The sequence below is a fragment of the Streptomyces sp. NPDC051041 genome, assembly GCF_044456065.1.
GTDB classification, from domain to species: Bacteria; Actinomycetota; Actinomycetes; order Streptomycetales; family Streptomycetaceae; genus Streptomyces; species Streptomyces glaucus.
Genome location: NZ_JBITFM010000001.1, coordinates 608,211 through 663,835 on the forward strand (window position 1 = coordinate 608,211; position 55,625 = coordinate 663,835).

Annotated in this window: 50 protein-coding genes, 2 tRNA genes, 1 pseudogene and 1 riboswitch (1 of these 54 only partly in view); of the genes and pseudogenes, 22 read left to right on the forward strand and 31 right to left on the reverse strand. The window is 72.9% G+C overall.

Annotated features, from left to right (window positions below):
• Nucleotides 1-130: 130 nt before the first annotated feature.
• Both ACIBAI_RS02630 and ACIBAI_RS02635 read right to left on the reverse strand, forming a co-directional pair.
• Complete coding sequence (locus ACIBAI_RS02630; protein WP_399030595.1) at nt 131-1,633, reverse strand: MFS transporter; 1,503 nt, start codon at nt 1,631-1,633, stop codon at nt 131-133.
• Between the two features lie 77 nt (nt 1,634-1,710).
• Nucleotides 1,711-3,057: a DUF445 domain-containing protein gene (locus ACIBAI_RS02635; protein WP_399030596.1), complete on the reverse strand. Its 1,347-nt coding sequence runs from the start codon at nt 3,055-3,057 to the stop codon at nt 1,711-1,713.
• A gap of 195 nt (nt 3,058-3,252) precedes the next feature.
• Here ACIBAI_RS02635 and ACIBAI_RS02640 point away from each other — a divergent pair, with 195 nt between their 5' ends.
• Both ACIBAI_RS02640 and rdgB read left to right on the forward strand, forming a co-directional pair.
• A complete protein-coding gene (locus tag ACIBAI_RS02640; protein WP_399030597.1) occupies nt 3,253-4,638 on the forward strand; it encodes an SGNH/GDSL hydrolase family protein in 1,386 nt (461 codons plus the stop codon).
• Nucleotides 4,639-4,708: 70 nt separating this feature from the next.
• On the forward strand, nt 4,709-5,311 hold the full coding sequence (gene rdgB / locus ACIBAI_RS02645; RefSeq protein WP_399030599.1) for an RdgB/HAM1 family non-canonical purine NTP pyrophosphatase: 603 nt from the start codon (nt 4,709-4,711) through the stop codon (nt 5,309-5,311).
• Nucleotides 5,312-5,327: 16 nt separating this feature from the next.
• Here rdgB and ACIBAI_RS02650 read toward each other — a convergent pair.
• Nucleotides 5,328-5,411 (reverse strand) — tRNA-Leu (locus ACIBAI_RS02650).
• Between the two features lie 39 nt (nt 5,412-5,450).
• Nucleotides 5,451-5,918, reverse strand: a complete 468-nt coding sequence (bcp, locus tag ACIBAI_RS02655; protein ID WP_399030600.1) for a thioredoxin-dependent thiol peroxidase — start codon at nt 5,916-5,918, stop codon at nt 5,451-5,453.
• A gap of 140 nt (nt 5,919-6,058) precedes the next feature.
• Here bcp and ACIBAI_RS02660 point away from each other — a divergent pair, with 140 nt between their 5' ends.
• The 3 genes from ACIBAI_RS02660 to ACIBAI_RS02670 all read left to right on the forward strand — a co-directional run bounded on the left by ACIBAI_RS02660 (nt 6,059) and on the right by ACIBAI_RS02670 (nt 7,412).
• A complete protein-coding gene (locus ACIBAI_RS02660) occupies nt 6,059-6,388 on the forward strand; it encodes a DUF3618 domain-containing protein (protein WP_399030601.1) in 330 nt (109 codons plus the stop codon).
• Nucleotides 6,389-6,445: 57 nt separating this feature from the next.
• On the forward strand, nt 6,446-6,802 hold the full coding sequence (locus tag ACIBAI_RS02665; RefSeq protein WP_344599288.1) for a co-chaperone GroES: 357 nt from the start codon (nt 6,446-6,448) through the stop codon (nt 6,800-6,802).
• Between the two features lie 183 nt (nt 6,803-6,985).
• Nucleotides 6,986-7,055, forward strand: a riboswitch (guanidine-III (ykkC-III) riboswitch).
• 36 nt (nt 7,056-7,091) lie between these two features.
• Nucleotides 7,092-7,412, forward strand: coding sequence for a multidrug efflux SMR transporter (locus tag ACIBAI_RS02670; RefSeq protein WP_344599287.1), 321 nt, complete (start codon nt 7,092-7,094; stop codon nt 7,410-7,412).
• Between the two features lie 12 nt (nt 7,413-7,424).
• Here ACIBAI_RS02670 and ACIBAI_RS02675 read toward each other — a convergent pair whose 3' ends face one another.
• A complete protein-coding gene (locus ACIBAI_RS02675) occupies nt 7,425-9,818 on the reverse strand; it encodes a transglycosylase domain-containing protein (protein ID WP_399030602.1) in 2,394 nt (797 codons plus the stop codon).
• A 203-nt stretch (nt 9,819-10,021) separates the two neighbouring features.
• Between ACIBAI_RS02675 and ACIBAI_RS02680 the strand changes: the two genes are divergently transcribed.
• The 4 genes and pseudogenes from ACIBAI_RS02680 to ACIBAI_RS02695 form a co-directional block, all read left to right on the forward strand.
• Nucleotides 10,022-10,822, forward strand: a complete 801-nt coding sequence (locus tag ACIBAI_RS02680; protein WP_399030603.1) for an ABC transporter permease — start codon at nt 10,022-10,024, stop codon at nt 10,820-10,822.
• Nucleotides 10,823-10,925: 103 nt separating this feature from the next.
• Nucleotides 10,926-11,690, forward strand: coding sequence for an ABC transporter permease (locus ACIBAI_RS02685; protein WP_399030726.1), 765 nt, complete (start codon nt 10,926-10,928; stop codon nt 11,688-11,690).
• Between the two features lie 2 nt (nt 11,691-11,692).
• Complete coding sequence (locus tag ACIBAI_RS02690) at nt 11,693-12,712, forward strand: ATP-binding cassette domain-containing protein (RefSeq protein WP_399030604.1); 1,020 nt, start codon at nt 11,693-11,695, stop codon at nt 12,710-12,712.
• Between the two features lie 27 nt (nt 12,713-12,739).
• A pseudogene (locus ACIBAI_RS02695) lies at nt 12,740-12,865 on the forward strand (DUF1707 domain-containing protein); the annotation flags it as partial.
• A gap of 153 nt (nt 12,866-13,018) precedes the next feature.
• Here ACIBAI_RS02695 and ACIBAI_RS02700 read toward each other — a convergent pair.
• The 3 genes from ACIBAI_RS02700 to ACIBAI_RS02710 all read right to left on the reverse strand — a co-directional run bounded on the left by ACIBAI_RS02700 (nt 13,019) and on the right by ACIBAI_RS02710 (nt 14,595).
• Complete coding sequence (locus ACIBAI_RS02700) at nt 13,019-13,417, reverse strand: hypothetical protein (protein ID WP_399030605.1); 399 nt, start codon at nt 13,415-13,417, stop codon at nt 13,019-13,021.
• A 128-nt stretch (nt 13,418-13,545) separates the two neighbouring features.
• Complete coding sequence (gene rph / locus ACIBAI_RS02705) at nt 13,546-14,283, reverse strand: ribonuclease PH (RefSeq protein ID WP_399030606.1); 738 nt, start codon at nt 14,281-14,283, stop codon at nt 13,546-13,548.
• Nucleotides 14,284-14,361: 78 nt separating this feature from the next.
• Nucleotides 14,362-14,595, reverse strand: coding sequence for a glucose PTS transporter subunit EIIB (locus ACIBAI_RS02710; protein ID WP_399030607.1), 234 nt, complete (start codon nt 14,593-14,595; stop codon nt 14,362-14,364).
• A 181-nt stretch (nt 14,596-14,776) separates the two neighbouring features.
• On the opposite strand from ACIBAI_RS02710, the gene ACIBAI_RS02715 reads away from it, so the two are divergent.
• Both ACIBAI_RS02715 and ACIBAI_RS02720 read left to right on the forward strand, forming a co-directional pair.
• A complete protein-coding gene (locus tag ACIBAI_RS02715) occupies nt 14,777-16,063 on the forward strand; it encodes a PTS transporter subunit EIIC (protein WP_399030608.1) in 1,287 nt (428 codons plus the stop codon).
• 207 nt (nt 16,064-16,270) lie between these two features.
• On the forward strand, nt 16,271-17,536 hold the full coding sequence (locus tag ACIBAI_RS02720; RefSeq protein WP_399030609.1) for a PTS transporter subunit EIIC: 1,266 nt from the start codon (nt 16,271-16,273) through the stop codon (nt 17,534-17,536).
• A gap of 81 nt (nt 17,537-17,617) precedes the next feature.
• Here ACIBAI_RS02720 and ACIBAI_RS02725 read toward each other — a convergent pair whose 3' ends face one another.
• Entirely contained in the window at nt 17,618-18,370 is a 753-nt protein-coding gene (locus tag ACIBAI_RS02725) for an MBL fold metallo-hydrolase (RefSeq protein ID WP_399030610.1), read from the reverse strand.
• A gap of 212 nt (nt 18,371-18,582) precedes the next feature.
• Between ACIBAI_RS02725 and ACIBAI_RS02730 the strand changes: the two genes are divergently transcribed.
• Nucleotides 18,583-19,086, forward strand: a complete 504-nt coding sequence (locus tag ACIBAI_RS02730) for a type II toxin-antitoxin system PemK/MazF family toxin (protein WP_399030611.1) — start codon at nt 18,583-18,585, stop codon at nt 19,084-19,086.
• A 4-nt stretch (nt 19,087-19,090) separates the two neighbouring features.
• Here the strand turns inward: ACIBAI_RS02730 and ACIBAI_RS02735 are convergent, their stop codons facing one another.
• The 7 genes from ACIBAI_RS02735 to clpS all read right to left on the reverse strand — a co-directional run bounded on the left by ACIBAI_RS02735 (nt 19,091) and on the right by clpS (nt 23,878).
• Nucleotides 19,091-20,041: a cysteine synthase gene (locus ACIBAI_RS02735; protein ID WP_344599276.1), complete on the reverse strand. Its 951-nt coding sequence runs from the start codon at nt 20,039-20,041 to the stop codon at nt 19,091-19,093.
• Between the two features lie 17 nt (nt 20,042-20,058).
• Nucleotides 20,059-20,337 carry a MoaD/ThiS family protein gene (locus tag ACIBAI_RS02740; protein ID WP_344599275.1) on the reverse strand — a complete coding sequence of 93 codons (279 nt, stop codon included), beginning with the start codon at nt 20,335-20,337 and terminating at the stop codon, nt 20,059-20,061.
• Between the two features lie 91 nt (nt 20,338-20,428).
• Entirely contained in the window at nt 20,429-20,524 is a 96-nt protein-coding gene (locus ACIBAI_RS02745; protein ID WP_344599274.1) for a putative leader peptide, read from the reverse strand.
• Between the two features lie 133 nt (nt 20,525-20,657).
• The gene (locus ACIBAI_RS02750) at nt 20,658-21,080 is read right to left on the reverse strand and encodes a Mov34/MPN/PAD-1 family protein (protein WP_399030613.1); all 423 of its coding nucleotides are present in this window, start codon (nt 21,078-21,080) and stop codon (nt 20,658-20,660) included.
• A 131-nt stretch (nt 21,081-21,211) separates the two neighbouring features.
• A complete protein-coding gene (locus tag ACIBAI_RS02755) occupies nt 21,212-22,636 on the reverse strand; it encodes an amino acid permease (RefSeq protein ID WP_399030615.1) in 1,425 nt (474 codons plus the stop codon).
• A 316-nt stretch (nt 22,637-22,952) separates the two neighbouring features.
• On the reverse strand, nt 22,953-23,558 hold the full coding sequence (locus ACIBAI_RS02760) for a DUF2017 domain-containing protein (protein ID WP_399030616.1): 606 nt from the start codon (nt 23,556-23,558) through the stop codon (nt 22,953-22,955).
• An 11-nt stretch (nt 23,559-23,569) separates the two neighbouring features.
• Nucleotides 23,570-23,878, reverse strand: coding sequence for an ATP-dependent Clp protease adapter ClpS (gene clpS / locus ACIBAI_RS02765; RefSeq protein ID WP_344599270.1), 309 nt, complete (start codon nt 23,876-23,878; stop codon nt 23,570-23,572).
• Nucleotides 23,879-24,043: 165 nt separating this feature from the next.
• Here clpS and ACIBAI_RS02770 point away from each other — a divergent pair, with 165 nt between their 5' ends.
• Both ACIBAI_RS02770 and ACIBAI_RS02775 read left to right on the forward strand, forming a co-directional pair.
• Nucleotides 24,044-25,390 carry a nicotinate phosphoribosyltransferase gene (locus ACIBAI_RS02770; RefSeq protein ID WP_399030618.1) on the forward strand — a complete coding sequence of 449 codons (1,347 nt, stop codon included), beginning with the start codon at nt 24,044-24,046 and terminating at the stop codon, nt 25,388-25,390.
• 145 nt (nt 25,391-25,535) lie between these two features.
• On the forward strand, nt 25,536-26,123 hold the full coding sequence (locus tag ACIBAI_RS02775; protein ID WP_399030619.1) for a nicotinamidase: 588 nt from the start codon (nt 25,536-25,538) through the stop codon (nt 26,121-26,123).
• Nucleotides 26,124-26,139: 16 nt separating this feature from the next.
• Here the strand turns inward: ACIBAI_RS02775 and ACIBAI_RS02780 are convergent, their stop codons facing one another.
• Both ACIBAI_RS02780 and ACIBAI_RS02785 read right to left on the reverse strand, forming a co-directional pair.
• Nucleotides 26,140-26,490: a hypothetical protein gene (locus ACIBAI_RS02780; RefSeq protein WP_399030620.1), complete on the reverse strand. Its 351-nt coding sequence runs from the start codon at nt 26,488-26,490 to the stop codon at nt 26,140-26,142.
• Nucleotides 26,491-26,612: 122 nt separating this feature from the next.
• On the reverse strand, nt 26,613-28,958 hold the full coding sequence (locus tag ACIBAI_RS02785; protein ID WP_399030621.1) for an immune inhibitor A domain-containing protein: 2,346 nt from the start codon (nt 28,956-28,958) through the stop codon (nt 26,613-26,615).
• 399 nt (nt 28,959-29,357) lie between these two features.
• Between ACIBAI_RS02785 and ACIBAI_RS02790 the strand changes: the two genes are divergently transcribed.
• Nucleotides 29,358-29,639 carry a hypothetical protein gene (locus ACIBAI_RS02790; RefSeq protein WP_399030622.1) on the forward strand — a complete coding sequence of 94 codons (282 nt, stop codon included), beginning with the start codon at nt 29,358-29,360 and terminating at the stop codon, nt 29,637-29,639.
• Between the two features lie 14 nt (nt 29,640-29,653).
• On the opposite strand, the gene ACIBAI_RS02795 is transcribed toward ACIBAI_RS02790, so the two are convergent.
• From ACIBAI_RS02795 to ACIBAI_RS02805, 3 genes are all read right to left on the reverse strand, one after another.
• On the reverse strand, nt 29,654-30,301 hold the full coding sequence (locus tag ACIBAI_RS02795) for an RDD family protein (protein WP_399030623.1): 648 nt from the start codon (nt 30,299-30,301) through the stop codon (nt 29,654-29,656).
• Between the two features lie 96 nt (nt 30,302-30,397).
• Complete coding sequence (locus ACIBAI_RS02800; RefSeq protein WP_399030624.1) at nt 30,398-32,134, reverse strand: RDD family protein; 1,737 nt, start codon at nt 32,132-32,134, stop codon at nt 30,398-30,400.
• Between the two features lie 163 nt (nt 32,135-32,297).
• Complete coding sequence (locus tag ACIBAI_RS02805; protein ID WP_399030625.1) at nt 32,298-33,755, reverse strand: FAD-binding oxidoreductase; 1,458 nt, start codon at nt 33,753-33,755, stop codon at nt 32,298-32,300.
• A 91-nt stretch (nt 33,756-33,846) separates the two neighbouring features.
• Between ACIBAI_RS02805 and ACIBAI_RS02810 the strand changes: the two genes are divergently transcribed.
• Entirely contained in the window at nt 33,847-35,304 is a 1,458-nt protein-coding gene (locus ACIBAI_RS02810; protein WP_399030626.1) for a tetratricopeptide repeat protein, read from the forward strand.
• Between the two features lie 196 nt (nt 35,305-35,500).
• On the opposite strand, the gene hppD is transcribed toward ACIBAI_RS02810, so the two are convergent.
• On the reverse strand, nt 35,501-36,646 hold the full coding sequence (hppD, locus tag ACIBAI_RS02815) for a 4-hydroxyphenylpyruvate dioxygenase (RefSeq protein ID WP_399030627.1): 1,146 nt from the start codon (nt 36,644-36,646) through the stop codon (nt 35,501-35,503).
• Between the two features lie 123 nt (nt 36,647-36,769).
• On the opposite strand from hppD, the gene ACIBAI_RS02820 reads away from it, so the two are divergent.
• From ACIBAI_RS02820 to ACIBAI_RS02830, 3 genes are all read left to right on the forward strand, one after another.
• Entirely contained in the window at nt 36,770-37,270 is a 501-nt protein-coding gene (locus tag ACIBAI_RS02820; protein ID WP_399030628.1) for an Lrp/AsnC family transcriptional regulator, read from the forward strand.
• A 19-nt stretch (nt 37,271-37,289) separates the two neighbouring features.
• Entirely contained in the window at nt 37,290-37,937 is a 648-nt protein-coding gene (locus ACIBAI_RS02825; protein ID WP_399030629.1) for an ABC transporter permease, read from the forward strand.
• A gap of 225 nt (nt 37,938-38,162) precedes the next feature.
• Nucleotides 38,163-38,990: an ABC transporter permease gene (locus ACIBAI_RS02830; protein WP_399030630.1), complete on the forward strand. Its 828-nt coding sequence runs from the start codon at nt 38,163-38,165 to the stop codon at nt 38,988-38,990.
• Nucleotides 38,991-39,044: 54 nt separating this feature from the next.
• On the opposite strand, the gene ACIBAI_RS02835 is transcribed toward ACIBAI_RS02830, so the two are convergent.
• The 4 genes from ACIBAI_RS02835 to ACIBAI_RS02850 all read right to left on the reverse strand — a co-directional run bounded on the left by ACIBAI_RS02835 (nt 39,045) and on the right by ACIBAI_RS02850 (nt 44,472).
• A complete protein-coding gene (locus ACIBAI_RS02835) occupies nt 39,045-39,836 on the reverse strand; it encodes a S16 family serine protease (RefSeq protein WP_399030631.1) in 792 nt (263 codons plus the stop codon).
• 167 nt (nt 39,837-40,003) lie between these two features.
• Nucleotides 40,004-40,645 carry a helix-turn-helix domain-containing protein gene (locus ACIBAI_RS02840; RefSeq protein ID WP_344599257.1) on the reverse strand — a complete coding sequence of 214 codons (642 nt, stop codon included), beginning with the start codon at nt 40,643-40,645 and terminating at the stop codon, nt 40,004-40,006.
• A 361-nt stretch (nt 40,646-41,006) separates the two neighbouring features.
• A complete protein-coding gene (locus ACIBAI_RS02845; protein ID WP_399030632.1) occupies nt 41,007-42,806 on the reverse strand; it encodes a DEAD/DEAH box helicase in 1,800 nt (599 codons plus the stop codon).
• Nucleotides 42,807-42,972: 166 nt separating this feature from the next.
• Nucleotides 42,973-44,472 carry an MFS transporter gene (locus ACIBAI_RS02850; RefSeq protein WP_399030633.1) on the reverse strand — a complete coding sequence of 500 codons (1,500 nt, stop codon included), beginning with the start codon at nt 44,470-44,472 and terminating at the stop codon, nt 42,973-42,975.
• 313 nt (nt 44,473-44,785) lie between these two features.
• Here ACIBAI_RS02850 and ACIBAI_RS02855 point away from each other — a divergent pair.
• Nucleotides 44,786-44,857, forward strand: a tRNA-Cys gene (locus ACIBAI_RS02855).
• A 147-nt stretch (nt 44,858-45,004) separates the two neighbouring features.
• Here the strand turns inward: ACIBAI_RS02855 and ACIBAI_RS02860 are convergent.
• Both ACIBAI_RS02860 and ACIBAI_RS02865 read right to left on the reverse strand, forming a co-directional pair.
• Nucleotides 45,005-45,862, reverse strand: a complete 858-nt coding sequence (locus ACIBAI_RS02860) for a DUF6551 family protein (RefSeq protein WP_399030634.1) — start codon at nt 45,860-45,862, stop codon at nt 45,005-45,007.
• 364 nt (nt 45,863-46,226) lie between these two features.
• The gene (locus ACIBAI_RS02865) at nt 46,227-48,089 is read right to left on the reverse strand and encodes a DUF262 domain-containing protein (protein ID WP_399030635.1); all 1,863 of its coding nucleotides are present in this window, start codon (nt 48,087-48,089) and stop codon (nt 46,227-46,229) included.
• A 186-nt stretch (nt 48,090-48,275) separates the two neighbouring features.
• Between ACIBAI_RS02865 and ACIBAI_RS02870 the strand changes: the two genes are divergently transcribed.
• Both ACIBAI_RS02870 and ACIBAI_RS02875 read left to right on the forward strand, forming a co-directional pair.
• A complete protein-coding gene (locus ACIBAI_RS02870; RefSeq protein WP_399030636.1) occupies nt 48,276-49,265 on the forward strand; it encodes a restriction endonuclease in 990 nt (329 codons plus the stop codon).
• A 581-nt stretch (nt 49,266-49,846) separates the two neighbouring features.
• Complete coding sequence (locus tag ACIBAI_RS02875; protein ID WP_399030637.1) at nt 49,847-49,987, forward strand: hypothetical protein; 141 nt, start codon at nt 49,847-49,849, stop codon at nt 49,985-49,987.
• 66 nt (nt 49,988-50,053) lie between these two features.
• Here ACIBAI_RS02875 and ACIBAI_RS02880 read toward each other — a convergent pair whose 3' ends face one another.
• The 3 genes from ACIBAI_RS02880 to ACIBAI_RS02890 form a co-directional block, all read right to left on the reverse strand.
• On the reverse strand, nt 50,054-50,944 hold the full coding sequence (locus tag ACIBAI_RS02880; RefSeq protein WP_399030638.1) for an SUKH-4 family immunity protein: 891 nt from the start codon (nt 50,942-50,944) through the stop codon (nt 50,054-50,056).
• Nucleotides 50,945-51,282: 338 nt separating this feature from the next.
• On the reverse strand, nt 51,283-53,598 hold the full coding sequence (locus ACIBAI_RS02885; RefSeq protein ID WP_399030639.1) for a xanthine dehydrogenase family protein molybdopterin-binding subunit: 2,316 nt from the start codon (nt 53,596-53,598) through the stop codon (nt 51,283-51,285).
• Nucleotides 53,595-55,625, reverse strand: the 3' portion of a protein-coding gene (locus tag ACIBAI_RS02890) for a 2Fe-2S iron-sulfur cluster-binding protein (protein WP_399030640.1). It continues 510 nt past the right edge of the window; the window shows 2,031 of its 2,541 coding nt (coding positions 511-2,541); its start codon lies beyond the right edge, outside the window; it ends in the stop codon at nt 53,595-53,597. Before ACIBAI_RS02890 ends, ACIBAI_RS02885 begins: the two co-directional genes overlap by 4 nt.

Sequence of the window (55,625 nt, forward strand, 5' to 3'; positions counted from 1 at the left end):
GCGGGGGGGGGGGGGGGGGGGGGGGGGGGGGGGGGGGGGGGGGGGGGGGGGCCCCCCCGCGGGGGGGGGGGGGGGGGGGGCCGGCGCGGGGGGGGGGGCGGGGGCCGCCCCCCCCCCCCCCGTCCGGTGCCTACGGCGTGGCCGTCCGGGACCGTCGGCCGGTCCCCTCCGTCACCGCCGACGCCGCCGCCGTCAGCGGCTTGGCGATGTCCTCCAGGGAGCGGCGCTCCGCCCGGACCGCGAGGGCCGCCGCCACCAGGCCGGCCGCGCACATCAGGGCGGCGCCGATCTGGAAGGCGAGGACCGTCTCGCCGACCACGCCGGACTCGGTCAGGCCGGCGAAGACCAGCGGGCCGCTGATGCCGCCCGCGGCGGTGCCCAGGGCGTAGAAGAAGGCGATGGACATCGCCCGCGTCTCCATCGGGAAGATCTCGGAGACGGTCAGGTAGGCGCTGCTCGCGCCCGCCGAGGCGAAGAACAGCACCGCGCACCAGCAGGCCGTCAGCGTGCCCGCGCTCAGCGAGCCCCGGTCGAACAGCCAGGCCGTGCCGAACAGCAGCAGGCCGGAGAGCAGGTACGTCGAGGAGATCATCACCCGGCGGCCCACCGTGTCGAACAGCTTGCCCAGCAGCAGCGGGCCGAAGAAGTTGCCGAGCGCGATGACGGCGAAGTAGTAGCCGGTGCTGCCGGTCGGGACGTCGTAGAACGTCGTCAGGATCGCGCCGAAGCCGAAGGTGATGGCGTTGTACAGGAACGCCTGCCCGATGAAGAGGGCGAAGCCCAGGGTCGCGCGCCGGCGGTACTTCGAGAAGACGGTGCGGGCGATCTCCCCGAAGGTGACGCTCGGGCGCTGGTGGATGGTGAGGCTGCCCTGCGCCCGCGGCAGCCGCTCGCCGCGCTCCGCCTCGATCTCCCGCTCGATGCCGGACACGATCCGCTCCGCCTCGTCGTGCCGGCCGTGGATCAGCAGCCAGCGCGGGCTCTCCGGGACGTGCCGCCGCACCAGCAGGATCACCAGGGCGAGGACCGCGCCGAGCGCGAACGTCAGCCGCCAGCCCACGTTCATCGGCAGGATCTCGGTGTTCAGCGCGACGATCGACAGCAGCGAGCCGCCGACCGCGCCCAGCCAGAAGCTGCCGTTGATCATCAGGTCGACACGGCCCCGGTACTGCGCCGGGATCAGCTCGTCGATCGCGGAGTTGATGGCCGCGTACTCACCGCCGATGCCGAAGCCCGTGAGGAACCGGAACAGGAAGAACCACCAGGTGTCGAACGAGATCGCGGTCAGGGCCGTCGCACCGAGGTAGACGGCGAGCGTGATCATGAAGAGCTTCTTGCGCCCCCATTTGTCGGTCAGGCGCCCCCAGAACAGGGCGCCCGAACAGGCCCCGGCCACGTACAGGGCGGCGGCCAGGCCGGTGACCTCGCCGGAGGTGATCGGCAGACCGCTGCCGGGCTCCGACAGACGGCCGGCGATGTTGCCCACGACCGTGACTTCGAGGCCGTCGAGGATCCACACGGTGCCCAGGCCGATGACGATCGACCAGTGCCAGCGCGACCACGGGAGGCGGTCCAGGCGGGCTGGAATGTCGGAGGTGATGGTGCGGCCGGTCCCGGCCTCTGCGATGGTCATGGGCTCCCTCCTCATCGAGCGGACCGCCAGACCGTGTGCCCCGCCCCGGCCGGTTCACTCGCCCGAGGCAACCGCCCCTACGCCCCCAGCACCCGCGACACCGTGTAGATCAGCAGCCCCGCCAGCGACCCCACCACCGTGCCGTTGATCCGGATGAACTGCAGGTCACGGCCGATGTGCGCCTCGATCTTCCGCGTGGTGTGCTCGGCGTCCCAGCCCGCCACCGTGTCGGTGATCAGCGAGGTGATCTCCTTGCGGTAGGTGGTCACCACGTACACCGCGGCGCCCTCCACCCAGGTGTCGACCTTGCCCTGCACCTTCGCGTCGCCCGCCATCCGCGCCCCCAGCGACAGCAGCGACGCCCGCACCCGCAGCCGCAGCTCGCTGCGCTCGTCCTCCGCCGCCGAGACGATCATGGACCGTACGGCGGTCCACGCCGAGGCGATCAGGTCCTGCACCTCGCCCCGGCCCAGCACCTCGGTCTTCAGCCGCTCCACCCGCGCCCGGGTGTCGGTGTCGGACTGCAGATCGGCGGCGAAGTCGGTGAGGAACCGGTCCAGGGCGCCGCGCGCCGGATGGGAGGGCATGTCCCGCATCTCGGCCGTGAAGCGCAGCAACTCCTTGTAGACCCGCTCGCCCACCTTCCGGTCCACGAACTTCGGCGTCCAGCCGGGCGCCCCGCCCTGCACGGCGTCCATCACGTCGTCGACGTGCAGCACCAGCCAGTCGTGCGCGCGGGAGACGACCAGGTCGACCAGGCGCCGGTGGGCGCCGTCGGCGACGACCTTCTCCAGCATCTTGCCGAGGCCCGGCGCGACCTCCTGCACGCTCGCCCGCCGCGTGATCGCCTCCCCCACCACCGCCTGCACGTCCGAGTCGCGCAGCACCGTCAGCGCGCCCCTGAGCGCCGTCGACAGCTCCGCCGTGACCCGGTCGGCGTGGTCCGGCACCGCCAGCCACGCGCCCAGCCGGCCGCCGATGCCGACCACCCGCAGCCGCTGCCGCACGACGTCCTCGGACAGGAAGTTCTCCCCCACGAACTCGCCCAGGGAGACACCGAGCTGGTCCTTCTTGGTCGGGATGATCGCCGTGTGCGGGATGGGCAGGCCGAGCGGGTGCCGGAAGAGCGCGGTGACCGCGAACCAGTCCGCGAGCGCGCCGACCATGCCCGCCTCGGCCGCCGCGGCGACATAGCCCGCCCAGGCGCCCGCTCCGGAGTTCTGCGCCCACTCGGCCAGGACGTACACCAGCGCCACGAACAGCAGCAGACCGGTCGCGGTCAGCTTCATCCGGCGCACCCCGCGCCGCTTCTCCTCGTCCGCCGGACTGAAGGTCGTCATCGCACGGTTCACGGCGGCGCCGGGGCGGACAGGGCGTCCCCCCGGCCCGACGGCACCGGTCTCTCCCGCTTTCGTCCGTTCCATCCGCTCCACCCGCTCGGTGATCCCGCACACATTGTCCCTTCCCGGCCTGCTCCCGGAACGGAACAGGAGTTCCCCGCGTCTGTCCGGACGGGGGAACGCGCGGGGGTCCTGTCAACTTCCCCCCTGCCCATGACGCATCATGGGCTCATCGGATCGGAGCCTCGGGCTCCCATCTCCCGAGGAGAACAACACAGCATGACCCGGGGTCGTGACGGGCGTGTGGGGCTCGCCGCCGAGCGGCGGAAGCCGGTGGTCCCCACCCAGCACCGTGCCCTGCTCGCCGCGATCATCGCCGCGATCGTGGCTCTTTCCACCGCCATCTACGTCTCCGTCGCCACCGGCGACGGCACCGCCGGCGACACCCCCGTCAGGGGGAGAGCCCCGCACAACTCCGCCGCCCCCGCCTCCACCGGCACCTGGGTCGGCACCTGGACCACCTCCCCGGCCGCGGCCGAACCCGGCACCGAGACCGCCGGTATGGCCGGCCGCTCCGTACGCAACGTCGTGCACACGAGCGTCGGAGGTACGAGTGCCCGCATCACGCTCTCCAATCTCTACGGCCAGTCCCCGCTGACCGTCACCCACGCCTCCCTCGCGCTCGCCGCCGGCACCGGCACCGCCGCCGCGGCCGACGGCACCATGCGGCGGCTGACCTTCGGCGGCGACCCCACCGTCGTCATCCCGTCCGGCGGGCAGGTGACGAGCGACGCCGTCCGCCTCACCGTCCCGCACGACAGCGACGTCCTGGTCACCACCTACTCCCCCACCCCCTCCGGCCCCGTCACCTACCACCCCCACGCCCGGCAGACCTCCTACCTCGCCGAGGGCGACCACACCGAGGACGTCACCGCCGCCGCCTACACCGAGCGGACCCCCTACTGGCGCTACCTCACCGCGCTCGACGTCCTGAGCAACGAGTCCGACGGCACCGTCGTCGTCATCGGCGACTCCCTCACCGACGGCATCACCTCCACCGAGAACGCCAACCGCCGCTGGCCCGACGTCCTCGCCGACCGGCTGCGCACCGCCGTCGCGACCGGCCGGGACGTGCCCCGCTACAGCGTCGTCAACCAGGGCATCAGCGGCAACCGGATCCTCACCGACGGCCTCGGCCGCCCCGCCGACAACCCCAGCGGGCTGCACCGGTTCGGCCGCGACGTCCTCGGCCGCCCCAACGTCAGGGCCGTCGTCATCGTCCTCGGCGTCAACGACATCCTGCGCAACCCGCAGCTCGCCGACCCCGACCGGATCCTCGACGGCCTGCGCGCCATGACCGACCAGGCCCACGCCCGCGGTCTCAAGGTCGTCGGCGCCACCCTCATGCCCTTCGGCGGCCACCGCGGCTACACCCCGCAGCGCGAGACCGTACGGCAGCGGATCAACGCCGAGATCCGCGCCGGCCGCGTCTTCGACGCCGTCGTCGACTTCGACCGGGCCCTGCGCGACCCGTACGACCCGCGCAGGCTGCGCGCCGACTACGACTCCGGCGACCACCTCCACCCCAGCGACAAGGGCTACGCGCGGATGGCCGAGGTGTTCGACCTGGCCGACCTGAAGGGCTCGGCACCGGCCGAGCTGTAGCCGGGGCGGGGCCGGAGCGGCCCGGGGCCGCGAGGTCGCGCGGTCATGGGGTCCCGGAATACTGGACCCCATGACCCGCTTGATCCTCGCCACCCGCAACGCCGGAAAGATCACCGAGCTGAGGGCCATCCTCACCGAGGCCGGCCTGCCGCACGAACTCGTCGGGGCGGACGCCTACCCCGACGTCCCCGACGTGAAGGAGACCGGCGTCACCTTCGCCGAGAACGCGCTCCTGAAGGCCCACGCCCTGGCCAGGGCCACGGGTCTGCCGGCCGTCGCCGACGACTCGGGCCTGTGCGTCGACGTCATGAACGGCGCCCCCGGCATCTTCTCCGCCCGCTGGGCCGGCCGCCACGGCGACGACAAGGCCAACCTGGACCTCCTCCTCGCCCAGCTCGCGGACATCGCCGACGAACACCGGGGAGCCCACTTCGCGTGCGCGGCGGCCCTGGCCCTGCCCGACGGCACGGAGCGGGTGGTGGAGGGCCGGCTGCGCGGAGTCCTGCGCCGGGAACCGGCCGGCACCGGCGGCTTCGGCTACGACCCGGTCCTCCAGCCGGAGGGCGAGAGCCGCACCTGCGCGGAACTGACCCCCGAGGAGAAGAACGCGATCAGCCACCGGGGGAAGGCGTTCCGGGCGCTGGTGCCGGTGGTGCGGGAGCTGATCGGCTGACGAGCCGGGCGTTCGGTGCGGCCGGAGGGACTCGAACCCTCACGGGAGTTACCCCACTGGGACCTAAACCCAGCGTGACTGCCAATTCCACCACGGCCGCTTGTCGTCGCCCGGCCATGTTACTGGCCGGGCGGCGTCCTCAGAGGCCCAGATCCTTGATGATCTTGGCGACGTGGCCGGTGGCCTTGACGTTGTACAGGGCCCGCTCCACCTTGCCCTCCTCGTCGACGATCACCGTGGAGCGGATGACGCCGACGACCGTCTTGCCGTACAGCTTCTTCTCGCCGTATGCGCCGTAGGCCTCCAGCACCTTCTTGTCGGGGTCGGCGAGGAGGGTGACCCGCAGGGACTCCTGGTCGCGGAACTTCGCGAGCTTCTCCGGCTTGTCCGGGGAGACGCCGATCACGTCGTAGCCGGCGCCGGCCAGCAGCTCCAGGTTGTCGGTGAAGTCGCAGGCCTGCTTGGTGCAGCCGGGGGTCAGGGCCGCCGGGTAGAAGTAGACGATGACCTTGCGGCCCCTGTGGTCGGCCAGGGACACCTCGGTGCCGTCGGCGTCGGGCAGGGTGAAGGCGGGGGCCACGTCCCCGGGCGTAAGGCGCTCGGCCATCGGTCCTTGACTCCTCGTACGTGCGTGCTGGCGGGAAAGGCGTGCCGGTCCGAGCCTAACCGGGGGGTCCTGGCCGTGCGGACCGGCGCGGAGCTGCCAGACTGTCCGGAACAGCATCAGCCAACTTCGGAGGCCGTACGGTGGCGGACACGTCGGACACCAGAACCCCGGCGCAGATCGAGGCGGACATCAGGCGCCGCCGCGAGGTGCTGGCCGAGACGCTCGACGAGATCGGGGTGCGGGTGCATCCCAGAACGATCGTGGGCGACGCGAAGGCCAAGGCCGTGTCCCACGTCGATCACACGCTGGGACGGGCCTACGTCCAGGTCAACCGCGTGGTGAGCGATGTGAAGGCACAGCTCGTCGACGAGAAGGGCGCGCCCCGGCTGGAGCGGGTCGTGCCGGTCGCGCTGGTCGTGGTCGGGATCGTGGGGCTGCTCGCCCTGGGCACCCGGCGGCGCAAGGGCTGAGCACAAGGGCCCACCCACCCGCGTACGGATGCGTCGAAGGCAGGTAGGTTCGAAGGCGTGAGCGCCAACAGAAACGAGCACAGTCCCCATCACGACAAGCTGCCCATCCGGATGCTGCACGACCGGGTACTCGTGCGGCAGGACACCAACGAGGGCGAGCGGCGTTCCGGGGGCGGCATCCTGATTCCCGCCACGGCGGCGGTCGGCCGTCGGCTGGCCTGGGCCGAGGTGGTCGCGGTGGGACAGAACGTACGGACCGTCGAGCCGGGCGACCGGGTCCTGTTCGACCCGGAGGACCGGGCCGAGGTCGAGGTGCGGGGCATCGCCTACGTGCTCATGCGCGAGCGTGACCTGCACGCCGTGGCCGCGGACCGGTTCGAGGGGGCGGAGGACTCCACCGGCCTGTACCTGTAGGCCGGCCGCCGGACCGTACCCGTCGGCCCCGCCGCCGGTTCGCCTCCGCGGGCCGGCGGCCGGTCCGTGTCCGTGGACCGGTGTCCGGTCCGGCTTCCGTGGGCCGGTCGACGGTCCGTAGCTCTGCACCTGGTAATCGACGGCTCAAGGGGCCGGTGACCGTGGTCACCGGCCCCTTCTTTCGTTTCTCTGCTAGGTTCGAAGGAGCCCGACGAGACGCGCCGTACCGGGATGCAGGCAAAGACGACGCATTCGCTGTCAGTGGTTCGACGTCTCGGAGGTGCTTGTCGTGGCCTGGGTGCTGCTCGTCGTCGCCGGCCTGCTGGAGGTCGGCTGGTCGGTCGGCATGAAGTACACGGACGGTTTCACCCGCCCCCTGCCCAGCGTGCTCACCGGAGCCGGCATCGTCACCAGCATGCTGCTGCTGTCGTACGCCGCCCGGACCCTGCCCATCGGCACGGCGTACGGCGTGTGGGTGGGCATCGGGGCGGCCGGGGCGGCGGTCCTCGGCATGGTGGTGCTGGGGGAGCCGGTGACCGCCGCCCGGATCTTCTTCATCTGTCTGCTGCTGGTCGCCGTGGTGGGGCTGAAGGCGACCAGCGGTCACTGAGGCGTCACCGGGTCACTGCCGGCGGGAGGCGTTCTGCGCGCCGGTGCCGGCGGTCGTGCCGGTCGTGCCGCCGGTGCCGGTGGCGCCGCCCTCGGGCGGGGTGCCGCCGGTCGCCGTGTCGCCGGTGGTGCCGCCGTCGGCCGTGCCGCCGGTGTCGGCGGCGCCGCCCTCGGGCGGGGTGCCGCCGGTCGCCGTGTCGCCGGTGGTGCCGCCGTCGGCCGTGCCGGGGGTGTCGCCGCCGCTCTGGTCCGGGGTCCGGTCCGGGGTCTCACCGCCGGTGGCGGCGCCGGTGTCCCCGCCCGTCGCGGCGCCGTCCTCGGCCGGGTCCTCCGTGCCCGGGGTGCCGGACGGTTCGGCGGCGGGGGCCTGCGGCTGGTCGGCGCCCGCCTGGATCTGCAGGTCGAAGTCGGTGACCGGCTCGCCCTCCAGCGCGTCCCTGGTGAACTGGGCCCAGATCTCGGCGGGGGCGCCGCCGCCGTTGACGCGGGCCAGGCCCATCGCGCCGTACAGCGACTTGTGCTCGGCGGTGACGGGGTCCTGGCCCATGACGGCGACGACGGTGGCCAGGTCGGGGGTGTAGCCCGCGAACCAGGCCGCCCGGTCCTCCTCCGCGGTGCCGGTCTTGCCCGCGGCGGGGCGGCCGGCGGCCTGGGCGGCGGTGGCGGTGCCGTTCTGGACGACGCTGCGCAGGACGGAGGTGGTGGTGTCGGCGGCCTGGCGGCTGACGGCCTGGCGTTCCTTCCGGTCGGGCAGGGGGATCTCCTGCCTGCCGTCCTTGGTGATCTTCTCGACGAGGGTGTAGGTGCCGTGTTCGCCGTGGTTGGCGAGGGTGGCGTACGCCTCGGCCATGTCGAGGACGCTGGCGGTCGCCGTGCCCAGCGCGATGGACGGGCTCGGGTACATGTTGGGGGTGTCGGCGGGCAGGCCGAGGTCGACCGCGGTCTGCTTGACCTTGTCGGAGCCGACGTCGACGGCCATCTGCGCGTAGACGGCGTTCACGGACTTGTCGGTGGCCTCGCGGACGGTGATGCCGCCGTAGGAGTGCTGGTCCTCGTTCTCGGGGGCGTAGTAGCCGCCGCTCCAGCCCTGGACGGGCCGCTTGTTGGTGCCGTCGTAGACGGTGTTCGGGGTGATCGGGCGGCCGTCCTGGGTGCGGGAGCCGTTCTCGACGGCCGCGGTGAACACGAACGGCTTGAAGGTGGAGCCGACCTGGAAGTCGCGGCGGGTGGCGTTGGGGGTGTACTGCTTGACGTAGTCGATGCCGTTGTACATCGCGACGACCTTGCCGGTCTCCGGGTCGACGGAGGCGCCGCCCGCGCGGACGTAGGTATCGACCTCGCGGTCCTTGTCGAGCTTGGACATCAGGTTGTCGTCGACGGCCTTGACGAAGGCGTCCTGCTTGTCCTTCTGCAGGGTGGTGGTGATGCGGTAGCCGCCCGCGTCGAGGGACTCCTGGTCGACGATCTTGTTCTCGACCAGGTAGTCCGTGACGATCTGGACGATGTAGCCGCGCTGTCCGGACAGGCCGGTGGAGACGGTGGTCTCCTTCGGCATGGGGAACTCCATGCCCTCGCGCTCGGAGGCGCTGAGCCAGCCCTTCTCGACCATGCCGTCCAGGACGTAGTTCCAGCGGCTCTTGGCGGCGCCCGTGTTCTCGGGGTGGGCGACGACGTCGTACTGGCTGGGCGCGTTCACCAGCGCGGCGAGGTAGGCGCCGCGGGCCGCGTCGAGGTCGGCGGCGTCCACGCCGTAGTAGGCCTGGGCGGCGGCCTGGATGCCGTAGGCGTTGCGGCCGAAGTAGCTGGTGTTGAGGTAGCCCTCCAGGATCTCGTCCTTGGTCTTCTCCCGGTCGAGCTTGATCGCGATGAAGAACTCCTTCAGCTTGCGGGTCAGGGTCTGCTCCTGGCCCAGGTAGTAGTTCTTCACGTACTGCTGGGTGATGGTCGAGCCGGACTGCTTGCCCTTGCCGGTGGCGGTGTTCCAGGCGGCGCGGACCATCGCCTTGGGGTCGACGGCGGACTCGGTGTAGAAGTCGCGGTCCTCGGCGGCCAGCACGGCGTGCTGGGCGTCCTTGGAGATCTGGGCCAGGCCGACGCTCTCGCGGTTGACCTCGCCGTCGCGGGCGAGCTGGCTCCCGTCGGCGTACAGGAAGACGTTGCTCTGCTTGGTGGCGAGCGCGTTGGCGGGCGGGATCTTCACCATCGAGTAGCCGAGGAAGAGGCCGCCGGCCAGCAGCAGAAGGCCGACGACGCAGATGGTCAACATCATGCGCCAGGTCGGGACCAGCCGGCGCCAGCCGGTCCGCTTCGGCCGCTCGGGCTTCGCGCCCCCCTCGTCCTGAGCCGCCTGTGGCTCTCCCGGTGCCCAGCCCTCGTTCGGCTGCTGCGGCTGCGGCTCGTCGCTCATGTCGTGCACGGACTCCTGTTGTTGCGTCGTACGTTCGTTTCCGTACGGCCTCGTACGCCATCCGGCCCCCAGATGAAGACTCTCGCACCGGCCGTTCCGTTCCCGGTCACCGGCACACCCGGGAAAAAATCCGTGGGCCGGCCGCTCGTCCGCCCACTAGGCTTCTGCGCTTCGGTGCCGGGCGGACGAGGAGGGCTGTGGGTGTGGGCTCGGGACGGTTGTACACGACCGTCGCGGCGGGGGGCTTCCGACGGTACGCGACCTACCGCGCGGCCACGGCGGCCGGGGTGTTCACCAACACCGTCTTCGGGCTGATCCTGGTGTACACCTACCTGGCGCTGTGGGAGGAGAAGCCGCACCTCGGGGGGTACGACCAGGCGCAGGCGGTGACGTACGTGTGGCTCGGGCAGTGCCTGTTCGCGACGCTCGCCGTCCAGGGCGGCGGCGTCGAGAAGGAGCTGATGGCCCGCATCCGCACGGGGGAGATCGCGGTCGACCTGTACCGGCCGGCCGACCTGCAGCTGTGGTGGCTGGCGAGCGATCTGGGGCGGGCGCTGTTCCAGCTGCTGGGCCGCGGGGTGGTCCCGTTCGCGTTCGGGGCGCTGTTCTTCCCGACGGCGCTGCCCGCCGACGTCCTCACCTGGGCGGCGTTCGCGCTCGCGCTCGCGCTGGCGATGGTGGTCAGCTTCGCGATCCGCTATCTGGCGGCGCTGAGCGTGTTCTGGCTGCTGGACGGCACGGGCGTCTCGCAGGCCCTGATGGTCACGGGGGTCTTCTGCTCCGGCATGACGCTGCCGCTGAACGCCTTCCCGGGCGCGCTCGGCGACGTCGTCCGGGCGCTGCCGTGGGCGGCGCAGCTGCAGGTGCCGGCGGACGTGCTGATGGGCGAGACCGGTCCGTCGGCGGCGTACGCCTTCCAGGCGGGCTGGGCGGTGGTGCTGCTGGCGGCGGGCCGGCTGGTGCAGGCGGCGGCGACGCGGCGGGTGGTGGTGCAGGGTGGGTGAGGTGTCCGGTGCGGGCGGGTTCCCGCGGCTCGCGGGGGTGTCCGGGCCGGGCGTGCTCCGCCGGGTGGGCGAGGGCGTGCGGGCCTACCGGCTGATCGCCGGGATGTGGATCCGGTCCACCCTGGCCTACCGCGCCTCGTTCGCGCTCACGGTGTTCGGGAACCTGCTGGTGACCGGCCTGGACTTCGTCGCGATCCTGCTGATGTTCTCGCAGGTGGACTCGCTCGGCGGCTGGTCGCTGCCCGAGGTGGCCCTGCTGTACGGGCTGTCCGCGACGGCGTTCGGGACCGCCGACCTGGTGATCGGCTCGATGGACGCGCTGGGCGTCCGGATCCGCGACGGCTCCTTCGACACCCTGCTGGTGCGGCCCGCCCCGGTGCTCGCCCAGGTCGCCGCGGACCGCTTCGCGCTGCGCCGCCTGGGCCGGATCACCCAGGGCTCGCTGGTGCTGGGCTGGGCGCTGACGGCGGTCGACGTCGACTGGAGCGGGCCGAAGGCGCTGCTGGTGCCGGTGATGCTGGCCGGCGGGGCGGCGATCTTCGGCGCGGTGTTCGTGGCGGGCGCGTCCTTCCAGTTCGTGGCGCAGGACGCGGCGGAGGTGCAGAACGCGTTCACCTACGGCGGGACGACGCTGCTGCAGTACCCGCCGAGCGTGTTCGGGCGGGACCTGGTGCGCGGGGTGACGTTCCTGGTGCCGCTGTCCTTCGTGAACTGGCTGCCGGCGAGTTTCCTGCTGGGGCGGCCCCTGCCGCTCGGGCTGCCCTGGTGGGCGGCGTTCGGCACGCCGCTGGTCGCGGCGGTGTGCTGGGTGCCGGCCGGGCTGGCCTGGCGGGCGGGGCTGCGGTCGTATCGGAGTACGGGGAGTTAGCGGTGGACGGTGCGCTGATCGAGCTGGACCGCGTCGAGAAGGTCTTCGACGTGCGGAAGAGGACCGGGTTCCTGCGGCGGGAGCGGCGGCGGGTGCGGGCGGTGGACGGGATCTCCTTCACCGTGGCGCGCGGCGAGATGGTCGGCTACATCGGGCCGAACGGCGCGGGCAAGTCGACGACGATCAAGATGCTGACGGGCATCCTGACGCCCAGCGGCGGCCGGCTGCGGGTGGCCGGGATCGACCCGTCCCGGGACCGGGTCCGGCTCGCGCACCGCATCGGGGTGGTGTTCGGGCAGCGGACGACGCTGTGGTGGGACCTGCCGCTGATCGACTCCTACCGGCTGGCGCACCGCATGTACCGCATCCCCGACGCCCGGTACCGGGAGAACCTCGACCGGTGCGTGGAGTTGCTGGAACTGGACGCCCTGCTGGACGTGCCGGTGCGGCAGCTGTCGCTGGGGCAGCGGATGCGCGGCGACATCGCGGCGGCCCTGCTGCACGACCCGGAGGTGCTGTACCTCGACGAGCCGACGATCGGCCTGGACGTGGTCTCCAAGACCAGGGTGCGCGGATTCCTGCGGGAGCTGAACGCCGAGCGTGGCACGACGGTGCTGCTGACCACGCACGACCTGCAGGACATCGAGCAGTTGTGCTCGCGGGTGATGGTCATCGACCACGGGCGGCTGATGTACGACGGCCCGCCGGCCGGGCTGCACGAGGCCGGGGAGAGCGAACGCGTCCTGGTGGTGGACCTGGAGCGGGAGTTCCCGCCGGTCGAGGTGCCCGCGCCGGCCCGGGTGGTGCGGGTGGCGGGGCCCCGGCAGTGGCTGGCGTTCCCGGCGTCCCAGTCGGCGGCGCCGCTGGTGGCGCGGATCGCGGCGGCGTACCCGCTGGTGGACCTGTCGGTGCGGGAGCCGGACATCGAGGCGGTGATCGCCCGGATGTACGCCGGGCAGTCCCCGGGCGGCGCGGGCGTGGTGCCGGGCGCCCGGAGTTCACCGGCCGCCGTCCAGGAGTGAACAGGCCCCGAGCCCCGCGCGTCCGACGCCGCCCCCGAGCGGGTCGCCGGGATCCCGCGGGACGCCCTCGCGGAGGGCCGGCTCGGCACGGCCGGGTTCGGGGAGCGGCTGGAGACCGCGCACCGGGCGCGGACGTACGGTGAGCCGGCGCCGATCACCCGGGATCCGCCGGCCGGCGCGGCGCCCGGGGCGCGGTCCGCGGGGACGGGTGCGGCGGGATGCCCGGGGGCCGTCGCGGCCCGCCGCGGGAGCGTCCCGGAAGGCGCCGGGAGGACCGGTGAGCGCGCCGCCCCGGCCCTGGCGGGGTTACGGCGTGCAGACCTTCGTCAGTTCGCCCGCCGCGTCCGTGACGGGGCCGATGTCGGGGGTCTCGTCGCCGTTCTCGACCGCCGTGCGGACGTTGCCGACGGCCTTGCCGAGGTCGTCGACCGCCTTGTCGACGTCGGCGTTGTCGGTCTGGTCGCCGATCTTGTCGAGGTTCTTCTCGATGGAGTTCAGGGACTCCTGAAGCTGTGTCGGGTCGTTGGAGGCGTTCTCCACCGCCTGCTGGAGTTCGGTGACGCTGTCGGCGATGGCGTCGGCGGTCTGGACGCAGTCCAGCGCCTTGTCGACGGCGTCGCAGCCGGCGGTCAGTCCGGCGGTCAGCGCGACGGCCGCCAGGGTGGCGGCGACGGCTGCGGTGCGGCGTCGGCGGCTCGCGGCCATGGAAACGGTCCTCCCTCGATCGGGCCGGTGGCCGGGCGCACGGGGGCGAGCCCGCGCGCCCGTACCTGTAGGGACGCGGCGGGCGGCGTCGCGGTTGCCCGCGCCGGCCACCCGGCTCGGCGCGTCCTTTACTCTTCCACACCGGTGTCGAGCGCCGCGCGCTGCGCCGCCGCCAGTTCGGCGCACCCGGCGACCGCGAGGTCCAGCAGGGCGTTCAGCTCCTCGCGGGCGAACGGCTCGGCCTCGGCGGTGCCCTGGACCTCGACGAAGCGGCCGTCGCCGGTGCAGACGACGTTCATGTCGGTCTCGGCGCGCACGTCCTCCTCGTAGCACAGGTCCAGCAGCGGGACGCCGCCGACGATGCCGACGGAGACCGCGCTGACCGTGCCGGTGAGCGGCTTGCGGCCGGGCCGGATCAGCTTCCTGGCCTGGCCCCAGGCGACCGCGTCGGCGAGCGCGACGTACGCGCCGGTGATGGCCGCGGTGCGGGTGCCGCCGTCGGCCTGGAGGACGTCGCAGTCGAGGACGATGGTGTTCTCGCCGAGCGCCTTGTAGTCGATGACGGCCCGCAGGGAGCGGCCGATGAGGCGGCTGATCTCGTGGGTGCGGCCGCCGATCCGGCCCTTGACGGACTCGCGGTCGCCGCGGGTGTTGGTGGCGCGGGGCAGCATGGCGTACTCCGCGGTGACCCAGCCCTCGCCGCTGCCCTTGCGCCAGCGGGGGACGCCCTCGGTGACGGAGGCGGTGCACAGGACCTTGGTGTCGCCGAAGGAGACGAGGACGGAGCCCTCGGCGTGCTTGCTCCAGCCGCGTTCGATGGTGACGGGGCGGAGCTGTTGGGGGGTGCGGCCGTCGATTCGTGACATGCGGGTGAGCCTAGCCGTACCTGCGCAAGGGGCCCCTTCCGTGTCCGGAAGGGGCCCCGCCCGGCGGGAAGGCCGGGTTCACATCATGTCTTCGATCTCCGCCGCGATCGGGTCGGCGTCCGTGCCGATGACGACCTGGACGGCGGTGCCCATCTTCACGACGCCGTGCGCGCCGGCGGCCTTCAGGGCGGCCTCGTCGACCTTGCCGGGGTCCACGACCTCGGTCCGCAGCCGGGTGATGCAGCCCTCGACCTCTTCGATGTTGTCGATGCCGCCGAGCCCGGCAACGATCTTCTCAGCCTTGCTGGCCATGTTCCTTCTCCCTGATCAGAACCGCTTTGTCGCAGTAACCCACAGTTGGCCCAACTTTGCGAGCGGTCATGCCGTACGCCCCGGATGATGACGTTCACGACAAGGCGACCACCGTCCGCGGACTGGTCTACACCACCCTGCGGACGGTCGCCAAACCCGCCGGCCGGCAGAGGGGACCCGGATGAGCGCCGACCCTGCGGTGAGCCCCGCCCGGGCCCGCTGGAGCAGCCTGTTCCAGGGGCTGCAGAAGATGGGCCGCAGTCTGCAGCTGCCCATCGCGGTCCTGCCGGCCGCGGGCATCCTCAACCGGCTCGGCCAGCCGGACGTGTTCGGGGACGAGGGGCTGGGGTGGACGGGCGTCTCCAAGGTGGCGGCGGGCGCGGGCGGCGCGCTGCTCGACGGGGCGCTGGGGCTGCCGCTGCTGTTCTGCGTGGGCGTCGCGATCGGCATGGCGAGGAAGGCGGACGGTTCGACGGCGCTGGCGGCGCTGACGGGCTTCCTCGTCTACCACAGCGTGCTGCGCCAGTTCCCCGAGGACTGCCCGGCCGGCGCGCGGGCGGTCGCGACCGGCTGCCGGGCGGCGGACGGAACGGTGTCCGCCTTCACCTACCAGAACCCCGGGGTCTTCGGCGGCATCGTCCTGGGCCTGCTGGCGGCCTTCCTCTGGCAGCGCCTGCACCGCACGCGGCTGGTGGACTGGCTGGGCTTCTTCAACGGCCGGCGGCTCGTGCCGATCGTCATGGCGTTCGCGGCGATCGTCTTCGCCGCGCTGTGCCTGTGGGTCTGGCCGCCGGTCGGGGACGCGCTGGAGGGCTTCGGGGACTGGATGAGCGGCCTGGGCGCCTGGGGCGCGGGCGTCTTCGGCGTCGCGAACCGGGCGCTGCTGGTGGTGGGCCTGCACCAGTTCCTGAACGTGCCCCTGTGGTTCCAGTTCGGCAGCTACACCAGGCCCGACGGCACGGTGGTGCACGGCGACGTCAACATGTTCCTGGCGGGCGACCCGGAGGCGGGCCAGTTCACCTCGGGCTTCTTCCCGATCATGATGTTCGCGCTGCCGGCCGCCGCCCTCGCGATCACGCACTGCGCGCGGCCCGCGCGCCGCAAGGAGGTCGGCGGGCTGATGCTGTCGGTGGCGCTCACCTCGTTCGTCACCGGCATCACGGAACCGATCGAGTACTCCTTCCTTTTCGTCGCGCCGCCGCTGTACGCGCTGCACGCGCTGCTGACGGGGGTGTCGATGGCGGTGACGTGGGGGCTCGGCGTGCACGACGGCTTCAGCTTCTCGGCGGGCCTGATCGACTACGTCATCAACTGGAACCTGGCGACCAGGCCGTGGCTGATCGTCCCGATCGGCCTGTGTTTCGCGGCCGTCTACTACGCGGTCTTCCGCTTCGCGATCCTCCGGTTCGACCTGCGGACCCCGGGGCGGGAACCGGAGGGGGAGACCGAGGACGTGACCAAGGCCTGACCCCGGCCGGAGGGAGGGCCGCGGCCGCCGGAATCCGGCGGGCCGGTCCCGGTCGTCGCGGGTTCCTCATCCGCCCCTCAGCGTGCTACAACAGGTCTACACCACCAGGTGGTGTAGACCAGAGACACCGCCGTCCCCCTCCTTTGTGCCCGGGCGGCGCCATGCCCTCCCCCAGCCTGCGGCCGGGGGTATTCCCAGGAGGAAGTTGTGACCACGGCCAGCGCCGCTCCCGCGGCCGGAGACAAGAAGGGCGCCGGTGCGATGGCTGTTCTGCAGCGCATCGGCCGCAGCCTGATGCTGCCGGTGGCGGTGCTGCCCGCCGCCGCTCTCCTGGTCCGCCTCGGCAACACCGACATGCTGGGGCGCGAGTCGTTCCCCGCCTTCGTCACGAGGATCGCGGGCTTCATGGCGGCCGGCGGCAACGCGATCCTGGACAACATGGCGCTGCTGTTCGCCGTGGGCATCGCGATCGGCTTCGCCAAGAAGTCGGACGGCTCGACGGCGCTGGCCGCCGTGGTCGGCTACCTCGTCTTCAAGAACGTGCTCGCCACGTTCACCGACAAGAACCTGCCCGAGGTGGCCACGGTCGTCGACGGCAAGGTCGTCATGGTCGAGGCGCCGGTGGACGCCAAGGTGCTCGGCGGCGTGGTGATGGGTCTCGTCGTCGCCCTGCTGTACCAGCGCTTCTACCGCACCAAGCTGCCCGACTGGGCGGGCTTCTTCGGCGGCCGCCGCCTGGTGCCGATCCTGTCCGCCTTCGCGGGCCTGGTCATCGGCATCGTCTTCGGCTACGTCTGGCCGGTGCTCGGCACCGCCCTGCACAACCTCGGCGAGTGGCTGGTCGGTTCGGGCGCCGTGGGCGCCGGCATCTTCGGTGTCGCCAACCGCGCGCTGATCCCGGTCGGCATGCACCACCTGCTGAACTCCTTCCCGTGGCTGCAGGCCGGCGAGTACGAGGGCAAGAGCGGCGACATCGCCCGGTTCCTGGCGGGCGACCCGACCGCCGGCCAGTTCATGACCGGCTTCTTCCCGATCATGATGTTCGCGCTGCCGGCCGCCTGCCTGGCGATCGTGCACTGCGCCCGGCCCGAGCGCCGCAAGGTCGTCGGCGGCATGATGTTCTCCCTCGCGCTCACCTCGTTCGTCACGGGTGTCACCGAGCCGATCGAGTTCACCTTCATGTTCATCGCCCCGGTGCTGTACGCCGTCCACGCGGTGCTCACCGGTGTCTCGATGGCGCTGACCTGGGCGCTGGGCATGAAGGACGGCTTCGGCTTCTCGGCCGGCGCAATCGACTTCCTCCTCAACCTGGGCATCGCGACCAACCCGTGGGGCCTGGCCCTGGTGGGGCTGTGCTTCGCGGCGGTGTACTACGTCGTCTTCCGCTTCGCCATCACGAAGTTCGACCTGCCGACGCCGGGCCGCGAGTCCGACGAGGAACTCGCGGACCTGCAGAAGGCCGAGGCGAAGTAGCAGCCGGCCGCGCGCGACGAAGGGCCCCGGAGCCGTGACGGCTCCGGGGCCCTTCGTCGCGTCCGCGCCGGGCCTCGCGGGTCAGATCTCGTACGTCGCCCCCGGCGCCGCCAGCTCCACCGGACCGTCGTAGGCCGCGCGGGCGTCGGCGAGGTTGACGCGGGGATCGGTCCACGGGGGGATGTGGGTGAGGACCAGGCGCCGGGCGCCGGCGCGGCTGGCCGTCTCGCCCGCCTCGCGGCCGTTGAGGTGCAGGTCGGGGATGTCCTCCTTGCCGTACGTGAAGGCGGCCTCGCACAGGAACAGGTCGGCGCCCCGGGCGAGGTCGTCGAGCGCCTCGCTGACGCCCGTGTCGCCGGAGTACGTCAGCGCCTTCCCGTCGTGCTCGATCCGGATGCCGTAGGCCTCCACGGGGTGGGCCACCCGCTCGGTGTGCACGGTGAACGGGCCGATCTCGAAGGTGGACGGCTTGACCGTGTGGAAGTCGAAGACCTCGCTCATGGACGAGGCGGTGGGGGTGTCGGCGTAGGCGGTGGTCAGCCGGTGTTCCGTGCCCTCGGGGCCGTAGACGGGGAGCGGGGCGCAGCGGCCGCCGTCGTGCCGGTAGTAGCGCGCCACGAAGTACGCGCACATGTCGATGCAGTGGTCGGCGTGCAGATGGCTGAGGAAGATCGCGTCGAGGTCGTAGAGACCGCAGTGGCGCTGCAGCTCGCCCAGGGCGCCGTTGCCCATGTCGAGGAGCAGCCGGAAGCCGTCGGCCTCGACGAGGTAGCTCGAACAGGCCGATTCCGCGGACGGGAACGACCCCGAGCAGCCGACGACGGTGAGCTTCATGGAGCAGAAACCTCCGCAGGCGGAAAAGTCGGTGAGGGGCGTCGGGGGTCGTGCGGTCCGTCGAGCGTAAGGCGCGAAACCTCCGGTCGCTCCTCCGCCAGGGGCCGTTGTGGGCGAACTCACCTGCGCTGTCACCGGTTCGGCTGGATGTGGGGCGCACGAGGCCGATGAGAGGGCGCGCGGGGGTGGCGTACGCCGGTAACGTCGTCAGTATGGACACGTCCTGGTGGCTCGCGCTCGCCGCGGTGATTCTGCTCGCGCTGGTCGCCACGCTGGTGGACGGCTGGGGACGGCGGCCGGCGGACCGCGGGCGGCCGCCGGGGCGGCCGCCGGGGCCGCGGGAGCGGACGGCGCGGCCGCAGCCGGCGGAGATCTGGTGGGCGAGCGTGCCGTTCGAGGACCGGACGGCGTCCGGGGGCGCCCCGCGGAGCGTGCCCGGCGGGGCGGCACGGGACGACGGGCCGGCGAAGGTCCGGCCGTGCCTGGTGCTGGCTGTGCACGGCAGGCGGGCGACCGTCGTGAGGATCACCAGCAAGTACCGGGACGGGCGGTCCGGGGTGATCCCGCTGCCGCCGGGCTCGGTCGGGGACGCCCACGGCCGGGCCAGCTTCCTGGAGACGGACGAGCTGCGGGACGTCTCGGTGTGGGACTTCCGGCGGCGGGTGGGCGTGGTGGACCCGGCCCTGTGGGACCAGGTCCGTCACCTCGCCACGTAGGGCGTCACGCCCAGAGCTGGCCCTGGAGGGTCTCGATGGCCTCCTCGGTCGTGGCGGCCGTGTAGACGCCCGTCGAGAGGTACTTCCAGCCGCCGTCGGCCACGATGAACACGATGTCCGCGCTCTCGCCGGCCTTCAGCGCCTTGCGGCCGACGCCGATCGCGGCGTGCAGGGCGGCGCCGGTGGAGACGCCCGCGAAGATGCCCTCCTGCTGGAGGAGTTCACGGGTGCGGGTGACCGCGTCGGCGGAGCCGACGGAGAAGCGGGTGGTGAGCACGGAGGCGTCGTACAGCTCCGGCACGAAGCCCTCGTCGAGGTTGCGCAGGCCGTACACCAGGTCGTCGTAGCGCGGCTCGGCGGCGACGATCCGCACGTCCGGCTTGTGCTCGCGCAGGTAGCGGCCGACGCCCATCAGGGTGCCGGTGGTGCCGAGTCCGGCCACGAAGTGGGTGATCGAGGGCAGGTCCGCCAGGATCTCCGGGCCCGTCGTCGCGTAGTGCGCGCCGGCGTTGTCGGGGTTGCCGTACTGGTAGAGCATCACCCAGTCCGGGTGCTCGGCCGCCAGCTCCTTGGCGACCCGCACGGCGGTGTTGGAGCCGCCCGCGGCCGGGGAGGAGATGATCTCCGCGCCCCACATGCCGAGCAGGTCCCGGCGCTCCTGGGAGGTGTTCTCCGGCATCACGCACACCATGCGGTAGCCCTTGAGCTTGGCCGCCATGGCCAGCGAGATGCCGGTGTTGCCGGAGGTGGGCTCCAGGATGGTGCAGCCCGGGGTCAGCCGGCCGTCCTTCTCCGCCTGCTCGATCATGTGCAGGGCCGGGCGGTCCTTGACCGAGCCGGTCGGGTTGCGGTCCTCCAGCTTGGCCCAGATGCGGACGTCGGCGGACGGCGACAGCCGCGGCAGGCGCACCAGGGGGGTGTTGCCCACCGCGGCCAGCGGAGAGTCGTAGCGCATCGCGGATCAGCAGCCCGTCAGGCCATGCCGCCGGCCACGGCCGGCAGGATCGTGACGTTGTCCCCGTCGGAGACCTTGGTGTCGATGCCGTCGAGGAAGCGCACGTCCTCGTCGTTGAGGTAGACGTTGACGAAGCGGCGCAGCTGGCCGCCGTCCACGATGCGGGCCTGGATGCCCGCGTGCCGGGTCTCGAGGTCGGCGAAGAGCTCGGCAAGGGTGTTCCCGGTGCCCTCCACCGCCTTCTGGCCGTCGGTGTACTGGCGGAGGATGGTCGGGATGCGGACCTCGATGGCCATGGCTCAGGGCTCCTGTCGGAAGGTGTCTTAGGTTCGTAAGGCGCGCGGCGGCCCGCCGCGCGGCCTCAGGGCCGTGCGGCGGCGGGGAAGTTCAACAGAGGGCGCTGTTCAGCCTGCACAGGTCGACGTGCAGCCGCGCCACGAGCAGCGTGCCCGGCGCCTTGTCGCTCACGTCGAGAAGAACCATGCGGTCATCGTATCGATTCCCGGTCCGCCCCCCGGAATGTGATCCCACATTTCGGACGGAATTCATCCACGGTACGAGATCGGGGGTGCGGGAGCGGGGGATGCGGAGCCGGGGCGCGGGGCCGGGGGCGGGGTCAGTACGCCTCCACCACCTGGACCTCCTCCTCGGTGACCTCCCCGTCCACGATCCGGAACGAGCGGAACTGGAACTCCCCCAGCCCGTCGGTGTCGGCGGTGGAGACGAGGACGTAGTGCGCGCCCGGCTCGTTCGCGTAGGAGATGTCGGTGCGCGACGGGTAGGCCTCGGTCGCCGTGTGGGAGTGGTAGATGACCACCGGCTCCTCGTCGCGGTCGTCCATCTCGCGGTACAGCTTGAGCAGGTCCTGCGAGTCGAACTCGTAGAAGGTGGGCGAGCGGGCGGCGTTCAGCATCGGGACGAAGCGCTCGGGCCGGCCCGACCCGGCGGGGCCCGCCACCACGCCGCACGCCTCGTCGGGGTGGTCCTCGCGCGCGTGGGCGACGATCTGGTCGTACAGGGCCTGGGTGATGGTCAGCATGTCGGCCAGGATAAGCAGAGGGGCCTTCGCGTACCGAGGGGTGGTACGCGAAGGCCCGTATGCCGGACGTCCCGAGCGGCGGGCGCCCCGGCGCGGTGCGCGGGCTCCGGGCGCCCGGACGTCCCCGTGGGTCAGACGACCTTCTCCGGCTCCGGGTCGCGGCGCTCGGTGACCGCCGGGTTGCGGCTCTTGAGGACCGCCCAGCCGATGCCCAGCGCGACGGCCCAGCCGGCCATCACGTACAGGCAGACGCGGGAGTCGGCGTCGTAGGCGATCAGGCCGGTGACGAAGAGCAGGAACGCGATGGCGACGTAGGAGAACACCGCGCCGCCCGGCGCCGGGAAGGAGGAGGCGGGCAGCCGGCCCGCCTCCACCGCGCGGCGGTACAGGACGTGGCTGATCAGGATCATCAGCCAGGTCCAGATGCCGGCCGCGGTGGCGACGGAGGTGACGTAGCCGAACGCCTTCTCCGGGACGATGTAGTTCAGGATCACGCCGATGCCCATGAACAGCACCGAGACGGTGATGCCGAAGGCGGGGGTCCTGGTCGCCGAGAGCCGGGTGAAGGCGCGCGGGGCCTCGCCGTTGTCCGCGAGGGTGCGCAGCATGCGGCCGGTGGAGTACATGCCGGAGTTGCAGGACGACAGGGCCGCGGTCAGCACGACGAAGTTGACGATGCCCGCGCCGGCCGGGATGCCGATCACCGCGAAGGCCTTCACGAACGGGCTGACGCCGGCCGCGAACTCGGTCCACTTCACCACGCACAGGATGACGGTGAGGGCGCCGACGTAGAACAGCGCGATGCGCCACGGCAGGGTGTTGATCGCCTTCGGGAGGGTCTTCTCCGGGTTCTCCGACTCGCCGGCCGTGACGCCGACCAGCTCGACGGCGAGGTAGGCGAACATCACGCCCTGCAGGGTCATCAGGGACGAGCCGATGCCCTTGGGGAAGAAGCCGTCGAAGGCCCACAGGTTGGAGACGGCCGCGGTGTCGCCCGCCGCGCTGAAGCCGAAGGTGAGCACGCCCAGGCCGATGACGATCATGCCGATGAGGGCGGTGACCTTGACCATCGAGAACCAGAACTCGATCTCGCCGAACAGCTTCACCGAGATCAGGTTGGCCACGAACAGCACGACCAGGAACACCAGGGCCGTGACCCACTGCGGGACGGCCGGGAACCAGTAGTTGACGTAGATCGCGGCGGCGGTGAGTTCCGCCATGCCGGTGACGACCCACATCAGCCAGTACGTCCAGCCGGTGAAGTAGCCGAAGAACGGGCCGAGGAACTCGCGCGAGTACTCGGCGAAGGAGCCCGAGACCGGGCGGTAGAGCAGGAGCTCGCCGAGCGCCCGCATGATGAAGAAGATGATCAGGCCGGCCAGGGCGTACATGAGGATCAGGCTGGGACCGGCCTTGGCGATGTTCGCCCCGGCGCCCAGGAAGAGGCCGACGCCGATGGCGCCGCCGATCGCGATCATCTGCACCTGGCGGCTGCCGAGCCCGCGCTCGTACCCCTCCTCGGGGGCGTTCTCGTTGTCGACCCGCGCTGAGGTCATGTGTGGTGCGCCTTTCTCCATGCCGACCCGGACCTCTCGTCGGCCTCGGATCGGGTCTCGATCCCCCCGGATTGCTGGAGCGTGCCCGGCCGGCGATCCGCCGACCACGTGGCGCACCCGACGAGACATGGGTGGTGTTCGCCGGGCGGTCGTGAAGATTTACCACGACCGCAACACTGATCACCGATGCTCCGTGTGGCGCACAGCACAGGAAAGAGGGGGCAAAGGGGATGGGGCGCCGCAGATCAGGCCGGTGCGGTAACGGGATCGTTATGCGGATTTGAGCGTTCCCTGAGCGGACGCCGAACTCCCGCGATCACGGCATGAGGGTGCCGACCAACGTCTCCTGGAGTCCGCCCAGCCACAGGTAGGCCATCACCATCGGCTTGCGCGGGTCCTCGTCGGGGAGGCGGAAGAGGAAGTCGGTGTCCTCCTCGTCGGCGATCTCCAGCCGGGCGCCGATCGCCAGGCGCAGGTCGTTCAGCGCGCCCAGCCACTTCCTGGACTCCTCCGCCGACAGCTGGAGCACCGCCCCGCCCTCGCCCGCCGACGCCAGCTCGTCCAGGGAGCGGATCACCGCGAGGGCGTTGTCCCGCTTGCCCGCGCGCAGGTCGTTCTCGGTGTAGCGGCGGAACTCGGCGGAGTACGCCCGCCGTTCCTCCGCCTCCCGCGGCGAGGCGGGCGCCCGCCCGGGGTCGCCGTAGGCGTCCGGGAACAGGCGTCTGAGCACCGGGTCGGCGGGCGGCTCGCTGGGGCCGTCGGCGAACAGCTCGGCGAGCGGGTCGCCCTGCGCGTCCTCGGCGGGGCCGGGGCCGATGAGCTCCAGGAGCTGCACGGCCAGCGACCGGATGATGGAGATCTCGACGGCGTCGAGGGCGACGGCCGCGCCGCCGCCGGGGAGCGGTTCGAATTGTCCTGGCATGAAGGAGGTCGCTACTTCCGGTCCTGCTGGAGGGTGGCCCACAGGCCGTAGCCGTGCATGGCCTGCACATCCCGTTCCATCTCCTCGCGGGTTCCGCTGGAGACGACCGCCCGGCCCTTGTGGTGGACGTCGAGCATGAGCTTGGTGGCCTTGTCCTTGGAGTAGCCGAAGTAGGTCTGGAAGACGTACGTCACATAGCTCATGAGGTTGACGGGGTCGTTGTGGACGATCGTCACCCAGGGGACATCGGGCTCCGGTACGGCGGATACCTCCTCCGCCGACTCGGTCTTCTCGATCTCGATGGGTGCGGCTGCCGTCACAAGGCCATGCTGCCATCACCGGGGGGTACTCGCACAAACGGACCCGGAAATCGTCAGATTGACGAAATAGGGGTACCATCCGTGGTCGTGCTGCACCTGCCGGGGGACGGTCCCCGGACCCCCGGCCGACCGGGGTGCCCTGCGAGACATAGCGAGGAAGCGGAAGTGGGCGTTGCGGACCTTGGGCTGCCGGTGGACGTTCCCTCGACGGCGCTCTTCACGGACCAGTACGAGCTGACGATGCTGCAGGCCGCCCTGCGGGCGGGCACGGCGGAGCGGCGGAGCGTGTTCGAGGTCTTCACCCGGCGGCTGCCCGACGGACGCCGCTACGGCGTCGTGGCGGGCACCGGCCGGGTGCTGGACGCGGTGGAGAACTTCCGCTTCGACGCGGGCGTCCTGGGCTTCCTGCGCGAGCGCGCCATCGTCGACGAGGAGACCCTCTCCTGGCTCGCGGACTACCGCTTCGGCGGCGACATCTGGGGCTATCCGGAGGGCGAGGTGTACTTCCCGGGCTCGCCGATCATGCGGGTCGAGGGGTCCTTCGCCGAGTGCGTGCTGCTGGAGACGGTGATCCTGTCCATCCTCAACCACGACTCGGCGATCGCGGCGGCCGCCTCCCGCATGTCCTCCGCCGCCGGCGACCGCCCGCTGATCGAGATGGGCGCCCGCCGCACCCACGAACTGGCCGCGGTGGCCGCCTCCCGCGCCGCGTACGTCGGCGGCTTCTCCTCCACCTCCGACCTGGCCGCGGGCTTCCGCTACAACATCCCCACCGTCGGCACCTCCGCCCACGCCTTCACCCTGCTGCACGACAGCGAGCGGGACGCCTTCCGGGCCCAGGTGGACACCCTCGGCCGGGGCACGACGCTGCTGGTGGACACCTACGACGTCGCCGAGGCGGTCCGTACGGCCGTGGAGGTCGCCGGGCCGGAGCTGGGCGCGGTGCGCATCGACTCCGGCGACCTGCTGCTGGTCGCGCACCGGGTGCGGCAGCAGCTGGACGAGCTGGGCGCCCGGGACACGAAGATCATCGTGACCTCGGACCTGGACGAGTACGCGATCGCCTCGCTGGCGGCGGCGCCCGTGGACGCGTACGGCGTCGGCACCCAGCTGGTGACCGGCTCCGGCCATCCGACCAGCTCGATGGTGTACAAGCTGGTCGCCCGCGCCGAGTCCGCCGACCCCGGCGCGCCGCTGGTGCCGGTGGCCAAGAAGTCCACCGGCGGCAAGGCCTCCGTCGGCGGCCGCAAGTGGGCCGCGCGCCGCCTGGACGCCGACGGCGTCGCCGAGGCCGAGGTGATCGGGACCGGACCGGTGCCGGCCGCGCTGGCGGACCGGCAGCTGCTGGTCGAACTGGTCAAGGGCGGCGAGGTCGTCGCACGGGAGTCCCTGGACGTCGCACGGGCGCGGCACGCCGCCGCACGCGCGAATCTGCCGCTGTCCGCCACCCAGCTCTCACGCGGGGAACCCGTCCTTCCGACGGAGTACGTCCAGGGTCGCCCGGGTAACTAGAGCGGGTGCCCGCACACGCCCCGCAGCGCCCCTGCCGCACCGTCCCCGAACTCCATGGGCCCGGAGGTTCACCGGCCGGGCCCGTACGCTCCCCCGAGCTCCGGGGGAGACCCCATCCCCGACCCACAGCCGAAGGACACCGACCATGCGCCGCGCCTTGATCGTCGTAGACGTGCAGAACGACTTCTGCGAGGGGGGCAGCCTCCCGGTGGCCGGAGGTGCCGACGTGGCCGCCGCCGTCACCGAGCTGATCGGGCAGGCCCCCGCCGGCTACCGGCACGTCGTGGCCACCCGCGACCACCACATCGCCCCCGGCGGCCACTTCGCCGACAACCCCGACTACGTCCACTCCTGGCCCGCGCACTGCGTCGCCGGCACGGAGGGGGTGGGCTTCCACCCGAACTTCGCCCCCGCCGTCGCCTCCGGCGCGATCGACGCCGTGTTCGACAAGGGCGCGTACGCGGCGGCCTACAGCGGCTTCGAGGGGACCGACGAGAACGGGGTGGCGCTGGCCGACTGGCTGCGGGCCCGGGGGATCGACGAGGTGGACGTCGTGGGCATCGCCACCGACCACTGCGTGCGGGCCACCGCGCTGGACGCGGTGCGCGCCGGCTTCCGCACCCAGGTCCTGCTCGACCTGACCGCCGGGGTGGCCCGGGAGACCACCGAGCGGGCCCTGGAGGAGATGCGCGCGGCGGGGGTCGAGCTGTCCGGGAAGCCCGTCGTCTCCTGAGCCGCGGGAGGGCGCCTCACGCCCGGGCGGCCGGGGGGCTCAGCAGTGCCCGGATGGGGCGCCACAGCTCCTGGACGAGGTCCGCGCCGCCGTCGGGGGCCGTGCGCCATATCAGGCCGTCCGGATGGTGCAGGACCGCCGTGATCTCGTCCGGGGTCGGCGGGGCGGTGTTGCCCCGCAGGTAGACCGCGCGCATCCCCAGGTTGCGCAGCCGGGTCAGGGCGCGCGCCCGGTTCCGGGCGTGGACGAGGACCCGGACCCGCCCGGCGGGGGCGCTCCCGCCCGGGCCGTCGGCGGCGGGGCTGGGCAGGTTCAGCGCCACCACCACGCTGCCGCTGGGCAGCTTGCAGAAACCTCCTGCGGTCATGTGGTCATACCCCCGTGTCAGCCGGTGTCAATAAGAGAACCACAGGACGCACCTAAACACGATCGGCGGCAACCCGCCAGAGGGGTTGCCGCCGATCGCCGCCTGACCTGCGAAAACGTCGATTACTTCACTGCGGGTCCGACCTGGAGCGAGATCGTGGAGCCGTCCTTGGCCTCCTTGACGATCTTGATCCGGGTGTTGGTGTCAGTGATCTTGACGCCGGCGGTGGGGTTGGTCTCGTCGTAGTACGTCCCGGTGTGGTCGTCGAAGACCGACACGCCCTTCGAGGACGGGATCCGGGTGGCGACACCCTGGTTGTGCAGGGTGATGCCGTCCGTGCGGTAGAGGCTGAACGGCGAGTCGTAGGACTGGACGCGGTTGCGCATCAGCGTGCCGTCGGACCACTTCAGCGCGGCCGGGTGCGAGTCCACCGGCAGCAGCAGGCCGGCGCCCGGGTGCTCGCTGGTGTTGTTGTCCTGCTGGGAGGTGTCCCACTTCCAGATCAGCAGGCCGTTCTGGTACGGGTAGTGCTCCACCCAGTTCGGACGGGTGTTGCCGAAGCCGAAGTTGTACGGGCCGACCTCGAGGGTCTTGTCGTACGACACGTACTGGCGGTTCTCGGCGATGTAGAACTGCGCGTACTCGTCCGTGATGGACGCGCCGACGCGGGAGAAGCCCTTCGCCGTCCAGGCCGCGTCCGCGCTCTCCGCGCCGTCCGTGAACAGGGCGGTGCCGTCGGCGGTCACGGCGATCGAGTCGGCCGCGAAGCCCTTGGGGGCGACCCCGCCGTCCGTCTGGTAGCGGAAGCGCAGGTCGATCTTCTTCCCCGCGTAGGCGTCCAGCGGGTACGACAGCTTCCGGTACGTCCCCGAGGAGCCGGTCAGCGCGGGCTTGCCGCTGCCGTCGCGCGGGAGGGCCGCGCCGTCCGCCGTGCCGTCCACCGGCGTCCAGGTGGCGCCGCCGTCGGTGGAGACCTCGGTGTAGAGGTAGTCGTAGTCGGCCTCGATGTCGTACCAGCCGTCGAGGGTCAGCGCGGCCGAGGACCTGCCGGTGAGGTCCACCGAACGGGTCAGCGTGTGCGAGAGGTTGTCGCCGCTGCCGCTCCACCACTGGGTCGCGCCCTGCGCGGGCGCCACGAGCTCGGTGGTGACCTTCTTCTCCGGCAGCTCGACCACCAGGGCCTGCTTGTTCTTGGTGTTGTACTCGGCGACGCCCAGCTTGTGCGTCGACTTCGTCGCGGCCTTGGCGGTGTCGTAGTCGAGCCAGCCGAGCTGCAGCTTGTCCCACGCGGTCATGTCGCCGGGCAGGTCGCCGATGGCGTCCTCGCCGGTGCCGAGCCAGGAGCCGGAGGACATCAGGGTCCAGAAGCCGGTGGAGTTCTCGCCGCCGTTGGTGTCGTAGTGGTCCGGCAGGCCGAGGTCGTGGCCGTACTCGTGGGCGAAGACGCCGAGTCCGCCGTTCTCCGGCTGGATGGTGTAGTCGCCGACCCAGATGCCGCTGGAGCCGATCTGCGTGCCGCCCAGCCGGTTGCTCCCCGGGCCGGTGGCGCCGGCGTCGGTGCCGAAGGCGTACCAGCGGTGGGCCCAGATCGCGTCCTCGCCCTGGGCGCCGCCGCCCGCGGACTCGTCCTCGCCGGCGTGCACGATCTGGAAGTGGTCGATGTAGCCGTCGGCCTCGTTGAAGTCGCCGTCGCCGTCGAAGTCGTAGCGGTCCCACTGGTCGTACTCGGCCAGCTGCGCCTTGATCTGCGCGTCGGTCCTCCCGGCCGCCTTCTGCTGGGCGTACCAGGCGTTCACCCCGTCGGAGACCGCGTACCAGGCGCAGTTGTCGGGGACGCACTTGTTGGAGCCGTACCGGGCCTCGTTGTAGGGGACCTTGACCCAGTCGGAGACCTCGCCCTCGATGGAGTAGCGGCCCGAGGACTGCTTCTCGTAGTACTTCTTCATCGACTCGACACCCTTGCCGGTGCCGAAGTAGAGGTCCTCGTAGTGCTGCCGGTCGTAATCGGCCTGCCAGGCGGTGGAGTTGTCCTCGGCGCGGTCCGGCCGGGCGATCTGGTTGTGCAGCGGGCCGGGGGTGCCGCCGTAGCGGCTGTCCGTCCGGTCGCCGAACTCGACCAGGATGGTGAAGATCTTGTCGGTCTTCTCCCGGCCGAGCTCGACGTACTTGCTCCGGCCCTTGGAGCTCTTCAGCTGGACGACCTTCGAGCCGTCCCGGTCCTTCACCGCGGCGTCGCCCGATATGACCTGCTTCAGGGCTTCCTCGCGCTGGGCCTCCTGCGTCTTGCTCAGCGGGCCTTCCAGGTCGTGGTCGGCGTGGTGGCGCGCCGCCGGGTCGTATCGTTCCACGGACGCCGCGGGAGCGCCCTCGGCGGCCTGGGCCACCGTCAGGGCCGACAGGGTCGCCGCGGCCGTGGCGAGCGTGACGCCTATCGCGGCGGCTCTGAACGTCCAGGGTCTGCTGGTCACTTGAGTTCCTCCCCCGCGTCCGGGCGCACGGAAAGGGGGTCCTGGGGATGGAGGGCCCGCGCGCCTGATCAACGCGTGTAGTCAAGTGACGACATTTGACTAGAGCTTCACGGGAAAAGACAGATCTTGACTTGGACAGTTCAAGTGCACTATGCGGAGTTCACGTTCGCTTTGCGGACACATGCGGTCCGCGGTTCGACAGGCGCGTCCGAACGTCCGCTTTCCGGGCGGAATGACCCCGTACGCCCTCGCGCCCCGCCGCCGTTGGTCGGGGCGCGCTCACTGTTCGTTCCCTTCGGGCGCGCAGGCGGCTGGAGTCGATCGACCAAACGCCCGGAAGTCGGCGGAAAGCCAGGCCGACACCCCCCGTGGACCCCCGCTTCCGAGGACGTGATGGCCATGCCCCGTCCGACCGCCGCACAGCTCGCCCACGGCTTGTGCACCGTGATCCTCCCGGCCCTCGTCGTGCTGCTGCTGTCCGGGGCGGGTCCGGGCCCGGGGATCGCGGTCGTCGCCGTGGTGGCACTCGTCCTCGGGCTGCTGGTCGCCCTGACGGTCCGGCTGCCGAAGCCGGGTACGGCCGCGGCGGGGAAGCCCGCCGGGGAAGCCGGAGGACCCGTGCGGACGGCCCCCGCGGCCCCGGCCGGGACCGAGCCGGTGCGCGAGCGGACGGCTTCCTGACCCCCCGCCCGGCCTCACCGGGTGCTGACCACCACCGTCTTGGCCGCCTTGTCGTGCAGGCCCTGCTTGTAGGGCCGGTCGAAGTAGCTCCAGCCGCCCGCGATGATCGTCCACACGCAGGCGCAGCAGAACGCGAACGGCAGCCACAGCACCGCGGCGCGCGTCAGCGCGGTCTGCACGGAGGGCGTGGCGCCGCTGTCGAGATCGGCCACGCGCAGGCCCAGCCACTTCTTGCCGAGGGTCTGACCCGTCCTGCTGATCAGGACGGTGTCGTAGGCGATGTAGAGCACGGCGGCGATGACCGACTGGGTGAAGGACCTGCCGGTGTCGATCCGGTCGCCGTCGAAGCCGTACTCGTTGACCCGCAGGCCCCAGCCGAGCAGCCAGACGACGACGCCGACGAGGATCATGTCGATGATCCGGGCCAGCGTGCGCCTGCCGCTGTCGGCGAGCGGGGGCATCCCGGCGAGCGGGTCGCCGGGCTGGGAGCCGCCGCCGTAGGGGTCACCGCCGTAGGGGCCGCCCGAGGAGGGCGGGGGCCGGTCGCCGCCGTACGGGGTGTCGTACGGCGAGCCCGCGCCCGGCGGCGGGGGCGGCTGCTTCCTGAACGGGTCGTCTTCCGGCGGCTGCCGGCCGGAGCCGGGGGGCGGTTCACTGCTCATGGCCCGAGTCGACCGCGAACCCCCCGGTGCCGCATCCGGCGGACGGCCGTCCGGAGTAGCGCGCCCGGCGCCCGGCGGCCGGCGCGGCGGGCGCGGTCAGCCGGCCACGAACGTGTGCGCGGCCTTGTCGTGCCAGCACTGGCGCCAGGGTTTGTCGAACAGGCACCAGACGACGCCGACGATCCCCACGACGAGGAGGCCGGGGACGCTGTAGACCAGCCAGCGGCGCAGGGCCGCGCCGAAGGACGGGGGCTCGTGCGCCTCGATGTCCCGGACCTCCAGGCCCAGCAGCTTCTTGCCCGGGGTGCGGCCCCACTTGGCGGTGGGCAGCACCTCGTAGACGACGCCGAAGAGCAGCAGGACGGCGAGGACGATGCCGAGGCAGGTGGCCGTGGTGCCGTCGAGCAGCCAGACCGTGACGGTCTCGCCGGAGAGCCTGGCGGCGTCGATCTTCGCGTCGATGTGGTCGATCGCCTTGCCGCCGAGGGGTACGGCGGCCACGGAGGTGACGGCCGCGAGGACGACGGTGTCCAGCAGCCGGGCGGCCAGCCGCTTGCCGAGCCCGGCGGGCCGGGCCGCCGCCTGCCGCCGGGCGGCCGCCTGGAAGGGGTCCTCGACGGGCGGCTTCCAGGGCGCGACGGACGGCTCGTCCGCGGCCCCGGCCAGCCGGTGCACCTGCTGCGCCCAGGAGGACTGGCCCCCGCCGGGGCCGGTGGTCACCGGGGTGGAGACGGGGGACGAGGCGGCGGGGACGGCGGGCTGGGGAGCGGCAGCAGGCTGAGGGGCGACAGCGGGCTGGGGAGCGACGGCGGGCTGAGGAGCAGCGGCAGGCTGAGGAGCAGCGGCAGGCTGAGGAGCAGCGGCAGGCTGAGGAGCAGCGGCAGGCTGAGGAGCGACGGCAGGCTGAGGAGCGACGGCGGGCTGAGGAGCGACGGCGGGCTGAGGGGCGACGGGAGCGCTCAGCTGCTGGGGGCCGGAGGGAGGCGCCGGGGCGGTGGCACCGGCCTGCGCGGCGGCGGCCGCCTTCCCGGTGCCGAAGCCGGGTGCGCCGGGGGCGGCGGGCGTGCCGGGGGCGGGAGCGCCGGGACCGCCTGCGGCGGGGGCGCCCGCCGCACCGGCGGGGGCGTCGGGAGCCCCGCCCGCCCGGCCCTGCCGCCCCGCGCGGGGCGGCACCGCGCGGAAGGTCATGGTGCCGTCGTCGGCGACGGCGCCGTCTTCGGAGCCGCCGGCTCCGGGCGCCTCCGGGCCCGCCGCTCCCCCGGGTCCGGCGGTGGGCCGGCGCAGGACGAACGTGTTGCCCGAGCCGCGGTCCTGGCCGGCGGGCGGGGCCGTCGCGGCGCCGTCGGGGCGGGCGGAGCGGCCGTCCGGCTGGGCGGGGACGTCGGCGGCTTCGGCGCCGGCCGGCGCGGACGGGGCGGGACGGGCGTCGGCCGGCGGCGTCGCGTGCGGCAGCCTCGGGTCGTCCCCCGGTGACCCGCCCCAGGAGACGCGGCGGTCCTGGTCGCCGCCGAAGCCGGACTGCCGGGAGCGGTCGGCGCCCCAGGCGGACGCCGCCTCGGGCCGGTCGCCGGGCCGGGGCCCGGACGGAGCGGGCTCCTCGACCGGGTCCTCGTCGAAGAAGTGCGGGCCGGTCTCCTCGACCGGGGCGGCGGGCCGCGCCGGGCGCACGCCGGGCGGCGGGGCGAGCGGCTCGCCGTCCTTGGGCGCCGGACGGCTGGTGCCCGGCACCCACGCGGCGCCGTTCCAGTACCGGACGTATCCAGGGATGGACGGGTCCGGGTAATACCCTTCGCGGGGCCTGTCGTCACCGGGGGCCGGGGTGGGGGCGCTCATGTCCGTCGTCCGGTATCTGCTCGGGGGTCGTACGGGGGCCTCCACATCTATCAGACGGGCGCCGCCCGCACCGCCGGTCCCGCCGGACCCACCCCTTTCCGGGCAACCTCGTGCACGCGCTTCACACGCGTGGCGGCACGCGCCGCCCCCCGCGGCCGGGGCGTCAGAACAGCTTGCCCGGGTTGAGGATGCCGAGCGGGTCGAAAGCCCGTTTGACCGCCTGCTGCATCTCGACGCCCACCGGGCCCAGTTCGCGCGCCAGCCACTCCTTCTTCAGCACGCCCACGCCGTGCTCGCCGGTGATCGTGCCGCCGAGTTCCAGGCCGAGGGCCATGATCTCGTCGAAGGACGCGCGGGCGCGCCGGGACTCGTCGGGGTCCTGCGCGTCGAAGCAGACCGTGGGGTGGGTGTTGCCGTCCCCGGCGTGCGCGCACACCCCGATGGTGAGCCGGTGCCGCTCGGCGATCCGGGCGACCCCGTCGAGCAGGTCGCCGAGCCGGGAGCGGGGCACGCACACGTCGTCGATCATCGTCGTGCCCTTGACGGCCTCCAGCGCGGTGAGCGACATCCGCCGCGCCTGGAGGAGGAGCGCGGACTCGGCGGCGTCGTCGGCCCGGACGACCTGGGTGGCGCCGGCCGCCTCGCACAGCGCGCCGACGGCGGCGAGGTCGGCGGCCGGGTCGGGCGTGTCGAAGGCGACGAGCAGCAGGGCCTCGGTGGTCTCCGGCAGGCCCATGCGGGCGAGGTCGTTGACCGCCCGGAGCGTCGTGCGGTCCATCAGTTCGAGCAGGGACGGGACGTGGCCGCCCGCCCGCCGCCCGCCGCCGTCCTCGCGCGCGGGCGCCGCGCGCCCCTGCGTCCCCATGATCCGGCAGACGGCGTCGCAGGCGGCGGAGGCGGAGGGGAACTCCGCCGCCAGCACGAGCTGCTCGGGCGGTTTCGGCTTCAGCGCCAGGACGGCCCGGACGACGATGCCGAGGGAGCCCTCGGAGCCGACGAAGAGCCGGGTGAGGTCGTAGCCGGCGACGCCCTTGGCGGTGCGCCGGCCGGTCCGGAGCAGCCGTCCGTCGGCCAGCACCACGTCCAGGCCGAGGACGTACTCGGCGGTGACCCCGTACTTGACGCAGCACAGGCCGCCGGAGGCGGTGCCGATGTTGCCGCCGATGGTGCACATCTCCCAGCTGGAGGGGTCCGGGGGGTAGGCCAGGCCGTGTTCGCCGACCGCGCGGGACAGGGCGGCGTTGACGACGCCGGGCTCGACGACGGCGATGCGGTCGACCGGGTCGATCTCGAGGATCCGGTCCATCTTCGTCAGGGACAGCACGATGCAGCCGTCGGTGGCGTTGGCCGCGCCGGACAGGCCGGTGCGGGCGCCCTGCGGGACGACCGGGACGCGCAGTGCGGTGGCGGTGCGCATGACGTGCTGGACCTGCTCGACGGTGCGGGGCAGGACCACCACGGCCGGGGCGCCGGCCGGGCAGAAGCTCGCCATGTCGCGGGCGTAGGAGGCCGTGACGTCGGGGTCGGTGAGGACCGCCTCGGCGGGCAGACCGCCGAGCAGTCGGTCGGCGAGGGTGTCGGTCGCTTCGTCGCGCGGCGCTTCGATACGGCTCACGATCACAGGGTCGCACCGGGGGCCATCGGTGTGAACCCGTCGGCGGCGCCCTTGGTCTGCCCGGGTGCGGTCGGCGCGCGGGCGCACAGTGAGCGCCATGGAGATGCACGAGCAGGAGGAGGCGCGCACGGGGGCACCCGTCCCGCGCCCCGCCCGGCGGGTGCTGGTCGCCTCGGTGGCCGCGGTCGCCGGCGCCGCCGTACTGGGCGGGGCGCTGGTGCTGCTGCCCGGGGCGCGCACGGCGCCGCCGCCCGCGCCGGGGCCGGTGGCGCAGGCGCGCGGCGCGGTCGCCTCGGGAGTGCCGGCCGCGCTGCCCGACCTGGCGATGCTGATCACGGACCGGGAGGCGCGGCTGCGCACCCACCCGCGGGACGCGCGGTCGTGGGCGGTGCTGGGGGCGGCCTATGTGGAGCAGGGGCGGCGGACGGCCGAGGCCGCGTACTACCCGAGGGCCGAGCGGGCGCTGCGCACGTCGCTGGAACTGCGGGCGCGGCGCAACGCGCAGGCGCTGGACGGCCTGGCGGCGCTGGCGCTCGCCCGCCGGGACTTCCCCGCGGCCCGGCGGTGGGGCGAGGCCGCGCGGAAGCAGGCGCCGAAGCGGTGGACGACGCGGGCGCTGCTGGTCGAGGCGTACACCGGGCTGGGTGACCACCGGGCCGCGCGCCGGACGCTGGCGGAGCTGACGAAGCTGCACTCGGGCCCGGCGGTGCTGGCGCGGGCCGCGGCCGTGTACCGGGACCTGGGCTGGCGCGAGGACGCGGCGGCCCGGCTCGCCGACGCGGCGGCCTCGGCCGGCGCCCCGGCGGAGCGGGCGGCGTACCTGGAGCGGGCCGGGCAGCTGGCCTGGGAGCGCGGCGACCGGGAGGCGGCGCTGCGGCACTTCCAGGAGGCGGTGCGCACCGACCCCGATCTGCGGGCGGCGCAGGCCGGGCAGGGCAGGGCGCTGGCGGCCCTGGGGCGGACGACGGAGGCGCTGGCCGCCTACCGGATGGCGCTGGCCCGGCAGCCGTGTCCGGAGTACGCGCTGGAGCTGGGCGAGCTGTACGAGTCGCTGGGCCTGGCGCAGGCGGCCCGGGTGCAGTACGACCTGCTGCGGGAGCGGGTGCGGCAGGCCGCCGCGGGCGGCGTCGACGGGGAGCTGGTGCTCGGCCGGTTCGAGGCGGACCACGCCGATCCGCGGGCCGCGGTGCGGCGGTTGCGGGCGGAGTGGCGGCGGCAGCCGGGGACCGCGGTGGCCGACGCCCTGGGGTGGGCGCTGCACCGGGCCGGGCGGGACGAGGAGGCGCTGCGCTTCGCCCGGATCGCGACGGACCGGGTGCACGGGGGCGAGGTGCGCAGCGCGCTGTACTCCTACCACCGGGGCGTGATCGAGCGGGCGCTGGAGCGGTACGGGCCCGCCCGGCGGCAGCTTCAGGAGGCGCTGCGGATCAATCCGTACTTCTCGCCGGTGTACGCGCCGGCGGCGCGGGCGGCGCTGGCGGCGCTCGGCGAGCCGCAGGTGCGGGACGTACCGGACTTCACGGCGCCGCGGTGCCGGTCGGGGCGGTGCGGGTGACCGCGGCGGGCGGGTGCGGCGGGCCGCGGGCGAGGGCGCGCACGGCGGTGCCCGGCGGGAGGCGGTCGCGCACCGGGTTCCCCGGGCCTCGCGGCCGACGGGGGACGGCCCGGCGCCGTCGGTGGTGCCGACGGCGCCGGGGCCCTGGACGCCGCATGCGCCGCCGGTCCCGGCCGGGCGGCCGGACCGCGGCCGGCTAGAGGTTTCCGCGCCTGGCCTGCTCCCGCTCGATCGCCTCGAACAGCGCCTTGAAGTTGCCCTTGCCGAAGCCCATCGAGCCGTGGCGCTCGATGAGTTCGAAGAAGACGGTCGGGCGGTCCTGGACCGGCTTGGTGAAGATCTGCAGCAGGTAGCCGTCCTCGTCGCGGTCGGCGAGGATCTTCAGCTCGCGCAGGGTCTCCACGGGGACGCGGGTGTCGCCGACCCATTCGCCGAGGGTGTCGTAGTAGGAGTCGGGGGTGTCGAGGAACTCGACGCCGGCCGCGCGCATCGTGCGGACCGTCTGCACGATGTCGTTGGTGTTCAGCGCGATGTGCTGGACGCCGGCGCCGCCGTAGAACTCCAGGTACTCGTCGATCTGGGACTTCTTCCGCGCGATCGCGGGCTCGTTGATCGGGAACTTGACCTTCAGGGTGCCGTCGGCCACGACCTTCGACATCAGCGCGCTGTACTCGGTGGCGATGTCGTCGCCCACGAACTCCTTCATGTTCGTGAAGCCCATGACCTTGTGGTAGAAGCCGACCCACTCGTTCATCCGGCCGAGTTCGACGTTGCCGACGCAGTGGTCGATGGCCTGGAAGGTGCGGTGGGCGGGCGGCTCGACGAGGGGGCGGGCGGCGACGTAGCCGGGCAGGTACGGGCCGTCGTAGCCGGTGCGGTCGACCAGGGTGTGGCGGGTCTCGCCGTAGGTGGCGATCGCGGCGAGGACGACCGTGCCGTGCTCGTCCTTCAGCTCGTACGGCTCGGCCACCGAGCGGGCGCCGTGCTCGACCGCGTAGGCGTGGGCGGCGCGCGCGTCCGGCACCTCGATGGCGAGGTCGACGACGCCGTCGCCGTGCTCGGCCACGTGCCGGGCGAGGAAGCGGCCCCAGTCGGTGACGGGCTTGATCACCGAGGTGAACACGAACCGGGCCGAGCCGTTCTCCAGGACGTAGGCGGCGGTCTCGCGGCTGCCGTTCTCCGGTCCGGAGTAGGCGACCAGCTTCATGCCGAAGGCGGTGGAGTAGTAGTGCGCCGCCTGTTTGGCGTTGCCCACGGCGAACACGACCGCGTCCATTCCCTTGACCGGGAAGGGATCGGCCTGCCGGGCGGTTTCGGGAGTGTGGTGTGTGGTCTGCGTCATAGCCGCAGGGTCTCCCCGATCGGCAAGGTGCGCAATAGTTTGCCTTTTTGCTGGGCAATTCGACCAGTGCCACGCCCGTTTCTGCGAGCGTTCTGTACAGGATGACCAGCCGGGAGGGCTGCCGTGGCGATCGATCATCTGGACGGGCGGATCATCGTGCTGCTGGCGCGGGAGCCGCGCATCGGGGTGCTGGAGATGTCCCGGCGGCTGGGCGTCGCCCGGGGCACCGTCCAGGCGCGGCTGGACCGGCTTCAGTCGAACGGAGTCATCCGCGGCTTCGGGCCCGAGGTGGACCCGGCGGCGCTCGGCTACCCGGTGACCGCGTTCGCGACGCTGCAGATCCGGCAGGGCCAAGGGGCCGACGTACGGGCGCACTTGGCGACCGTGCCGGAGGTGCTGGAGCTGCACACCACCACCGGCACCGGGGACATGCTGTGCCGCCTGGTGGCCCGCTCGAACGCCGATCTCCAGCGGGTGATCGACCGGGTTGTCGGTTTTGATGGCATCGTCCGGGCCTCCACGGCGATCGTCATGGAGAACCCCGTTCCGCTGCGGATCATCCCGCTGGTGGAGCAGGCGGCGCTGCGGGAGCCGCCGCAGGAGGCACGGGACCGGATCACGTAGCCGACCTGGGGGTGAGCGGGTGAGCTTCTGGGAGTACCTCGGCAGCCGCCACCAGCAGTTGCTCGCCGACGCCTGCCGGCACGCGAGCACCGTCTTCCCGTGCGTGGTCGCGGCGGCCGTGCTCGGCGTGCTGATCGGGGTCGCCGCCCGTCGCAGCGAGCGGGCCGGCGACCTGGTCACCGCGGCGGCCTCGGCCGTCCTGGCCGTTCCCCCGCTCGCCGTGATCGGGCTGCTCGTCCCGGTCATGGGCCTGGGCGCGCCGCCGACGGTGGCCGCGCTGACGCTGTACGGGCTGCCGCCGATCGCGCGCAACGCGGTCGCCGGGCTGCGCGGGGCCGGCCCGGCGCCGGGGGACGCGGCGCCGGGCGCCGGGAGGTCGCGCACCGCCCGGCCGGTGCGGGCGGAGCTGCCGCCGGCCTGGCCGTCGATCCTGGCCGGGGTGCGGGTCTCGGCGCGGACGCTGACGGGCGTCGCGGCGGTCGCGGCGTACGTCTCCGGTCCCGGCCTGGGCCACGAGGTCTTCCGCGGTCTCGCGTCGCCGGACGGCGCCGAGGCGCTCCACCGGGTGCTGGCGGGCACGCTCGGGATCGTCGTCCTGGCGCTGCTGTTCGACGCCGCCTGCGTCCTGCTCGGCCGGCTGACCGTTCCCGGGGGCGTCCGTGCCTGAGACGTCCGCCGCAGGGGCGGCCGCCGGGCCGGCGCGCACCGCCGGCCGGGCGACGCCGGCCGGCTCCGCGCACGGGTCGGCGTCGCCCGGCCGGCCCGGCGCGCCGGGGCACCGGCGCGCACCGGAGCAGGCCCGCGCCGCCCGGACGCGCGCCGGGCGGCGGACCCGCCCGGACCGGCCGGGGGAGAAAGGCCGTACGGGGGGCTGTCCGGGGGAGCGGGCGGCGTGACCGCCCCCGAGCCGACGGGCGAGGCCACGAAGCGGGCCGGGGACCGGGGGCTGCCCGGGGCCCCGCCGCCCCCGCGTCCCCCGGCCCGCCCCGTCACCTGGCAGAAGCTGACGTTCCTGCCCGCCGTGCTGGTGGGCGTGCTGCTCGCCACCTGGCTGTGGTTCCGCCGGGCCGACCTGGATCCGGTCTCCCGGAGCGTCCTTGCCGGCGGCCAGGTCTCCGGGGCCCTGTGGCGGCACGTCGGGCTGACCGTGGTCTCCACCCTCCTCGTCCTGGCCGTCGCGGTCCCGCTGGGGGTGCTGCTCACCCGCGGGCCGTTCCGCGGGGCGGTCCCGGCGGTGGCGGCGCCGGGCGGCACCGGCCGGGTGGTCCCGGCGATCGGCCTGCTCGCGCTGGTGGCGGTCTGGCTGGGCGGCGGCCGCCGGGCGGCCCTGATCGGCATCGTCGCCTACGCCGTGCCGCCGGTGCTGTCGCACGTCGTCGCGGGCCTGAACGCCGGCGACCCGGCGGCGGCGGAGGCGGCGCGCCGCCTCGGCATGTCGCCGTGGGACGTGCTGGTCCGGGTGGAGCTGCCGCCGGCGGTCCCGCTGATCCTGGCGGGCGTCCGTACGGCGCTCGTGCTGAACGTCGGTACGGCGACCCTGGCGGCCTTCGCCGGGGGCGGCGGCCTGGGGGTGCTGATCGCCACCGGCGTCGTCGGCCGGCGGATGCCGGTGCTGGTGCTCGGCTCCGTCCTCACGGTCGTCCTCGCCCTGCTGGCCGACTGGCTCGCCTCGCTGGCCGAGCTGCTGCTGCGGCCGCGGGATCCGGAGGCGGACGGGTGAGGCGGCGCGGCCGGCCGGACCGCCGGGGGCGGCGGTGGCGGTGGCGGCGGTGCCCTAACAGCTCGGCACCGAGCCCTTGCCCGTCTCCAGGGCCACCAGCGAGCCGACCGCGTCCTTCAGGGTGGTGACCGGGATCAGCCGCAGGCCCTTCGGCAGCTCCGCCTCGGCGTCCGAGCACTCCGCCTTCGGCACCAGGAAGACGGTCGCCCCGTCCCGCCGGGCGGCCTGTGTCTTGAGGGCCACGCCGCCGACGGCGCCGACCGTGCCGTCGGCGCCGATCGTGCCCGTGCCGGCGATGGTGCGGCCGCCCGTGAGGTCGCCGCCGGCGCCGTCGCCGTTCAGCTTGTCGATGATCCCGAGGGAGAACAGCAGCCCGGCGCTGGGCCCGCCGACGTCGGCGAGCTCGAGCGTGACCCGCACGTCCGCGGGGTCGAGGCCGAGGTGGTCCAGCGCGGCCCGGGTCGCCGCCTCCTGGGACTCCTCCATCTGCTCGACGTTGTGCCGCTCGATCTCCTCGACGTCGTCGCCGCTCGGGTAGACCGCGTCGCGCGGCATGACCGCCCGGTCGGTGCGGAACCAGCCGTCGAGCACGTCGCCGAGCGAGACGCGGGTGTCCGGGCCGGTCGCCACGATGGTCGTCATCCGCAGCTGTCCGCTGGTGTCCCGGGCCCGCGCGCCGGAGATCGTGATCACCGGGGTGCCCCGGTTCTCGCCGAGGACGTTCACCGTCGTCCCGGGCTGCGCCACGGAGAACGGCAACGGCGCGAAGGCCGCGGTGGCGAGCAGGGCCACGGCGGGCACGGCACAGACGGCGACGGACCGGCGACGTGTGAGGCGAGAGAGCACGGGATCAATCTAACGCGGCGACGCGTTTCGTCCGGGGCCGGTCGGCATCCCGGCGCCCCGCCCCGGCGCCCCGGCGCCCGCCCGACGGCCCGGCGCCCGCCCTCCGACGACCCCGTACGGCCGCCCGGCACACCGCCCGGCGGCCCCGTGCGGCGGCCCGGCGCCCGTCACCGCAGCGCCTCGGCGACCTCCCGCGCCGCCTCCACGACCCGCGGGCCCACCCGCTCCGGCACCACGTCGGACAGCATCACGACCCCGACGCTGCCCTCGACCCCCGTCACGCCCAGCAGCGGCGCCGCCGCCCCGCACGCGCCCGCCTCCAGTTCCCCGTGGGTCAGCGTGTACCCCGGGTCCGCCGTCGGCTGCCGCCGGGCGGCGAGGATCGCCCGGCCCGCGGCGCCCCGGTCGAGCGGGTGCCGGAACCCGGTGCGGTAGGCCACGTGGTAGTCCGTCCAGGTCGGCTCGACCACGGCCACGGCCAGCGCCTCGGCGCCGTCCACCAGCGTCAGGTGGGCCGTCGCCCCGATGTCCTCGGCCAGCGACCTGAGCGCGGGCAGCGCCGCCTCCCGCACCAGCGGATGCACCTGGCGGCCCAGGCGCAGCACGCCGAGCCCGACCCGGGCGCGGCCGCCCAGGTCGCGGCGTACCAGCGCGTGCTGCTCCAGCGTGGCGAGCAAGCGGTACACGACGGTCCGGTTGACGCCCAGCCGGTGGGACAGCTCGGTCACGGTCAGCCCGTGGTCGGTGTCGGCCAGCAGCTTGAGGACGCGCAGTCCCCTGTCGAGCGTCTGGGAGGTCTCCGCGGTCACGACGCCCACTCCTTAGTGGTGAGGTCGGCAGCCCCCTCGCGGCGGATGCGCCACCGAGTCCCGTCGGTGACGCGCTTCAGAGGCCGCCGATCGGCCGGCGGCCCGGTCCGTCCGGTCCCGGGCCCAGTCGCTTCACGGCTGCGCTCCGCGGCGGCGCTGCCACGGGGCGTGTGCGTAGCGTGACAGTAGCGATCCGGTTCGCTCAGCGGAAGGCTCCGTCCAGAATCCGGGCAGCGGCCGGACGGAACTACCTGTGTTTGTCCGTATACGTACGGCCACACAGGGAAGCACGACGAAAGGCGCGCGCCCCGCTTCGGGACACGCGCCCTCTCGCACGCCCGTCAGGGCCCGGCGCCCGGCCTCACCGCATGCGCGTCGCCCACTCCTGCACCTTGGCGATGCGCTGCCGCAGCTGCCCCGCCGTGGCCTCGGCGGCCGGCGGCCCGCCGCACACGCGGCGCAGCTCGGTGTGGATGACGCCGTGCGGCTTGCCGCTCTGGTGGACGTAGGCGCCGACCATCGTGTTGAGCTTGCGGCGCAGCTCCATCAGCTCCTTGTGGCTGACCACCGGGCGCCGCTCGGCGGGCAGTTCCAGCAGGTCGGCCTCGGTGTCCGGCTTCCTGCGGCTGTGCGCGATCTGCCGCGCCTGCCGCTTCTGCAGCAGCAGCCGCACCTGGTCGGGCTCCAGCAGCCCCGGGATGCCGAGGTAGTCCTGCTCCTCCTCGCTGCCCGGGTGGGCCTGCATGCCGAACTCGGCGCCGTTGTACATGACCCGGTCGAAGACGGCGTCGGACTCCAGCGCCTCGAACGGCAGCATGTCCTGCTCGCCGGTGTCCTCGTCCTGCTCCCGGTTCGCCTCCTCCATCTCCTTCTCGGACTCGGCGTACGGGTCCTCCTCGCCGTCCTTCTTGGGCCGGTCGAGGACGTGGTCGCGCTCCTTCTCCATCTCGTTGGCGAAGGAGAGCAGGTCGGGCACGGTCGGCAGGAACACGGACGCGGTCTCGCCGCGCCGCCTCGACCGCACGAAACGGCCGACGGCCTGGGCGAAGAACAGCGGCGTCGAGATCGTCGTCGCGTACACGCCGACCGCGAGGCGGGGCACGTCGACGCCCTCGGACACCATGCGGACGGCGACCATCCACCGGTCGTCGCTGTTGCTGAACTCGTCGATCCTCGCGGAGGCGCCGGTGTCGTCGGACAGCACCAGGGTCGCCTTGTGGCCGGTGATGTCCCGGATGAGCTTGGCGTAGGCGCGCGCGGAGTCCTGGTCGGAGGCGATGACCAGCGCGCCCGCGTCCGGGATGGCCTTCCTGACCTCGGTCAGCCGCTGGTCGGCGGCGCGCAGCACGGCGGGCATCCAGTCGCCGCGCGGATCGAGGGCGGTGCGCCAGGCCTGGCTGACGGCGTCCTTGGTCATCGGCTCGCCGAGCCGCGCCTCGATCTCGTCGCCGGCCTTGGTCCGCCAGCGCATGTTGCCGCTGTAGGAGAGGAAGATGACGGGGCGCACGACGCCGTCGGCGAGCGCGGAGCCGTACCCGTAGGTGTAGTCCGCCGCCGACCGCCGGATCCCGTCCGGGCCCTCCTCGTACGTCACGAAGGGGATGGGGTTGGTGTCGGAGCGGAACGGCGTGCCGGTCAGGGCGAGGCGGCGGGTGGCCGGCTCGAACGCCTCCAGGCAGGCCTCGCCCCAGGACTTGGTGTCGCCGGCGTGGTGGATCTCGTCGAGGATGACCAGGGTCTTGCGCTGCTCGACGCGGTTGCGGTGCAGCATGGGCCGCACGCCGACACCGGCGTAGGTGACGGCGACGCCGTCGTACTCGCGGCCGAGCGGGCCCGCGCTGTACTCGGGGTCGAGCTTGATGCCCACCCGCGCGGCCGCCTCGGCCCACTGCTTCTTCAGGTGCTCGGTGGGCGCGACCACGGTCACCTGCTGCACGACGTGGTGGTGCAGCAGCCAGGAGGCCAGCGTCAGCGCGAAGGTCGTCTTGCCGGCGCCGGGGGTGGCGACCGCCAGGAAGTCGCGCGGCTGCTCCTGGATGTACTTTTCCATCGCCCCCTGCTGCCAGGCGCGCAGCTTGCTGGCGGTGCCCCAGGGGGCGCGGCCGGGGAAGGCCGGGGACAGGTGGTGCGAGTGCGAGGCGGAGCTGGCGGTGGTAGTCACGGTCTCCGTGGGGGTCGGGCGGCTCGGTCGGGCGAGCCCGGTGGCTCGGCTACGTATGACAACCGGGCCACCCTACCGGCGGCCCGCCGCCCGCCACGCGCGGACCCGGCCGGGTCACCCCCGGGTGGGATCCACGTCACAGCGGCCGCGGCCGGAACCGCACGGCTCACTTCTCCCGCAGCCGGGTCGTCACCCACGCCCCGGCCAGCGCGACCCCGGCCATCGGCAGGAACACCGCGGCGAAGGCGGCCGGGTGCGAGCCGGTGGCCTCGGTGGCCGCGTGGGTGACCGTGCCGCCGCCCAGCGCGGCGAACGCGGCGCCGCCCGCGGCGAGCAGCAGGACGTTGGACAGGCCGTCGGAGATCTGCAGCGCGGCGGAGTTGGCGCCGGCCTCCTCCGGGGCGGAGAGCCGGAGCAGCAGCACGCTGGTGGAGGAGATCACCAGGCCCATCCCGAAGCAGCCGAAGCCCCAGGCCACGGCCACCGTCCAGGCGGGCACGGCGTCGATCAGCACGCTCGGCGCCGCGGCGATCGCGGCGGCCACCAGCAGCATCCCGACCGTCATCAGCCGCTCCCGGTACGGCTCGGCCCGCGGCCGGGACTGCAGCCACGAGCCCAGCGCCCAGGTGGCGCCGCCCGCGGCGAGCGAGAACCCGGCCAGCGTCGGGGACAGTCCCCGCTGGGTGACCAGCATCAGCGGCACGAAGGACTCGGCGGCGATGAACGACCCCGCGGCGACGCCGCGCAGCAGCACCACCGACGGCAGCCCGCGCGCCGCCCGGCAGGTGCCGCGCGGCAGCAGCCCGAGGACGGCCGGGACCAGCAGGGCCGCGCCCGCCGCGCCGGGCAGGAGGGAGAGCCAGCGCAGGTCCTGCGCGGCGTACTGCAGCAGCCCGGCGCCCAGGGAGATGCCGAGCGCGAGCCGGATGCGGCGGCCGTCGAAGGAGGCGGGACCCGGGCCGTCCGCGGATCCCGTGCCGTCCGCAGGGGCCGCCGGGCCGCCCTGACCGGCCGCCTCCACCGGGCCGGCCGCGCGGCGGCGGATCTGCGGCAGGGCGAGGGCCAGCGGGAGCACCACTAGCGCCGGGATGCCGACGAACACCCAGCGCCAGCCGAGGTGCTCCGTCACCGCGCCCGAGGCCAGCGGCCCCACGATCGACGGGACGATCCAGCCCGCCGCGAACGCCGCCATGATCGCCGGCCGCAGCCGCTCGGGGTAGGCGCGGCCGACGACGACGTACAGCGCGACGATCACCAGTCCGCCGCCGAGTCCCTGCACGGCCCGGCCCAGGATGAACAGCCACATGGCCGTCGCCGTCCCCGACAGCAGCAGCCCGGCCGCGAAGGCCGCTATGCCACAGGTCAGCGCCCCCAGCGGGCCGCGCCGGTCCGACCACTGGCCGGCCAGCACCATCCCGAACAGGCTGGTCGTGAAGTACCCGGAGAACGCGAACGCGTACAGCGACACCCCGTCCAGCTCCCGCGCCGCGACCGGCATCGCCGTCCCCACCGCCGTCGCCTCGAAGGCGATCAGCAGGACGACGGAGACGATGCCGATGCTCAGCGCCCGGTAGGGACGGCTCAGCACGGTCTCGGCGCGCTCGGCGGCCGGGGAGGGGTCGGGTGGGGCGGCGACACCGGTGTCGCGCTGCTCGGAGGCGGTCATGGTCGCCAGGGTAAGGGCCGTGGCCCGCGGTGACCCCTGTCGGGAGGCCGTACCGGGACGGGACCTCGGTCGTAGGACCGCCGTACGACCACCGGCCGCCGGACTCCTCTTCGCCCACCGCCAGGCTCCCCGTCCCCGGCCGCCCGGCTCCCCGTTCATGAACGGCGTGTGGCAGTCGCATTGCGGCGCCCGCGATTCCCTTGAGCCCTCCTCCCGCCCGGCCCTACGGTCGAGTCACCGAGTTCGGCACGGCGAGGAACCCGAGGAACCCGAAGAGCCCTTCGCGTCCTTCGGGGTCCATCGCCCCCGACACGGCCGTGTGCCCGAGTGGTTTAGGGACTCGCCTGCAAAGCGAGGTACGTGGGTTCGATTCCCGCCACGGCCTCTGACTGCCTGACCAGGAGAAACGAAAGGGCGGCACCCTTCCGGGACTGCCGCCCTATCGGCCGTCCGTCTCAGTTACCGGATGCGAGCGAAGAGAGCACGGCACCCCGCGCCACAGATAAGGGGCAGGGCACCGCATCTGCTGGGGCTACTCGAAGATGTTCGGGATGGGGAGACGGTTGATGCGGCGGCTACCATTCCAGGCGGAGGCGACCGCGATGTGAGCAGCCTTGAGGCGACCCTTGGTACCGTCAGCGCGGGTGTTGCCGTTGGTGGCCAGGTTATGGATCTTATGCCGGAACTCAACAGGGTTCCCCTGGCGCTTGAGCCTTTCCGCCAGATCCTTGGGCTTGACCACGCCGGAGTGCTTGGACATCACCGTGGCGATACCTCCGAGGATGACAGAGTCCCAGGTGTCGGGGGTGCGGCCCCAGGCGTCCTCGGCGATGGTGAGCGCCTGATCGAGGCTCTCAGGGCCGTACTCGATGACGATGCCGAGGATTCCCTTGATACCGCGCAGGCCGTTGACGGTGCGACTGCCAACCTTGAGTTGATGCTTGTCCAGAACGGCGCTGGTATCCACGAAGAGCGGGTGCCCCGCCAGCACACCAATCCTGAACTCGTCGTTCGCGCCGACCTTCGAAGACTCCTTATTCTTGATGATGAACAGCGACGCCTCGTTGGCCATCGAGAGGCCGGAGTGGACCTCGCAGGTGATGGTCCGGACAGCCTTGCGAACCACCTCCGAGATCGAGACCTTCCCAGACAGGATGAGCTGGCACGCGTAGACGCGGTGCATGCCGTCCACCGCGTACAGACCGTCCTCGCGCTGCGAGAGGATCGGCGTCCCGAGGGCGGTGGGTACCAGCTTCTCAGCGATGGCCTGCGCACGGGCCTTGTTGAGGTTGCGCTGCGCGCGAGGGTCGAACTTGATAGTCATCGGATCCACCTTGATGTATTCAATCGGGTGGTCCGGGATGTCGTAGCTGTAGTCCTTGACGGACAAGGTTCCCCCCTTTGTGTCAGCACCCCAGTGGGGGTGACGACGACACATGTCAGCTCCCGAATGCGGGAAACGGTGACTAAGCGGCGATCATACTATCGGGCAACTGAGCTCTTCGGTGGTCAATTTCGCCGCTCAGGCAGCACCCACCGAGTAGCGAAGCCAGCGGCCGGACCGCTGACTTCGCCACACAGGATGACTTGCCTGTTAAGGGGTCCTTGCACCATGCCCGTCCGGGTCGCGCGGCCGAGCACCGAGTCGGCAAGCGCCCTGGTGGCCGAGGCGAACGCCCGACCACCGAGCCACCCGGCCGAGCCGAAGCCCACCACCGGGCGCGGCCCGTGGGGCGCAGCACGGCCCCCGTTCGTCAGTCGGTGTCGCCCTTGGGCTTCGGCCATGCCTGTAGGGCGATACGGGCAAGCCACAAGGTGCGCAGCTGAATCCGGTCCTCGTCCCAGCACTCGGCCCAACGCTCGTTGCTCCACTTGTCCCGAAGCCCCTCCGGCGCGGAAAGCACTGACGAGGTCGTCAGCCGCAAAAGGCTGTGAGCACCAAGGCTGTCCTTCTTATGAGGCCATTCCCGGTTACTCAACGACGGGTTGAGCTTCGTGGTGGTGAGCGTGAGATTGCCGAGCTGATGGACCGCCTCAAGTCGTTTCTTCAAGCTCTCCTCGCTATCACCGTCGTTCAGCGGCCAGTGCGCCTCCCATTTCTGCGGCAGAACATGCTCAATGTTAATCCGGGGGTCCGCACTGGAAAGTGCCGGCGCGTGCTCGGTCTTCGGCGTCCGCAGGTGATTCTCCAGTCCGACCAGCAGGGCCTTCAACCGGGCACGGTAGGAACGACGGTAGAGATCGTTCGCGATCAGGGCGGCAAGGAACGTCCGGTCGTCAGGCCATAGCCGGGCGTCGGCCGTTTGATTCCACAGGCTGCGCACGACGGCGTGACCTGCCTGAGCGGGATCGCTCTGCTGAGCATCGGCCAGTACCTGGACGAAGAGTCGGTTGTAGTCCTTCGTCGTCATCAGGCACACGGCTCGCCGCATGAGAAAGGAGTCGATGGCGCGGGCCGCGATCGCTCGCTGATCGTTCGGTACGTCGTCTGTCGCGTGCAGATAGAGCAGCACCGGCCACGGCGTCGTCGTCATGGTCTGCATGCGGTCGAGCAATCGGCCGGTGGGATCGGTCAGCGGCAATCCCCGAACCCGCTGATACGTCTCGGCATAATGCCTGATGTCCCGGATCACCTCCGAAGCCTGCCGGCCACTTTCCGGTAGCCACTTCTTGAAGTCGGCGAACAGGTGCTCCACCAGGACGTCTTGACGCTTTTGAACGGTCAGCCAATAAGCCAGGAGCAGGTCGATCAAGGCACGCCTGATGCGTCCGGTGGTGACCTGACCGCGCCAGGGTTCGGCGTCCAGAGGCAGCCAGGCGTTCATCAACAGCTCTTCAGAGTGCCGGTGCTCCCCCTGCCACTCGACGGTCTGGAAAAGGAGGTTCTTCACGAGGTCCGCGGCGTCGAGGCGCACTCCACGGTGGTTCAGCGCCTCGAAGATCACCTGCGGGTCGTCACCCGCGTCCAGGACGATCTCGACGAGCTGCATGCGCTCTTGAAGCGTGTAGAACAGGTCGTCGAGCCGCTGGGCTGGGTTAGGCGCGGCCTTGGCCCAGTCGCCGATCTCCTGCTCGAACCACAGGCGGGCACGGACCAGCCGGTGGTCGGGGGCGGGCGCCGTACCGTCGTCGTCGCTCCCGCGTACGGCCCAGAGGAATGCCGCACGGTCCTGAGGGAGCGGCCAGACCTTGTAGCGGTCGTCCGGGAACGCCTCGTGAACCGTCTCCGCCCGGTTCTCCAGCAGACTCGTGAAACGCCCGACGACGCTGTCGGCGGCAATGTCGTGGGCGACAGCCCGAGCTGCCGCGAAGAGGACCTGCAGCGTGGTCATACGCTGCTGGCCGTCGATGATGTGGGACGAAGCGAGGCGCCGGGGCGGCCGGTACCGCTCCTGTACGACCACGGCGCCCAGGAAGTAGGTGCGCGGCTTCGACTGCCCCGTACCACTCTGGGGCTCTGTCTCCGCCTCCACTTCCTCCGCCGCCGTCCGGACGTCCATCCACAAGGGTTCCCAGTTGTCCTCCTGGTCCCATACATAGGGCCTCTGGAAGATCGGGATCACGCTCTGGTGGTCGTTCGCGAAAACTTTCCCCAGCTTGACGTCGCCGGCTTGCATCGCCCCTCCGGTCCCCCAGCACCTGCATGGTTATCGCAGCGTAACGGCGCAGCGCCGGATCTGATCGCCCTTCCTGTGAACGTCCGTACTCGCAACGCCAATTGAGCTGACGGTCCTTGGACCTAGCATCATGAGCAGTTCACCCTGGCGTCGGCCAGGAGAGAGGGCGAAGGAGGATCGGCACTCATGTGGTTCGGGGACCCCGGGCACGTCAGCGATGTCAAGATCCGGGCCGCCGCCGAGAAGGTACTTGCGGGCATGCCCGGCAGCGTGCGCGCCGCATGGACGGCAGCGATGGAGGAGGCACGCAAGGACTTCCTCGGCAGCGGCACCGTACTGGAGTCGAAGCAGTACACGGGCACCTACGACCACCGGTACGACTCCTGGGACATGCCTGTCGAACTGGGCATCGGCATCGACGCCGTCGACGACGGCCACGCCACCGTGCGGCTCGTTCAGCACCGTGCCGGGGGATTCGACACCATCAGTCAGGTCGTGTCGTATATCAACGGCAGACGGCTGTTCCACAAGGTGACCGTGGGCGAGATCCTGCCCGCAGGGTCCCGGACCAGATACAGCCCCGAGAACTACACCCTCCAACTCCGCGAGGCGGATGACGCCTACCGCACTCTCCAAGCCGCCTTCGCGGCTCCCGACGGCCGTGCGGAGCGCTACCAAAATCTTCTTCGGCTGACCGCGTCCCTGAAAGAGCAGGCGCGTGCCTTGGAAACGACCGCACCCGCCCTAGCCGAGCCCCGTGCGGTACCCGACTGGTTCGCCTTGTCCCCGACCGAGTTCGAGTACGCCGTCGCCGAGTTGTGCCGCAAGGACGGCTGTACCCGGGTGCAGGCGACCGGCGGGGCCGGGGACCTTGGAGCGGACGTCGTCGCCTACACCCCTGACGGGCGCAAGGTGGTGATCCAGTGCAAGCAGTACCGGGGCAAAGTCGCCAGCCCCGATCTGCAGAGGTTTGCCGGAACCGTGTTCAACATCCACCATGCCGACGTGGCAGTGCTGGTGACCACCGGAACCGTCACCACCCCCGCGGCTCGCCTGGCCAAGGCTGCGGGCATCGAGATCGTGCACGCCGACCGGCTCGACCGGTGGGCCGATGGAAGAGATCAGCCGCCCTGGCATCGCAGCCGCACCCCGTTGCCGCCCGAAGGCGGACCCTGACCGAACCGCACAACCTGGTCAAAGCCCCGTTGGTTCCAACAGCGCGGCGCAGGCCGGCGTGCCGCTCCCGGTAAGGGAGCACGCCCGGCCCGCGCCGTGTGGTTACGTGTCTCCGGTGGGCCCTGCGAAGGGCTCGGTCACCGCAGGGCGTCGTTGGTGCGGACGGCGCAAATCGCCAGGGCGGCGAGCAGGGCGCAGGCGCCGCCGAGCGGACCCTTGGAAACACCGAGCGGCAGACGAGCCGGGCTGTACGCCGGGGAGGGTCACCACAGCGCTATTACCTGTGCAACGCGTAGAGAATGCGCTTTTTTGGCTACCTTGATGGCTACGTGAGACGACATTAGGGTCTGCCGCACGATCGGGTGACATCTGAACTGGCTTGCCTTGTGGGGCGGGTGGGAAGGATGTCGCTGTGTCCAAGCCTTATCCCGAAGAGTTCCGTGAGGACGGCGTGCGGGTCGCGAGAAAACGTGGCCCAGGGGTGACGGTCGAGCAGGCGGCCAAGGACTTCGGAGTCCATCCGATGACGTTGTGGAAATGGATGCGGCGGTCGGACATCGACGACGGAGCCAAGCCCCGGGGTGACCAGCCAGGAAAGCGCGGAACTGCGGGAAGCGCGTCGGCGGATCAAGCTGCTGGAGCAGGAGAACGAGGTCCTCCGCCGGGCGGCGGCCTATCTGTCGCAGGCGCATCTGCCGGGAAAAGGATCTATCCGCTCGTGAAAGAGCACCACCGGCGCCGCCGACAAGCCGCACTCGGCCAGCTGACCCCCGTCGAATTCGAGACCGTCATGACAACACTGGCCCTGCAGGCCGCGTGACCGAACTTGTCCCCCAACGCTGCATCAGACCCGCCGACGGGCGGCCGACCGCGCGCTCGCGGTGCAGCAGCCAGAGCGTGCAGGCCAGGGTGGAGACGTCCGTGGTCAGCGGGTGTGCCGCGGCTCCGGTCCGGCTCCGGATCAGCACCACGCCCGTCGTCCCGTCGACGAGCAGGCTGCCGCCCCCGGCGAGGTCACCCAGGCGTATCAGGTGCTCGGCGCGGTGGGTCGGGCCGGGGAGCCGGTCCTCCGAGGCGTCGTCCCGCCGGTCGTCCCACGCGTGGTCCGGGCGGTCGCCCCACCCGTGGTCCAGGCGGTCGTCCCACCAGTGGTCCGCCGGGTCGTCCGCGTCGTGCTCCGCCAGGGTCCGCAGCGGTGCGTCCAGCTCCAGGCGGAAGGGGAACGCCTCCTCGGGCAGGCCCGCCTCGCGCAGGAAGCGGCGGGTCGGCTCGTGCGTCAGCGCCGCGGGGAAGTCGATCTCCTCGAAGCGCGCCACCCGGCCCCGGCCGAACTCCCGGTCCAGCAGGCGGGCCGGGAGGTCCAGGGCCAGCCCCGACTCCGTGTGCCCGCCCGTCACGACGGCCAGGAAACGGATCAGGTCGGCCGTCCTGCGGAACGACGGCAGGTCACCGCCCGTGCCCAGGCAGGCGGCGAACCGCTCCCGCCACCCGGTCGGCTCGTCCGCCGCCGTCATGAACCGCACCAGCGTCGGCAGCGAGGGCGCGAACAGTACCGGCGCCCTCCCCCGCAGCGCCGACGCCGCCTCCCGCCCGCACCCGGCGTACGGGTCCTCCTCCGGCTCCTCCAGCAGGACCGCCGGCGTACCGGTGTCCGCCGTGCTCGTCGCTCCCCCGTGCATGCTGCTCCCCCGTGCCTGCGTACGTGTGCGGTGTTCCGGGCGGGCCGCGCCCAGCCTCCGGGTCCGGCGGCCGCCCTCACTGCCCAGCAGATTACGCGTCGCCACTGACAACGGCCTCGCAATAACAGACGCGTGGACCGCCCCGCCCGTTGCCTCCCGTACCGGGCGGACTCCCGCGCGGGCCCGACCCGCCAGCCGGATGCCCCACACCGGCCGGACTCCCGCGCGGGCCCGACCCATCGGCCGGACTCCCGCGCAGGCCCGACCCATCGGCCGGGCTCCCCCACCGGCCGGACCCGTCGCCCGGATCCACCGGCCGGTGACCACCGGCCGGAGCCTCACCGTCCGGTGACCACCGCGGCCTGCGGGCGGATCGGGAGCCGGTTCACGGGGCGGCCGGTGGCGGCCCGCACCGCGGAGGCGATGGCCGCCGGGGAGGTCACCACCGGCACCGCGCTGACCGCCTTCGCGCCGAAGGGGGCGACCACGTCGCGCTCCTCGACCAGTTTGACGATCCGGATGTCCGGCGCGTCCAGCGCCGTCGGCAGGGCGTAGCCGGTGAGGTCCGGGTGGCGGACCAGGCCGCGGGGCGTGCGCAGGTTCTCGGTCAGCGCGATGCCCACGCCCTGGGTCACGCCCGCCTCGATGCGCGCCGCCAGCTGGGCCGGGTTCAGCACCCGCCCCACGTCCTGGGCGACGGCCAGCTCCACGACCCGTACCGAGCCGATCTCGACGTCGACGTCGACCACCGCGCGGATCGCGCAGAAGGAGATGCCCACGAAGGCGTCGCCCTGGCCGGACTCGTCCAGCGGCTCGGTGGGGTGCGGGCGGCACTGCGCGGTCGCCCACAGCTCCTTGCCGTCCAGCGCCTCCGTCACGGTGGTCGACAGGACGCCGTCGTACGACGTGATCTTGCCGTCGGTGATCTGGAGCAGTTCGGTCGACATGCCGAACTTGTGCGCCAGGGGCTGGAGCAGCTGCGTGCGGACCATCTTCGCCGCCCGTTCCACCGCGCCGCCCGACACCCAGGTGTGGCGGCCCCGGCAGCCCGCGCCGGCCGGCGGCTGGTCGGTGTCGACCGGCGCCACGTGGACCTCCTCCACGCCGAGCGTCTCCTGGACGATCTGCCGGGCGAGCGTGGTGAAGCCCTGCCCCGTCTCCACCGCCGCGCACAGCACCGTCGCCACGCCGTCCTGCACCCGCACGGTGGCCGTGGAGACCTCGTCCGCGCCCTCCGCGCCCAGCATGTGCACCATGCCCAGGCCGTAGCCCACGCCCCGGCGCACCGCGCCCGGCTCGCCCGCGCCCTCGGGGCCGCCGGGCAGCAGCCACTCCTCCTCGGGGGTGTCCTTGGGCAGGGGCGGCAGGGGGAAGTCCCGGACGGCCCGGAGGAGTTCCGCGACCGGCGCGGGACAGGTCACCGTCTGGCCCGTCGGGAGCACGTCCCCGGTGGCCATGACGTTGCGCAGGCGCAGTTCCGCCGGGTCCAGGCCGAGCTTCCTGGCCAGCTTGTCCATCTGCGCCTCGTAGGCGGCGCACACCTGCATGGCGCCCTCGCCGCGCACGTGGCCGGAGGGCGGGTTGTTGGTGCGCACGGCCCAGCCCTCGATGAAGGCGTTCGGGACGACGTACGGGCCGCAGGCGAACGCCACGGCGGCGGCCAGGGCGTCGGAGGAGGTGTCGGCGTAGGCGCCCGCGTCGAGCAGGATCTGCGCCTCGACCTTCACGAGCCTGCCCTCGGCGTCCGCGTGGTGGCGGTAGCGCAGCAGGGTGGGGTGCCGGTGCGCGTGGCCGAGGAAGGACTCCTCACGCGTGGCGGTCAGCTTCACCGGGCAGCCGGTCTTCAGCGCCAGCAGGCCGAGCGGCAGCTGGAAGCCCTGGTCCTCGCGGTCGGCCGTCGCTCCGGGCACGCCGGTGACGACCACCTTCACCCGTTCGGGTTCCAGGCCGTAGCAGGCGGCGGCCGTGTCGCGGTCGGTGTGCGGGTCGGTGGAGGCCAGGTACAGCTCCACGCCGCCGTCCGGGCGGGGCACCGCGAGGCCCGCCTCGGCGCCGATGGGCGCCGGGTCCTGGCGGCCGATGCGGTACAGGCCCTCGACGACGATCTCGCCGGTCGCCGCCGGGTCGCCGTGGCGCAGCGGGATGTGCCGGATCAGGTTGCCGTCGGGGTGCAGCGGCTCGGCCTCGAAGGCCTGCTCCGGGTCGGTCACCGGGTCGAGCACCTCGTACTCGACGATGACGGCGGCGGCGGCCATCCGCGCGGTGTCCGGGTGGTCGGCGGCGACGGCGGCGATGGGCTCGCCGTGGTGGCGCACGACCTCGGAGGCGAACACCGGGCGGTCGGCCTTGCCGCGGCCGTGCAGCGGGACGCCGGGCACGTCCTCGTGCGTGAGGACGGCCCGCACGCCGGGCATCTCGCGCGCGTGGGAGGTGTCGATGGACACGATGCGCGCGTGCGGGTGCGGTGAGCGCAGCACGGCCGCCCACAGCAGCCCCTCGGCCCACAGGTCGGCCGCGTACGGGAAGGTGCCCTCCGTCTTGGCGCGGGCGTCGGCGGGCGGCAGAGAGGCGCCGATGCCGTGCGGGATCGCCTCGGGGGCGGGGGCGGCCTCCGCGGGCTGCGCGGCCTGCGCGGTGGCTGCTTCGTTGCTCACGCCTGGCCTCCGTCCTGGCCGTAGGGCTGGTCGTGCGGTCCGGGCGGGCCGGAGGACTCGAACACCGAGGGGTGGACGCCGCCGGCGCCCGGGCCCGCCTGATGGGGGATGCGGGGCTCCTCGGCGTCCGTCTCGGCCGCGTCGGCGGCGTGCGCCGCGCGCTCGGCGACCACCTCCTTGACGGCGTTCAGGACGCCCCGGTAGCCGGAGCAGCGGCACAGGTTGCCGCACAGGGCCTGGCGGGTCTCCAGCTCGGTCGGCGCCGGGTTGCCCTCCAGGAGGTCGTGCACGGTCATCGCCATGCCCGGCACGCAGAAACCGCACTGCACCGCGCCGCACCGGGCGAGCGCCCGCTGCACGTCCGACGGCTGCCCGTCGGCGGCCAGGCCCTCGACCGTGCGGACCTCGCTGCCCGCCGCGGTCACCGCCGGCACCAGGCAGGAGGCGACGAGCCGTCCGTCGACCTGCACGTTGCAGGCCCCGCACTCGCCCTGCGAGCAGCCGTCCTTGGCGCCCGCGAGCCCGAGCCGCTCGCGCAGCACGTACAGCAGCGACTCGCCGATCCAGGCGTCGGTGACCGGCCGGTCGGTGCCGTTGACGCGCAGCGCGTAGGAGGCGAGGGGGTGCTCCTCGTGCGGGGCGGCGGACTCCGGGTCCCGCTGGGGGGCCGGGTCGTGCGGCGCCTGAGCCTCGGGCCCGGCCGCCGGCTCCGGCGGCGGACCGGCCGGGGGCTCGGCGGGGGGTTCCGCGGGCTCCTCGGCGGCCTCCGGAGCGGCTTCCGCGTCCGGGGCCGGGGCGGCGGACTCCGCGGAGGGCTCGGCGGGGCTCTGAGCGGTCTCCGCGGGGACCTGGGCGTCCTCGGCCGCCTCACCGGTCCCGGCGGCGGGCGCGGCCTCGGCGGGGGGTTCCGCGGGCTCCTCGGCGTGGGGGGCGGCCGGGCGGTCCGACGCGGGGGCGTGCGGGGACACCTGGTCGGGAGCGGGCGCCTGTCCAGGGGTGGGCCCGTGGTCGGAGGCGTACTCGGAGACGGGTTCCTGGTCGGGGGCGGGCTCGGGGAGGGGCTCCTGACCGGGGGCGTACTCGGAGACGGGTTCCTGGTCGGGCGCGGGCTCGGAGGCGGGCTCCCGACCGGGGGCGGGTTCCTGGTCGAGCGCGGGCTCGGGGGCGGGTGCCTGGTCCGGCGAGGGCCCGGGGGCGGGTTCCTGGTCGGGCGCGTGCTCGGGGGCGGGCGCGGCCGTGCCGGACCCTTCGGGCTGCTCGTACTGCTCGTACTGCCCGGGCTGTTCGTACTGCTCGTACTGCCCGGGCTGCTCGGGCTGTTCGTACTGCTCGGGCTGCTCGGGCTGCTCGTACTGCCCGGGCTGCTCGGGCTGCCCGGGCTGTTCGTACTGCTCGGGCCGGTGCTCCTCGGGTTCCGGGGCCGGGGCGGGTCCGTCCTGTCCCGGCTCCGCGTGTGCGGTGACCGCCTGCTGCTCCGGGGCGTGCCCGGGCGCGGCCGGCTGCTCGTGGTCGTGCCCGGCGGCGTGCTCGCCGGCAGGCGCCGGGGACTGCCCGGGTCCGGGCGGGGCCGGCTGCCCGTGGTCCTGTCCGGCGTCGGCGGGCTGCGCGGTCCGCTGCTCCCACGGCTGCCCGGCCCGGGTCGCCCAGGGGGCGGGCGCGCCACCGGGGAGGGTGGCCGGCGGAGTGCCGCCCCACTGCTCGACCAGAGACGACGTGGTGAACTCACCGGATTCGTCCGGCAGGTCGCCGTCGGCGACGGGGATGGACCACTGCCCGGTGACGTCGTGGCCGGACGCGGCGGCGGACGGGGTGTTCGGCGCGCTCGCGGACTCCTCGAAGGTCCACTGCCCAGTGGCCTGCGGGGGGTACGTGAACCGGTCGTTCCCGGCGTGCCGCCCGGCCCCGCCGTGCTCCCCCGTGTGCTGCCCGGCCCCGGCGTGCGGATCGTGCCGCTGAGGGGCGGCACCGGGGTCGTGCGACTGACCGTACGGCTGGGCGTGCCCGGCGCCGGAGCCGTACGGCTGGGC

What these genes read in the sequence shown, in the direction of transcription:
- ACIBAI_RS02630 (WP_399030595.1), bottom strand. Translation starts at nt 1,633, where the DNA reads ATGACCATCGCAGAGGCCGGGACCGGCCGCACCATCACCTCCGACATT.
- ACIBAI_RS02635 (WP_399030596.1), bottom strand. Translation starts at nt 3,057, where the DNA reads ATGGAACGGACGAAAGCGGGAGAGACCGGTGCCGTCGGGCCGGGGGGA.
- ACIBAI_RS02640 (WP_399030597.1), top strand. Translation starts at nt 3,253, where the DNA reads ATGACCCGGGGTCGTGACGGGCGTGTGGGGCTCGCCGCCGAGCGGCGG.
- rdgB (WP_399030599.1), top strand. Translation starts at nt 4,709, where the DNA reads ATGACCCGCTTGATCCTCGCCACCCGCAACGCCGGAAAGATCACCGAG.
- bcp (WP_399030600.1), bottom strand. Translation starts at nt 5,918, where the DNA reads ATGGCCGAGCGCCTTACGCCCGGGGACGTGGCCCCCGCCTTCACCCTG.
- ACIBAI_RS02675 (WP_399030602.1), bottom strand. Translation starts at nt 9,818, where the DNA reads ATGAGCGACGAGCCGCAGCCGCAGCAGCCGAACGAGGGCTGGGCACCG.
- ACIBAI_RS02685 (WP_399030726.1), top strand. Translation starts at nt 10,926, where the DNA reads ATGTGGATCCGGTCCACCCTGGCCTACCGCGCCTCGTTCGCGCTCACG.
- ACIBAI_RS02700 (WP_399030605.1), bottom strand. Translation starts at nt 13,417, where the DNA reads ATGGCCGCGAGCCGCCGACGCCGCACCGCAGCCGTCGCCGCCACCCTG.
- rph (WP_399030606.1), bottom strand. Translation starts at nt 14,283, where the DNA reads ATGTCACGAATCGACGGCCGCACCCCCCAACAGCTCCGCCCCGTCACC.
- ACIBAI_RS02710 (WP_399030607.1), bottom strand. Translation starts at nt 14,595, where the DNA reads ATGGCCAGCAAGGCTGAGAAGATCGTTGCCGGGCTCGGCGGCATCGAC.
- ACIBAI_RS02715 (WP_399030608.1), top strand. Translation starts at nt 14,777, where the DNA reads ATGAGCGCCGACCCTGCGGTGAGCCCCGCCCGGGCCCGCTGGAGCAGC.
- ACIBAI_RS02725 (WP_399030610.1), bottom strand. Translation starts at nt 18,370, where the DNA reads ATGAAGCTCACCGTCGTCGGCTGCTCGGGGTCGTTCCCGTCCGCGGAA.
- ACIBAI_RS02730 (WP_399030611.1), top strand. Translation starts at nt 18,583, where the DNA reads ATGGACACGTCCTGGTGGCTCGCGCTCGCCGCGGTGATTCTGCTCGCG.
- ACIBAI_RS02735 (WP_344599276.1), bottom strand. Translation starts at nt 20,041, where the DNA reads ATGCGCTACGACTCTCCGCTGGCCGCGGTGGGCAACACCCCCCTGGTG.
- ACIBAI_RS02740 (WP_344599275.1), bottom strand. Translation starts at nt 20,337, where the DNA reads ATGGCCATCGAGGTCCGCATCCCGACCATCCTCCGCCAGTACACCGAC.
- ACIBAI_RS02745 (WP_344599274.1), bottom strand. Translation starts at nt 20,524, where the DNA reads ATGGTTCTTCTCGACGTGAGCGACAAGGCGCCGGGCACGCTGCTCGTG.
- ACIBAI_RS02750 (WP_399030613.1), bottom strand. Translation starts at nt 21,080, where the DNA reads ATGCTGACCATCACCCAGGCCCTGTACGACCAGATCGTCGCCCACGCG.
- ACIBAI_RS02755 (WP_399030615.1), bottom strand. Translation starts at nt 22,636, where the DNA reads ATGACCTCAGCGCGGGTCGACAACGAGAACGCCCCCGAGGAGGGGTAC.
- ACIBAI_RS02760 (WP_399030616.1), bottom strand. Translation starts at nt 23,558, where the DNA reads ATGCCAGGACAATTCGAACCGCTCCCCGGCGGCGGCGCGGCCGTCGCC.
- ACIBAI_RS02775 (WP_399030619.1), top strand. Translation starts at nt 25,536, where the DNA reads ATGCGCCGCGCCTTGATCGTCGTAGACGTGCAGAACGACTTCTGCGAG.
- ACIBAI_RS02780 (WP_399030620.1), bottom strand. Translation starts at nt 26,490, where the DNA reads ATGACCGCAGGAGGTTTCTGCAAGCTGCCCAGCGGCAGCGTGGTGGTG.
- ACIBAI_RS02790 (WP_399030622.1), top strand. Translation starts at nt 29,358, where the DNA reads ATGCCCCGTCCGACCGCCGCACAGCTCGCCCACGGCTTGTGCACCGTG.
- ACIBAI_RS02795 (WP_399030623.1), bottom strand. Translation starts at nt 30,301, where the DNA reads ATGAGCAGTGAACCGCCCCCCGGCTCCGGCCGGCAGCCGCCGGAAGAC.
- ACIBAI_RS02800 (WP_399030624.1), bottom strand. Translation starts at nt 32,134, where the DNA reads ATGAGCGCCCCCACCCCGGCCCCCGGTGACGACAGGCCCCGCGAAGGG.
- ACIBAI_RS02810 (WP_399030626.1), top strand. Translation starts at nt 33,847, where the DNA reads ATGGAGATGCACGAGCAGGAGGAGGCGCGCACGGGGGCACCCGTCCCG.
- hppD (WP_399030627.1), bottom strand. Translation starts at nt 36,646, where the DNA reads ATGACGCAGACCACACACCACACTCCCGAAACCGCCCGGCAGGCCGAT.
- ACIBAI_RS02850 (WP_399030633.1), bottom strand. Translation starts at nt 44,472, where the DNA reads ATGACCGCCTCCGAGCAGCGCGACACCGGTGTCGCCGCCCCACCCGAC.
- ACIBAI_RS02865 (WP_399030635.1), bottom strand. Translation starts at nt 48,089, where the DNA reads ATGCAAGCCGGCGACGTCAAGCTGGGGAAAGTTTTCGCGAACGACCAC.
- ACIBAI_RS02870 (WP_399030636.1), top strand. Translation starts at nt 48,276, where the DNA reads ATGTGGTTCGGGGACCCCGGGCACGTCAGCGATGTCAAGATCCGGGCC.
- ACIBAI_RS02880 (WP_399030638.1), bottom strand. Translation starts at nt 50,944, where the DNA reads ATGCACGGGGGAGCGACGAGCACGGCGGACACCGGTACGCCGGCGGTC.